Source organism: Nonomuraea sp. H19, assembly GCF_052068215.1.
Classification (GTDB): Bacteria; Actinomycetota; Actinomycetes; order Streptosporangiales; family Streptosporangiaceae; genus Nonomuraea.
The window spans coordinates 57,069-111,017 of the sequence record NZ_JBQHCV010000016.1 but is presented as its reverse complement, the minus strand read 5'-3'; the positions used below and the strand labels follow the sequence as shown (position 1 = coordinate 111,017).

Sequence of the window (53,949 nt, the reverse complement as noted above, 5' to 3'; positions counted from 1 at the left end):
CGTCGTCGGCGTTGCCGACGATCAGGTCGCGGGCCTCGCGCGGGCACGGCGCGGCGAAGACGAGCTCGTAGTAGAACTCCGCCCAGAGCGGCATCATCAGGTCACGCAGCCGGACCAGGCCCCGCGCGTCCCCGAGCGTACGCGCGGCGCAGCGGCGGGTGAGCTCCTCGGCCTCGGCCCGCGGCACGGCCAGCAGGGCGCGCGTGGTGCGGGCGACGGCGTCGTAGGTCTCCCCCGCCTCCAGGTGCTCCTGGTGCATCTCCGGGCCCGGCGACAGCCAGTACCAGAACAGGTCCGACAGCGCCGCGCCCTTGCTGCGCCCGCCGGCCGCCGGATGGGAGTAGACCTCCTTGAACCGGTCGACGCCGACCAGGTCGCCGGGCACGGGGATGTCCTCCTGGCCGTTGATCCGGTTGAAGACGCGTACGCGCAGCGCCACGATGCGGGCGGGCAGCCACCACGGCAGGCTCGCCAGCACCGCGATCGCCAGCAGGATCGCGATCAGCATGACCGTCGCACCATTCCCGGGTCCAGGTCGTGGATCGACGCGCAGCCGCACAGGGTGAGGGCGTGCTCGACCTCCGCGCGCAGCAGGCCGAGCACGCGGCCGACGCCCCGCTCGCCGCCGGCCGCCAGCCCCCAGAGCACCGGCCTGCCGACCGCGACCGCGGCGGCGCCGAGCGCCAGGGCCTTCAGCACGTCGGTGCCGCGCCGCACGCCGCCGTCCAGCAGGACGGGTACGGCGCCGCCGACCGCCGCCACGATGTCCGGCAGCAGGTCGATCGTGGCGGGCACGGTGTCGAGCTGCCGTCCGCCGTGGTTGGACACCATGATCGCGGCGGCGCCGTGGTCGAGCGCGAGCCGGGCGTCGGCCGGGTGCGTGATGCCCTTGAGCACGATCGGCAGCGACGTCATGTCCCTGAGCCGGTCGAGGTGCTCCCACGACAGCTCGGGCGCCATGACGACAGGCCGCACCCGGCCGCCGCGAGCCCCGTCACGCAGGTTCTCGCAGCACAGGTGCCCGGGCAGGTCGTGGAAGCCGTTGCGCAGATCGCGCTCGCGCCGCCCGAGCGCGGGCGAGTCCACGGTGACGACCAGCGCCTTGCACCCGGCCGCCGCGGCCCGCCGGACGAGCTTCCCGGTGAAGGCCTGGTCCGGCTGGATGTACAGCTGGAACCAGAGCTCGGCCTCGGGCGCCGCGGCGGCCACGTCCTCGATGGCGACGGTCGCGGCCATGCTGACGATCATGATGGTCTCCGCCGCCGCCGCGGCCCGCGCCGTGGCCCGCTCGCCCTCGGGGTCGGCGAGCCGGTGGAACGCGGTCGGCGCGATCAGCACGGGCATGGCCGCGCGGCTGCCGAGCAGGGTGATGCCGGTCTGGAGCTTGGTCACGCCGCGCAGCACCCGCGGCAGCAGGCCGAGCCGGCCGAACGCGGCCTCGTTGGCCCGCACCGTGACCTCGTCCCCGGCGCCGCCGGCGAAGTAGTCGTAGTGCGCGGGGTCGAGGCGGGCGCGAGCCTCGGCCTCGAACTCGCGCAGGGTCGCCAGGTCCATGATCACACCGGGACGGTCGCGGTCTGGCGGGCGAAGAAGGCCCTGAGGGGTTCGACGTGGATCTCCTCGGAGGTCCACTCGTTCTCCAGGTTCTCGGTGATGTGGTGGGTGACGACGGGCCGTCCCGGCCGGTGGTGGCGTACGACGGGGTGCAGGTAGTGGCCCTCGTGGGCGCGGGCGGAGTCGCTCTGGCCGATGCGGGCGACCGCGATGTCGAACGGGTCCGCCTTGTCGTGGTCGGGGCCGTACTCCAGGGTGATCGCGAAGTGGCCGTGGTCGCCGATCGGCTCGTCCAGGTCGTACGGCACTTCCTCCAGGTAGCGGGCGATGCCGTCGCCGTCGAGCACGATGACGTCGGCCAGCAGCCCGAACTGCTGCCACAGGGCCGAGGTGCGGTTGACCCGGTCGATGACAGCGGTCGCGAGCGGCCCCGGTTGGGCCGCGAGCATCTTGGCGGGCCACGGGACGCCGTGGTGGCGGGACTCCAGGATGCGGTGCAGGGCGCGCACGCCGTACCGGAAGCCGTGGATGAAGCCGCTGGTGCCCTGCTTGAAGTCGCGGGACTGGGTGATCGTGCCCGCGAAGTAGAGATCGGGCACGTTGGCGGACTCGTAGGCGGGGGTGAGCGCCGGGAACCTGCCATTGATCATCAGTTCGGGGCGGCACTCGTCAGCGAAGACCGAGGCGTCGAAGCGGAAGCCGGTGCAGACGATCACGCGGTCGTACGGGATGTCCTTGGTGACCTCGTCGACGCGGGCGAAGGCCACGGTCACCAGATAGGAGCCGTCGGGCCGGCGTTCGATGCGCCGGACGTCGCCGTCGAGCAGGGCGTTCTGGGATTTGAGCTGGTAGGTGTCGAGCAGGTTGTTGTTGACCGCGCGCAGGTGGCCGACGTAGTGGGTGCGCCAGGCCATGCGCACCGAGTTCGGGCCCGCGACGTGGATGACGGCGGCGGTCTCCATCAGGTTGTCGGCGGTCTCGAAGGCGGAGTTGCCCTTGCCGATGATGAGCACCCGCCGGTCGACGTAGTCGGCCGGGTCGGCGGAGGCGGTGCCGTACAGGTCGGCGGTCTCGATGCCCGGGATGGGCGGGATGTTGGGGCGGCTGACGCCGGTCGCCACGACCACCCGTTTCGCCTCGTACGTGCGGCCGTGCTCGTCGGTCACCACGAACGGTCCGCGATGGTCACCGCCGGGGCGGGCGACGCGGGCCACGCGGGCGTCGTACGCGATGCGCAGCCCCGTCGACTCGGCGAAGTCGGCGAGGTAGCGGACCATGTCGTCGGCGTGCGGGAAGTACCGGTCGCTGTAGCGGGTGAACAGCAGGCCGGGGTCGTCCGACAGCAGCGAGTTCCAGTCCATCCGGAGGTTGAGCTCGGGATCGTCCCATCCGGTGTGCTTCTTGTTGATCGAGATGAGCGTGCGATGGCGCGGGAAGGTGCGGAAGAACTGGCCCGGGGCGGGGCCCGCTTCGAGGATCAGGTACTCGCGCCCGGCCTTCTGCAGGTAGTACCCGAGCTGCAGGCCCGCCGGGCCCGCGCCGATCACCAGGTAGTCGAGGGCCTTGTCCGGCACTGACGCCTCCATCACAACGATGTGGTTGAAAGGACAACATCAGTGTTGGCGGACAATTCTCAGAAATTGCTCAGAGAGCGGTCTGACCGTGCCGGGCCAGCAGGGCGCGCTTGTCGGGCTTGCCGCTGGCGGCGATCGGCACGTCGTGCACCACCGTGATCGTCTTGGGCCCGCTGTCCTCGCCGAGCTCGGCCTTGACCAGCGCGGACAGGGCGGCCGGGTCCGGGGTCCGGCCCGCCGCGGGCACGACGAACGCGTGCACGGCCTCGCCGGTGTCCTCGTCGGGCGCGCCGGCCGCGTACGCCTCGTCGACGTCGGGGTGGGCGTTCAGGACGCGCTCGATCGGGCCGGCGTACACGACGAGGGCGTTGACCAGGATCACGTCCCGGGAGCGCCCTTCCAGGTGCAGGAAGCCGTCCTCGTCCACGTATCCGAGGTCGCGGGTGCGTATCCAGCCGTCCCTGAGCGTGTCGCGGGTCTGCGCCTCGTCGCCCCAGTAGCCGGACATCACGTACGGGCTGCGCACGTGGATCTCGCCCGTCCGCCCCTTCGGCAGCTCCCGGTCGTCCCCGTCGCGCACGCTGATCTCGACCATGGGATGCGGCAGGCCCACCGAACCCAGGCCGCGGCCCGCGGTGATGTGCTCCGGGGTCAGCATGGAGATGTTGCTCGCCTCGGTCTGCCCGTATCCGACGTAGACGACGGGCCCCAGCCGTTCCACCGCGGCCGCCAGGCGCCGCGCGCTGATCGGCGAGCCGGAGACCATCAGCGCCCGCAGGCTGCCGACGTCGGCCGCGTCCTCCTCCAGGAGCCGCAGCATCTGGTACAGCCGCGGCACGGTCACGATCGAGCCGGTGATCCGGTGCCGCTCGATCGCATACGGGAACAGCGGCCGCCCGTCGTCCTCGGGGATCACCGCGGTGCCGCCGCCCAGCAGGCACAGCCCCACGAACTCCAGCACGACGATGCTGGAGAGCGTGCCGAACAGCAGGTAGCGCTCGAAGTGCCGGGCGAGGGCGGTGGAAACCGGCGACCACACGCCCGGCTGCCACGACCAGTGCTCCGTGAGCGCCCGGTAGGTGATCGCGCAGCCCTTGGGTCGCCCGGTGCTGCCGCTGGTGAACACCAGCGCGGCCACGTCGCCGGGACGCGCCGACACGGTGAGCGGCCGGCCGTCGTCCGGGTACGCCAGCAGATCGGCCGCCTCCGGGCAGGGGCCGAGCGACAGCACCTGCTTGCCGGACAGCTCCGGGGCCGCCGTGGCCGGGTCCACGAGCACGGCGTCGACGTCCATGCCGAGCATGTGGGCGAGCTGGGCGGGGGTGTACCCGGGGCGGATGCCCACGACGCGGCAGCCGAGCGCGTGCGCGGCCATGTGGGCGGCGAACGCCTCGGGGGTGACGGCGGTGCGCACGGCCACCGCCCGCCCAGGGCCGAGGCCCGCGTCCGCCATCGCGCCCGCCAGCCGCCTGATCAGATCGAGCAGCTCGCCTCGCGACACGATCCTGCCCGCGTGCTCGAAGGCGGGCGTGCCGGGCGCGGCACGCAGCGCGTCGAGCAGGGGATGCGGGAAGAGCGGTTCAGGCATGTACGGCTCCCCTCTGGGCTTTTCCGGAACTTCGTCATATAACCGGATTCACCGTGACGCTAGACAGCCCAGATCAGAGCCGGATCAGAAACGTACGGGTGGTGAGCGCGACGTGAAGGTGATCGGCGCGGGGTTCGGGCGGACGGGGACCCGCTCGCTGAAGGCGTCACTCGAACTGCTGGGGTACGGCCCCTGCTACCACATGTCCGCGGTCATCGCGGAGCCGTACCGGGTGCGCCAGTGGCTCGACGTCGGCGAGGGCGGCTCCCGCGACTGGGACGCGGTGTTCGCCGGCTTCCGGTCGGCGCTGGACTGGCCCGCCGCCGCCTACTGGCGCGAGCTGGCCGCGCACTACCCCGACGCCAAGGTCATCCTCACCGTCCGCGACCCGGAGCGCTGGTACGACAGCGTCAGCGAGACCATCTTCCGCAGCGCCCTGGCCGAGCGGCGCCCGCTGCCCCTGCACCGCCGGGTGATCCGCCGGCTGGTGGCGCGGCGGGCCCCCGACTTCGCGCTCTACCCGCGGATGGCCAGGGCCACCATCATGGACCGCGTCTTCGACGGCCGCATCGGCGACCGCGACCACGTGCTCGGCGTCTTCGACCGGCACCTCGCCGAGGTGAAGGCGGCGATCCCGGCCGAGCGGCTGCTGGTGTTCGACGTCGGGGAGGGGTGGGGGCCTTTGTGCGCGTTCCTCGGCGTGCCCGTGCCCGGGCAGCCGTTCCCGCAGGCCAACGAGCGGGCGGCGTGGCAGGCCAAGCGGCAACGCCGGCGACTGGGGCTGATCCTGCGCGGCCGGTGAGCCGTCGCCGTGCGCGCCCGCGCAGCCCTCTCCGTGCGCGCCCGCGCAGCTCGACGGCTCAGAGTGCGGCCAGCAGAGCGTCGATCCTCGCCGGGGTCAGCGGCCGGTCGAGCATCGTGCTCAGCCGGGCGCGGGCCCTGGCCCGGTTCTCCTCGGACTCCGCCGGGGACAGGGCGCGCCTGGCGTAGAACTCCAGGAGATGCCCCTGCTCGGCGATCGCCATGGAGAAGTCGACCGGCTCGGCCACCGTCGCGGGCCCGCCCGCGGCCCGATAGGCGCGGTATGCCGTGACCGCGTCCGCCGGCGAAAGCTCCACCAGGATCTTCGCCAGCTCCCACGCCGGCCGCGCCTGCCCGCAGTTCTCCCAGTCCAGCACGACCACGCCGCCGTCGGCCGCGCGGCGCACGTTCTCGACGTTGACGTCGCGGTGGCAGGTGGTGAGGGACTCCCGGCCGGGCGGCGTCACCAGAGCGTCCAGCGCGAGGAGATCGGGAAGGGCCCGCTCCAGCGCCGGCGCCCATTCACCACCGGCCGCCGCCAGCGCCTCCCACCCGGAACGCCCGACGGGCTCGGAGAACCACGGGTCCGCCGGTCCCCCGGCCGGATGCCCCACCCCGTGCAGCCCGGCCGTCACGATGCCGAGCTCGGCCCCCGTCACCACGTCGCCGTCCGCCAGGTCGACCCACTCGTACACCCGCCACCCCCCGTCGAACAGCACGTCGCCGTCCGCCGTCATGACGGGCCGCGGCAGTCGTACACCCGCCTTCCTGGCGGCGAGCTGGAACTCCGCGTCCTTCCGCGCGCCCGCCTCCTCGGCGGGCACGAGCAGTTCCTTGACGGCCCACGAACCGCGCCCGGTGTCCAGGCGCCAGATCCGCCCCAGTTCGCCGCGCGCCGCGTACACCGGCGGGCCGAGCGGCTCCCCCAGCCCGTACGCCTGCGCCACGGCCCTCATCAGCTCGCCCGATGGCTCTCTCAACGTCCCTCCTCACCCGATCGGCCGGCGGCGTCCAGCACTGGCCGTGACCGCCCCACCCCTCTGTGGCCGTGGTGACTGACCGGACGTCAGGCCTTGCGGGCGACCCCGGCGAGCCACCACGACGTCCCGCCCGCGCCTGCGCGGCGCCACTCGCCGACCCCCACCAGGCCCGGCTCGACGAGTTCGAGCCCGTCGAAGAGCGCCTCGATCTCCTTGCGCGGCCGGAAATGCAGCCCTCCGCGATAAAGCTCCCGCGTGGCGGCGATGCGCGGGTCGTCGGGCACGCCCCCATCGGACAGGTGCGTGATGACCACGTGGCTCCCCGAGGGCAGCCGATCCGCCAGCCGCCGCACGAGAGCGGCCGGATCGTCGGAGTCGGGCACGAAATGCAGGACCGCGATGAGGATCACGGCCACCGGCCGGCCGACGTCGATCAGCCCGGCCAGTTCGGGGGCCTCCAGGATGGCCTCGGGCTCGCGCACGTCCCCGCCCACGACCGCAGTGCCGCGCCCCCTGTCCAGCAGCGCGCGGGCATGGCTGAGCACGATGGTGTCGTTGTCCACGTACGCGACCCTGGCGTCGGGATCGACGGCCTGCGCCACCTCGTGCACGGGGCGCTCGGCGGGGATCCCGGCGCCGATGTCCACGAACTGCCGGATGCCCACCCCCCGCGTCAGGTAGTCGACGGCCCGTACCAGGAACTCCCGGTTCTCCCTGGCCGCGACGCGCACCTCGGGCGCCATCGCGAGCACCGCCTCCGCGGCCGCCCGGTCGGCGGCGAAGTTGTCCTTGCCGCCCAGAAAGTAGTTGTAGATCCGGGCCGGGTTCGGGACACGCGGGTCGACTCCAGGAAGTCCTGCCTCGTTTTCGGACACATCGCCCAGAGTAAATGATCAGGGCTTGGCAGAATGGCGTTCCTGAGAGATCTTGGCCCAATGGATCATGCGGTGGTGTTCGGGGCCGGGCTCGCGGGGCTGCTGTCCGCGCGCGTGCTCGCCGATCGGTTCGAGCGGGTCACGGTCGTCGAACGCGACCGGCTGACGCGGGGGCCGCGGCGCGGGGTGCCGCAGGGCAGGCACGCGCACGCGCTCCTGCCGCGCGGCCAGGAGATCATCGACGAGCTGTTCCCCGGCGTGGTGGAGGAGATGGTGGCGGCGGGCGCCGTCACGTACCGGCCTCTGGTGCAGGCCCGCATGGTGCTCGGCGGGAACCTGATGTGCCGGACCCCGATGCCGGGCCAAGGGCTGGCCCTGACCCGGCCGTTCCTGGAGGATCACGTACGCCGCCGGCTGCTCGCGCTGCCCGGCGTGGAGCTGCTGGACGGCTGGGACGCCGTCGGGCCGGTCTTCCGCGCGGACGCGGTGGCGGGCGCCCGGATCGGGCGGCCGGGCGAGGACCGCACGCTCGACGCGAACCTGGTCGTGGACGCCATGGGCCGGGCCGGCCGGGCCGCGGTGTGGCTGGGCGAGAGCGGATTCGACCGGCCTGCGGTCGAGGAGGTCGCCGTCGACGTCGGGTACGCCACCTGCTACCTCGACCTGCCGGATGACGCCTTCGGCGGCGACCTGCTGATCCTCATCGGCAGCACGCCGGCCAACCCGCGCGGCATCGCGCTGTTCCGCGTCGAGGGCGAGCGGTGGATCCTGAGCGCGGGCGGCATGTGCGGCGACCACCCGCCCACCGACCATGACGGCTTCCTCGACTACGTGGCCACCGTGGTCCCGCCGTCGATGCCGGACGTGCTCCCCGCCTTACGCGCCGCTCCGCCGCCCGCGGAGATCGTCCCCGCCCGCTTCCCGAACGCCGTACGCCGCCGCTTCGACCGGCTGCGCCGCCTGCCCCGCGGCCTGATCGCGGCCGGCGACTCGATCTGCAGCGTGGACCCGCTGTACGGCCAGGGCATGAGCGCCGCCGCCCTGCACGCCGTCGCGCTGCGCGACACCCTCGCCCGCGGCCGCGACGACCTGGAACGCCGCTACTTCGGCGCCGCCCTGCGCGTCACCGAACCCGTCTGGCAGCTCGCCCTCTCGGCGGACCTGGCCTTCCCCGGCGTCCCCGGCGAGCCGCCCCTGGCCTCCCGGCTGATCGGCCGGTACGTCGGGCGGGTGCAGCGCGCGGCCACCCGCGATCCGTCATGCGCGATCGCGTTCGCCCGCGTCGTCGGCCTCCTGGACCCGCCGGCCGCCCTGATGCGCCCGGCCGTCGTCCGCCAGGCCATCAGGCACGGCTCGCGCTCATGAGCTCCCGAGCCCTGGACCCGTAAGGCTCAGGCAGATCACGCCGGCGCCTGCCACACAGGCCGGATCTCGATCCCCGCCCCCGTCGGGCAGTGCCGGGCGATCTCCTCGGCCTCGCCCAAGTCAGCGCACTCCACCAGGTAGAAGCCGGCCAGGTCCTGCGCCAGAGGCATGAAGGCCCCGTCGGCGGCCTCGACGCCGCCGCCGGCTGACCGGCGCAACGCCCGCGCCTCCGTGCCCGGCTTGAACGCCTCCCCCGAGAACGCGACCCCTCGTTCCTCCAGATACCGCGCAAATGCCGCGTGCTCCTCGATCGCCGCCTTCATCTGCTCCTCGGAGACCTGCTCCCAGTAACCCTCGGGATCGAACAACAGCAGTGCAAACTTCATCGCAACCTCCCACAACGATGATGAACGACTGGCACGGAAAATCGACACCTCGTCCTCTGCCGCCTGCTTTGGCTTCGGCCTGTTCGGCGCGTCCGCCGTGGGCGTGTGCCGGAACAACCTGGGGCGGCCTAGCTCGGGATGACGCCGGCGTCGGCGAGGACGGCGAGGAACAGGCCGAGGCAGAGCAGGGCTATGGGCCACACCTTCTGGGTGGCTGCTAGGACGGCGCCTGCGAGAAGGGCTACGAGGGCGAGGATGATGAGTATGTTCACGCGCTCTCGTTCCTGCGGTGATGACGTGTGGTAGTTCCACAGCCCGGCGGATCGGAGAATGTCCGTGCGGATTCCCACTCTATGTGTCGAAGTTGGCGCTCTTCACGCTCTACAGCGCGACCGGCAACACCTGTCCATCCCGTCCGCCATCGACCCACCGCGACGCGGCAGCGGGCCGGCGACGGAGGCGCAGGCCCGGCTTCGCGCATACGTTCGCCCGCGCACTTTCCGCAGCCATTGGACGCCAATGGTCACAGCCGGGCTTACGGCGGAGGAGGCGGCCTGTGGGCTTGCCTGGGTCGATGGCAGCCAGGATGGCGCGACCGTCATGGATCGGATCTTTCCAGGTAACGACCGTGGAGCGGGACAGTTGCTCAGTTAGTCACTTGGAAGATCAAAAGGGCCACTCCCGTGTTGGGATGTGGCCCTTGAGTTCGGTGGGCGATACTGGGATCGAACCAGTGACCTCTTCGGTGTGAACGAAGCGCTCTCCCGCTGAGCTAATCGCCCGCCCTGCCGGTCCTCGCGGTGCCGACGTGGAAAACCATACCGCACTCTGGCACGTGCTGGCGAAGCGAAAGCGCGATCCGGAGGGGTTGGCAGGCGAGGGCGAGGGGAGGGATTCGGGTGAAAGGCGGCGGTTGCCCACCGGCAGCAGGGGTCGGTGGCATACGATCGTCGTGTTCCGGAAGGCATCGATCGCGATCTTCAGGAAGAACGTTCACGGTCGGCCCGCTGGAACAAGATCCACAAGACGCAAAACCCTTGCAAATGCGACCCGATTGATGCCGTTTAGCCTGGTAGATGCCTAAATGTCCAGCTGTGATGTGCGTTACAGAAGGCCCCTGAAGCGGAATCTTTCCTAGAGGTTTCTTCGTTCCGCGTCATAGCTCAGGACGAAGTCCGTCAGAGCAGTGAAAGCCCCGAAGAGGGGACCTACGACGAAAAGGTTTGGCTGACGATGAACAGCACCACCGTCTCCGCCGAGCTTGGCCTTCGGCTTGTGGTCCCCGACCGTACTACCGTCCCCCTGCTCGCCGGACTGAGTTACACAGCCGACGATCCGTATGCCATCCGCATGGCTTTCCACGTAGGGAACGACGAGCCGGTCGAGTGGATCTTCGCCCGCGAGTTGCTCACCGTGGGCATCGTGCGGCGTGTCGGCGACGGCGACGTGCAGGTGTGGCCCGCGCGCGCCGACGGCGAGCGCACGCTGCACATCAGCCTCACCTCGCCGTTCGGACAGGCGCTCTTCGAAGTGCCGCTGGCCCCGCTCACCGAGTTCCTCCATCGCACCTACGAGAAGGTGCCGGCGGGGCGCGAGACCGATTTCATGGACCTGGACGCCGAGCTGACGAACATGCTCTGGCCTTCGTGAGCCGGCAGCATCCCTCCTCCTCATGACCTAGGCGGGCAGCGAGTCCAGGACCTGCTTCATACGGGCGATCTCGATGCTCTGTCCCGAGTACACGTCCTTTGCCAGCATCCGCATGCGCTGGTCGCGCCCGTTGGCCAGTTCCTCACCGGCCATCTTGACCGCGCCCTGGTGGTGCTTGGTCATGAGCTGCAGGAACAGCCGGTCGAAGGCCGTTCCCCGGGCGGCGCGCAGGGCGTTCAGCTCCTCCTCGGACGCCATCCCGTAGCCGGCCGCCTGCCCGTGCTCGTGCCCGGCGGGGGCCTGGCGGCCCAGCTCGGCGAGCCAGCCGGTCATGGCCTTGATCTCCGGCGTCTGCGCGGCCGTGATCGAGCGGGCGAAGGCGCGGATCGACGGCGTGGTGGTGCGCTCGTCCACCAGGGAGGTCATCTCCAGGGCCTGGCGGTGATGAGGGATCATTGCCTCTGCGAAGCGGACATCCGAGGCTGTGGCCGGCTTTGGCGTCTGCCCGACCCGCTCCCCCGGCGTCGCCGTACGACCTGGGCCTCCTGGGCTTCCCGGCACCAGGACGGGCGCATCCGTACCTATGGGAGAGGGTAGGCCGGAGGGCCGCGAGGAGCAGGCTGCAAGGGCAAATATCGCCATAACTGTGATGAAGACCGTACGCGGCCACGAACCTGCTGGCATAGCTTCCATAGTGAACTACGAGACAAAGGGGATGCGCGTTGATCTCTGCCAAGTTGCGCGGAGCGGTGTTGTGCACGGTGCTGTTAATGGTCTCCGCATGCGTGGCGGGCCCGTTGCCGGCGACACCCGCGACCACACTGCAGGAGACCAGCGCTCCAGCGAATACGCCCGCCCCGCCCACCGGCGACGTGATGAAGAGCGACAACGTCGAGCACGTCGCCCACGTGCCGCGGACCGCGCCGTTCAACGGGGACGATGACCTCAACACGGACCTGGCGTTCCAGGGCGACTACGCATACGTCGGGAACTTCGGCGGGTTCTCGATCTACGACATCAGCGATCCGGCGAAGCCGGCGATCGTGAGCCAGGTGGCCTGCCCCGCGCAGCAGAACGACGTCACCGTCCACGGCGACCTGCTGATCCTGTCCATCGACGAGCCGCGCGGCGGCCCGGAGTGCGACGCGGGCGACGGCGAGCGCGCCTGGGAGGGGCTGCGCATCTTCGACGTCAGTGACAAGAAGAGCCCCAAGTACGTCGGCGCGGTCCAGACCGAGTGCGGCTCGCACACCCACACGATGGTGCCCGCCGGGGACAAGCTTTACGTGTACGTCTCCTCGCCCGGCCCCGAGCCCGACTCGGCGACCTGCCCGGCGCCGCACGAACTCATTCAGATCGTAGAAGTCCCGATAAATTCGCCACAATCCGCAAAAATCGTGGCGAAGCCGAATATCTTCCCTGAGCGTCAGCACTCCGACTTCGCCTCCGGCTGCCACGACATCACCGCCTACCCGGAGAAGAAGCTGGCCGCGGCCGCCTGCTTCGGCGACGGCGTGCTGCTCGACATCTCCGACCCGGTCCAGCCGAAGGTCCTGCAGCAGCTCACCGACACCGAGAACTTCCAGATCTGGCACTCGGCGACGTTCAACAACGCCGGGACGAAGGTCGTGTTCGGCGACGAGCTGGGCGGCGGCGGCCAGGCCACCTGCGACCGCAACACCCCGGCAACGAAGGGCGCCAACGCCGTCTACGACCTCGTGGACGGCAAGCTGGAGCGGCGCAGCTACTTCAAGATCCCGAGGGAGCAGCAGCCGCAGGAGAACTGCGTGGCGCACAACGGCTCCCTGATCCCGGTGCCTGGCAAGGACATCATGGTCCAGTCGTGGTATCAGGGCGGCGTGTCGATCTGGGACTTCACCGACTCGGCGAACCCCAAGGAGATCGGCTACTTCGAGCGCGGCCCGCTCGGCGGCGGCGGCATCGCGGGCTCGTGGTCGGCGTACTACTACAACGGCTACATCTACTCCAGCGACATGCACGAGGGCCTGGACGTCCTGCGGATCAACGATCCGCTCACCGATCCGGCCAAGCAGGTCAAGATGGACGACTTCAACGTCCAGACCCAGAAGTCGTACTGAGCCCCGCCCGGCGCCGCCGCCCCACGTGGCAGCGCCAGCAGGCGCCTATTCGGGTGCCGAGATCGTTCCCTCCGCCAGCCGCGCCGTACGTCGTGGTGCAGGCGGAGTGAGCTCGGTGGCCCCGGACATGCCTGCCCTGGCCGAGCCGGCCCACGATGCGGAACCCTCCCACCGCAGGGGGTCTCCAGGACGAGTGGACCGACTGCCACGGATGCCGCACAAGATCAGTTGTGCGGCATGAGATCATCCTACGGGTCCAGGTCGGCGGCGGAGCGCTCGGCGAAGACCCGCATGGCCTTCGTGGTGATCGGGCCGGGCGCCAGCGGCAGCTCCGTGTCGTCCACCAGCTTGATCGGCTGGACGTCGCGCGTGGTGGAGGTCAGGAACGCCTCCTCGGCCTCGTAGAGCGCCGACAGCGGCACGTCGGTCTCCTCGCCGCCGCACCATTCGAGCACCAGCGCCCTGGTGACGCCGGCCAGGCAGCCGGACTCCAGGGTGGGGGTGAGCAGGCGGCCGTCGCGGACGATGAAGATGTTGGAGCCGGTGCCCTCGCAGAGGTTGCCCGCCAGGTTGCCGAAGATCGCCTCACCGCCGCCGCGCTTCTTGGCGTGCAGCAGGGCCTTGGCGTTGTCGCCGTACGAGGTGCTCTTGACGCCGGACAGGGCACCGCGCTCGTTGCGCGGCCAGGGGACGACGGCGACGTTGGCGGTGGCGGGGAACGGCTTCTGCTCGTCCACGATGACGACCGAGGTGGTGCCCTGGTCGCCGCGGTCGGAGCCGAGCGGGCCGGGGCCGCTGGTGTAGGTGACGCGGATGCGGCCGAGCCCCCAGACCGGCGCGGCCGCCAGGCACTTGTCGATGCCGTCGGAGATGGCCTCGACGTCGGGCTCGGGCAGGTCCATGCGCTGGGCGGAGAGCGTGAGCCGGTCGAGGTGCCGGGTGAGCGCGAACGACTTGCCGTTCACGATCTTGATGGTCTCGAAGACGCCGTCGCCGACCATCAGCCCGTGGTCGAACACCGACACGGTGGCCTGAGCGGGGTCGATCAGTTCCCCGTTGACCCAGACAGGGATGTTCATGCATTTCCTCCTGTGGATGCCAGTGCGATGAGCCTGGCTGCTTTGAGCTCGGTCTCGAGCCATTCGCGCCCGGGGTCGCTGCCCCACGTGATGCCCGCTCCCGTGCCGAACCGGATCTCGCCTGCCGAGATCCAGAATGTCCTGATGCCCACGGCCAGTGCCGCCGTGCGCCGGTCGGCGTCGACCCAGCCCACAGCCCCACAGTACGGGCCCCGGGGTGCTGGTTCGAGCTCATTGATGATGCGCAGCGCCGACGATTTGGGCGCGCCGGTGACGGACCCGGGCGGGAACGTCGCGGCGAACAGCTCCGGCCAGCCCGCTCCGGGCGCCAGCCGGGCGCGCACGGTGGAGACGAGGTGGACCAGCCCGGGGTGCTCCTCGACCGCGCACAGCGACGGAACTTCGACCGAGCCGACTGCCGCGACCCGGCCCAGGTCGTTGCGGACCAGGTCGACGATCATCACGTTCTCGGCGTAGTCCTTGTCGAGCAGGTCGCCGGCGGTCGCGCCGGTGCCCTTGATCGGCCTGGACTCCACGACGTCGCCGTCGCGCGACAGATAGAGCTCCGGCGAGGCCGACACCACGCTGAGCCCGGGGACCTGGATCACGCCGGCATAGGGTGCCGGATTCCCGGCGGCGAGCCGGGCGGCCAGCGCCAGCGGGTCGGCGCCGGCCGGGACCGGCGCAGTCAAAATCCGGCAAAGATTCGCCTGGTAGACCTCGCCCTGCTCGATGTAGGCACGAATGGCCTGCACGCCGCGCTCATAGGCGGCCCGGTCGAGCGAGCTCACCCACTGATCGGGGCGCGGCCCGCGCCAGGGTGCGGCGGGTGCGGGCAGGGGCCAACGGCGCACCCGGTCGAACCGGGCGCACGTCACCTTGCCCTCGTAGTCGACGACGACGGCCCACCAGCCCTCGCCGTCGAGCGCGGCGAGGTCGGAGGTCACGTCCCGCAGCCCAGTGGCGAACAGGTGACCTAACTGGGCGAAACCGTCGTACACATGTCCCATTGTCCCAGCAAATTGACGAGCTCCAACGCTGCGGGCAGCGGCGACTCGGGCAGAGCCGCGTACACCTTCCGCGCGGGCGCCAGCCCGCGCAGCGGCCGCAGCACCAGATGGGGCGGTACGGCCCGGGCGGCCAGCTCCGGAACGAGCGTCACCCCCAGCCCGGCGGCGACGAACCCGAACTTGCCCGACCACTCGGCCACCCGCAGCCCGCTGCGCGGCGTGAACCCGGCGGCCGCGCACGCGGCCTGCAGCAACGTGGGCTGTCCGCGCGGCGCCGCCTCGATCCACCTCTCGTCGGCCAGGTCGCGCAGGTCCACGTCGTCGTCGCCGGCCAGCCGGTGCCCGGCGGGCAGCGCGACGAGCAGCCGGTCCTCGCGCAGCAGGACGGTACGCGCTCCGTAGGCGGACAGCCCGGACGGGTAGTCGCTGATCACGGCCACGTCCAGCGCCCCGGCGCGCAGCCGCTCCATCAGCCGCGCGGTGAACCCCTCGACCAGGCGCAGCTCGACACTGGGACGGCGCTCGGCGAAGCGCTTGAAAGTCTCCGGGACGAGGCCCACGTTCGCGGTGGCGAACGCGCCCACGCGCAGCGTCCCGCCCCGGCCGCCGTGGATGGCGGCCAGGTCCTCCCCCGCGCGTTCGAGCCGGTCGAGGACTGCGGCGGCGTGGCGGTGCAGGACGGCGCCGGCGGGCGTCAGGCGTACCCCTCGGGGCAGGCGCTCGAAGAGCGGGCCTCCGGCGGCGCGCTCCAGGGCGGCGACCCGGCGGGAGACCGCCGACTGGGTGTATCCGAGCAGTTCGCCGGCGGCGGTGAAGGAGCCGCTCGCGGCCACCTCGTGGAGGAGCCGGAGCGCCGCGGTGTCGAAGGCATTCAGATCTGGCATGGCTGGCATGCAATCTAGTCGGTGGTGGAATACCTCGCATCCAGATTGACTCTGGCCCATGATTGCTTTTCTCGGACAGGGACGCATGGGCGTCCCCATGGCGCGGCGACTCGTCCAGGCCGGGCACGAGGTCACGACGTGGCAGCGCGGCACCGGCGGCTCCGCCGCTGCGGCGGTGGACGGGGCGGACCTGGTCATCACGATGCTCAGCGACCCGGCCGCGGTGCTGGAGGTGCTGACGGCGGCGCTGCCGGGGCTTCGGCCCGGCGCGACGGTGGTGGAGATGTCCACGATCGGCCCGCAGGCGGTGCGCGAGCTGCGGGCGCTGTTGCCGCCGTCGGTGACGCTGGTGGACGCGCCGGTGCTGGGCAGCGTGGGCCCGGCGGCCGACGGCACGCTGACCGTGCTGGCCGGGGGCGAGGTGTCGGGCTGCCGCGAGGTGCTGTCGGTGTTCGGGCCGGTGCGGGAGCTCGGGCCGCTGGGGGCGGGAGCGGCCATGAAACTCGCCGTCATGAGCGCGCTGGTGCCCGCGCAGGTCCTGCTGGCCGAGACGTACGCGTACGGCGAGGCGCACGGCGTGGACCGGGAGGCCCTGATCGACGTGCTGGCCGGAACCCCGCTCGGCGCTCTGGCGGAGCGGTTGCGCGCGCCCGCCGCGGAGACCCGCTATGCCCTCGGGCTGGCGGCCAAGGATCTGGAGCTGGCGGCGTGGGACGGCGCGTCGCTGGCCACGGCCGCCCGGCGGCGACTGCAGGAGGCGCGGGCGGCCGGGCTGGGCACCCGCGACCTGACCGCCATCGTGGACCACGCCGGCGGACGGTCCCGCGCACGGGCCGTGCCGATCAACGTGGCGACCGTCCCGGCGACGAACGGCATGTACTCGCACGCCGTCCGCGTCGGCGACATGCTCTACGTCTCCGGCCAGGCGGCCTTCGACGAGCGGGGCGACCTCGTCGGCGAGGGCTCCATGACCGCCCAGGCCGAGTACGTCTTCCAGATCATCGGGCGCATCCTGGCCGATCAGGGGGCGACGTTCGACGACATCGCGTTCATCAGGACGTACCTGACGGACATGGAGGACCGCCGCGAGTACGGCGCGGTGCGCAGGAAGTACATCACCGGCACGCCCCCGGCCAGCACCACCGTGGAGGTGTCGAAGCTGTTCATGCCGGGGCTGCTGCTGGAGGTCGACCTGATCGTCACGCTAGGGGGCCGGTGACGGACTCGGCCGCCGCCACCACGCCGCCGTCGGCGACCAGGTGGACGGCGGAGTCCATCTCCGGCGCCAGGAACCGGTCGGGCCCGGGGGCGGGCACGGTCTCGCGCAGCGCCCTGACCACGGCGGCCGTGGCGGGGGCGGGCTCCAGGGGGGCGCGCAGGTCCAGCGCGCGGGCGGCGGTGAGGACCTCGATGGCCAGCACCCGGGTGAGCCCGTCGACCGATTTGCGCAGCTTGCGCGCGGCCGACCAGCCCATGGACACGTGGTCCTCCTGCATGGCCGAGCTGGGGATGGAGTCCACGCTCGCGGGCACGGCCAGCCGCTTCAGCTCGGAGACGATGGCCGCCTGCGTGTACTGAGCGATCATGTGGCCGGAGTCCACGCCGGGGTCGTCGGCCAGGAAGGCGGGCAGCCCGTGGTTGCGGGCCACGTCCAGGAACCGGTCGGTGCGGCGTTCGGACATCGAGGCCAGGTCGGCGGCCACGACGGCCAGGAAGTCCAGGACGTACGCGAGGGGCGCACCGTGGAAGTTGCCGTTGGACTCGACCCGGCCGTCGGCCAGCACGGCCGGGTTGTCGACGGCGCTGGCCAGCTCCCATCCGGCCACGGTGGCGGCGTGCGCGATCGTGTCGCGGGCGGCGCCGGCGACCTGGGGGGCGCAGCGCAGCGAGTAGGCGTCCTGGACACGGGTGCAGGCTTCCGGGTCGCGGTGACTGGCCATGATCCCGGAGTCCCGGAGGATCTTCATCATGTTGGCGGCGGACAGCGCCTGCCCGGGGTGCGGCCGCAGGGCCTGCAGCTCGGGGGCGAACACCCGGTCGGTGCCCAGCAGCGCCTCGACGCTCATCGAGGCGCTCACGTCGGCGGTCCTGACGAGCCCGGTGAGGTCGTCGATGGCGAGGATGAGCATGCCGAGCATGCCGTCCGTGCCGTTGATCAGCGCCAGGCCCTCCTTGGCGGCCAGCTCGACGGGGTCGATTCCGGCCTGCTTGAGCGCCTCGGCCGCCGGTTGGATTTTTCCGGACTTATCCCGTACGACGCCCTCGCCCATCAGCGTCAGCGCGACGTGCGCGAGCGGCGCCAGGTCGCCCGAGCAGCCGAGGCTGCCGTACTCGTGCACGATCGGCGTGATGCCCGCGCTGATCAGGGCGGCCAGGGTCTTGGCGGTGACCGGCCTGATGCCGGTGTGACCGGTGGCGAGCGTGTGCAGGCGCAGCAGCATGAGCGCGCGCACGACCTCGGTCTCCACCTCGGGGCCGTTGCCCGCGGCGTGGGAGCGTACGAGGGAGCGCTGGAGCTGGGCACGCAGCGCCGGGTCGATGTGGCGGGTCGCGAGCGCCCCGAATCCCGTCGAGACGCCGTACGCGGGCGTCGGGCTCTCGGCCAGCTCGTCCACCCGCTGGCGGGCGGCCGACATGGCGGCCACCGCGTCGTCGGTGAGCCGGACGGCGGCCCCGTGCCGGGCCACCTCGATCACGTCATGGAAGGTCAGGGGGTCCGGGCCGACGTTCACGACTCCGTTGTCGCGCATGGTGCGTCTCTCTCACTTGCTAGGTAACCGGCATCAGCGATGTTAGCTCCTTACTTGTGAACAATTCCGCCAGCCCCTCCCTGCCCGCGTCGGTGAGGATCACGGCTCTGGGGACCGTGCCCCGCCGCAGCCAGCCGCGCTCGAACAGCACCTGCGTGACCGCCGCGCCCAGCGCCCCGCCGAGATGCGCCCGGCGCTCGGTCCAGTCCAGGCACTCGGGCGCGAACCGCCGCCGCGACCTGCGCGCGCCCGCCACGTCCACGCCGATGCCCGCCAGCAGCCTCTCCCCCTCGCCGGTCAGCTCGTCCCCCACGTGGTAGCCGCCCTCCCTGAGCCGGTCGAGCAGCCCCACCCCGGCCCGCCCGGCCAGGTGGTCGTAGCAGGTGCGGGCCTCCTCCAGCAGCCTGGCCTGCCGGGACTGGCGCAGGGACCGCACCGGCGGGCGGGCGCTGATCCTGGCCAGCACCTCCAGCACCTCGGCCACCTCGTGCCCGGCCAGCCGGTAGTAGCGGTGGCGGCCCTGGCGTACGACGTCGACGAGCCGGCCGTCGAGCAGCCTGGCCAGGTGGGCGCTCGCGGTGGCGGCGCTCACGCCCGCGACCCTGGCCAGCTCACCGGCCGCCAGGGCGCGGCCGTCGAGCAGGGCCGTCAGGATGGCCGCCCGGGTGGGGTCCGCGATGAGCGCGGCGACGGGCGCGATGTCGGCGTCACGCGCGATGTACTCCATGCGCCCGACGCTAATGCACCGACATTTCGCCTGGCGACGAAGGATGCTCTCAGCCTCTGCCGAGGGCTTTGCTGATCAGGTTCCGGACCCGGTCCATCACCGCGAGGGGCGGCCCCATCAGCACGTTCTTGGTGGCGGACTCCGTGCCGGGGCGCGGGCGCAGCGGCGCGAGGCGCTCGGCCGCCCGGACCGCCGCCGCCATCGCCCGGCGCTCGGCCTCGGAGGTGTGCGCGCGCAGCTTGGCGAACTCGTACCGCTCCTCGCCGCGCGCGTGCACGGCCACCGCGGTACGCAGCTCGGAGAGGCGTACCCAGAACTGGGGATGATCCACGCCGTCCTTGTGGAGCTCCAGGAGCAGCCGCTTGGCGAGGTTCTCCTCGCGCAGCCGGTCCTCGACCACGTCGTGCCCGTTGTCGAGCTTCCTGCGCGCGTACGGGTGGACGATCTCCTCCTCGGCGGTCTCGTGCACGCACAGCAGCCGGGTCAGCCGGCCGAACGCCTCCTCCAGCTTGTCCGGCGGCGCCTGCTCGACCTCGTCGAACAGGTCCCTGATCTGGCCGTGCTGGGCGGTCAGCAGCTCGATGACATCCTGTTCTCCCACGCCCGCGCCCTTACCCGGCACGGCCGCCGGCACGCGTGTGCTTACCGAACGCGGGCGGCCGGCGAACTCAACGCGGAGATTGCCCTTGTTCAGCCGTCCGCAGATCATGGGCGGCGGCTTGGTGGCTAAAGTCGGCTCTCATGACCTTTGTCGCCCTCGTCACCGGCGCGTCGCGCAGCCTGGGAGCCGCGATCGCCCGCCGCCTGGCCGCCGACGGACTGGCCGTCGCCGTCAATTACCACTCCGACGCCGCCGGCGCGCGACAGGTGGTGGACGACATCCGCGCCGCCGGCCACATCGCCGAGCCCTTCGCCGCCGACGTCACCGACGAGTCCGGGGTGGCGCGCCTGGTCGCCCAGGTCACCGAGCGGCTCGGCCCCGTGGAGGTGCTGGTGGCCAACGCGACCGGCCCCCAGCCGTCCATCCCCCTGGAGGACCTCACCTGGGAGGACCACCTCGACCAGCTCCGCTTCTTCGTCAAGAGCCCCACGCTGCTGGTCCAGGCGGTGGCGCCCGGCATGAGGGAACGGCGAAGCGGCCGGATCGTCCACATCGGCTCCGACATCGTCGACCGCGGGCTGCCCGGCATGTCGGCCTACACCGCGGCCAAGGGCGCCCAGCACGCGATGGCGCGGGCGTGGGCGCGGGAGCTGGGCCCGTACGGCATCACCGTCAACGTGGTCGCCCCCGGCTGGATCCCCGTGGAGCGGCACGCCGGCCTCGACCAGAGCGGCTACCAGGCAGAGGTGCCGCTGCGCCGGATGGGCACGCCCGCCGACGTGGCGGCGGCGGTGTCGTTCCTCGCCTCGGACGGGGGCGCGTTCATCACCGGGGAGCGCCTGACGGTCAACGGCGGGCACACCTGAGGCGTATTCCGGTTTGGGTACTGGCCCAGGATTCGCTAGAGTTCTCTCGTCGCCCCGGTCGCGAGCGGGGCGGATGCGGAAGTGGCTCAGTGGTAGAGCATCACCTTGCCAAGGTGAGGGTCGCGGGTTCGAATCCCGTCTTCCGCTCGGAGCTTCCGGCTCGGTGGCGTGGCCGAGAGGCGAGGCAGCGGCCTGCAAAGCCGTCCACACGGGTTCAAATCCCGTCGCCACCTCACAAGGACGATTAGCTCAGCGGGAGAGCGCTTCCCTGACACGGAAGAGGTCACTGGTTCAATCCCAGTATCGTCCACCATGTTCGACCAGCTCCAAGGGCCAGGTCCGCAAGACGCGGGACTGGCCCTTCGTGCTACTCGAAGTCGTCTGGGTTCAGCTCCTTGAGCCGCATGAACGCCGCGTCGCGCTCATCCCAGTTGGCCTTACCTCCTTCGTCGTCCTCCTCGAAGCCAGGCTTGACATCCTCGACCGGCTGCTCGGCCGCGTCCTCGAATCGGCTGCTCATCCCCGCCTCCTCGATCCGGCGCGAAGTGGTCTGCGACAGCGATCACTGGAACGCCTTTTCACAGGTCAAAGCAGCTGCTGCCCGATCCACTCCAGATCATGCCCGAGGCGGTCCGGCACATCCGGCCGACCTGGCCGAGAAGATCGCGGGGCCGGGAGCGCTCACTTGCCGGCCACTTCCCGGTCACCACGTGCGGGGCGCGCCCCGTGGCGGGCAGATGACGGGGCGTGGCGAAATCGACCCGTACGTTTCTGCTCGCGGCCGCGGGCTCCGCACTGGCCGTCTCCGGTCTGTGCGCCCTGCCGCCCGTGAGCGGGTTCCTGCTGGGGCGACCGGGCGCGGGAGTGCTCGTCTTCCCCGGGCCGGGCCAAGAACCGGCGCTGATCACCGCGGCGGTCCTGGCGGGCTTCTCCCTGGCGCTGACGGCCGGCGCCTATGTCGTGTTCAGGTGGTCCGGGTTCGGCGCCTCGCCGATCGGGCTGCTCGTCTGCTGGATTCTCGCGGGCGGACCCGCGGGGGTGCTCGCCGTCACGGTCTGGGCGCGGCTGCACAGCACGCGATTCCACGAGCACGCCGCCTCATGGGGGATGTCGACGGCGCTGGTCTCCGCGCTGGCGGCCCTGGCCATGGCCCGTACGCTGCCTTCCCAGCCCAAGGAACGCACGCGGTCTTTCCATCCCCGCGCCTGGGTGGTTCCCGCGCTCGTGGCCGGGTGGGCCGTGGCATGGAGCGCGCTGCTCAGGGACGAGCAGCCGTTGCTCGCCTGGCTCCCCCTTTCCCTGAGCTACTTCAACCAGGTGGCCGTGATACTCGCCGCCGTCACGGCCGGGTCGCTGGAGAGCGTGCTGCGGCGGCGATTACCGGTGGAGGGGCGGGCGGGGCGGGCGTTCGTGCTGGCGTGGATCTCGCTGTCCGCGGCCCCGATCGTGTACGCGGCCGTCGTGGCGATCGACCACGGCATGCGGGAACTGCTGCTCGCCGATCCCCTCGACGCCGCCTGGGCGGTGGAGTACGCCCAGGACATCGGCACGGCGCTGGTCGCCGAGCCCGCTCAGGTCGCCGTGCCGCCGTTGCTGCTCGCGCTGGCGGGCACCGCACTGCAGAAGGTCATCCCCCACCGGGAGCGCACGCCCGCGGCACCGGATCCGGTCCGGCCCGATCGCCGCTGGAGCCTGGTGGTGGCCGGGGCGGCGGTCGCGCTGACGTACTTCTGCCTGGCCGTCACCTCGCGCTACTCCGTGCTGACGCACCGGACGTTCGACGAGCGGACCCCGGTGATGCTGCGGGCGCCGGCCTTCCTCGCCCCGCCCGACCCGGAGCTGGGCCGGACCGCCGTGGTGTGGTTATGGGCGGTGGCGGTGGTGTTCGCGGTGTCGGCGGCGGTCCTGGTCTACTTCGCGGTACGCGGACAGCTCGTCAGGGTCTTTCCCGCCTCCGACTACCCGGTGCTGGTGGCCGCCCTCGCGCTGGCCACGGCGCTGGCCTGGAACGCGGGCAGCGTGATCGCCCACGCGGTGACCGGTGAGCGGCTGCCGGGCATCTCGCCGGCCGCGGAGGCCGCCGAGTTCACCGCCTGGGTCGTGCCGATCTTCGCGGCGCTGCTGTTCATGGTGCATTCGCAGGTCGGCGTGACCAGGTTCGCGCGCATCGTGGACCTGGAGGGCGAGCGGGAGAACCTCCGCGAACGGTATCGGGCCTGGAGGGAGCAGGTCCGCGAGCACGTGCCGAGCAGGCGCGAGCGCGGGCTGATCGCGGCGCGGGCGGCCGGGGCGGCGCTGGTGCTGTCCGTCGTGGCGGGGACGTTCGAGGCGTACGGCGTGCGAGCCGGACGCCCGGACAGCGGGGTCTTCCTCGCGGTGCCCGCCCTGTCCGTCACCCGGCCGATGCCGGAGAACCTCACGGGCGCGCTCTACGTCGTCCTGCTGGCCGCCCTGGCGTACGTGGCGTTCATGAAGGCGAACCTCAAAGAGCGCCGCGCCTCGGCCTGGCTCACGCTGTGGGGGCTGTCGGTGGTGGCCGGCGGGCTGGCCGCGCTGACGCCCGAGGGGCTGCAGATGGGCCTCGTCGCCGGGCCCTTCGTGGTCGCGGGCCTGGTGGTGACACTGCGGCGCAAGGTCCTCCTGTGCGGGGCCGCGGCGCTGGTCCTCGTGGCGGCGGCCCCGCTCGTCCGGGGCACCCCGGCCCGCGGCGAGGTCCTGATCAGGTCGGCCACTTGGCACGAGGCACGCCCGCGGCTCACCATCGACCTGTCCTACCCGCGGGCCGAGGGCGGGGACACCGAGCGGATCAACGCGGCCCTGATCGCCCCGCTCACCGAGATCGTCGAGGACACCTTGCGGAACCTGCGCGCGAGCCCCACCGCCACCGGCGACGTGCGCGGCAGCTACGTCGTGGTGCGCAACGACGCCACGGCGATCTCGGTGCGTTACGCGATCGCGGGACAGGGCGGGCGCGCGGTCACCTACGACCTGGCCGCGGGCCGGGCGCTGACCGTCAACGACATCTTCGCCCCGGCCGCGCTCACCCCGGCGGGCCGGCGGCGGCTGGCCGACGTGCTGCGGCCCCTCATGCCGCCGGAGCAGAACCCGAGAACCGTGAGCGTGGACAGCGAGCGCCTGCTCATCAACCTGGGCAAGGGCGCCGTGGAGTTCACCTTCGGCCGCGACTACTTCTGCACCGGCTGCGCGCCGTTCACCGTCCGGGTGCCGGAGGACCGGCTGACCGGGCTGCTGCGGCGGCAGGGATGACTGCTCGACGAGGGAGCCGGTGGCGGAGCAGGACCGGCGCACCACCCGCTGATCAAGCTCTGACCTGCGGAGACGGTGGCGGCTACAGAGATATCCCGTTTGCGGTGAAACCGCTGAGGGCAGCGCCAGTGCGGGCAGTGTCCCCCTGCCCATCCCGGGTCGAAGGGCTGTGCGGCACATGGCATTCGCATTTGGTCTTCTCGGTCATGACATAGCGGTCGACTTAGGCACCGCCAACACGCTCGTCTACGTCCGTAGGAAGGGCATCGTGCTGAACGAGCCCTCCGTCATCGCGATCAACCTGCACAAGAACACCGTCGTGGCCGTCGGCAAGGCGGCCAAGCGCATGGTCGGCCGCACTCCCCCGCACATCGCCACGGTCAGGCCGCTCAAGGACGGCGTGATCGCGGACCTGGACGCGGCGGAGCGGATGCTGCGCATGTTCATCCAGAAGGCGCACCCCAGCAGGTTCCTGGCCAAGCCCCGGATCGTGGTGGCGGTGCCGAGCGGCACCACCTCCATCGAGCAGCGCGCGGTCAAGGAGGCCGCCTACGAGGCGGGCGCGCGCCGGGTGCACATCATCGAGGAGCCGATGGCCGCGGCGATCGGCGCCGGGCTGAAGGTCGGCGAGGCCACCGGCAACATGGTCGTCGACATCGGCGGCGGCACCACGGAGGTCGCCATCGTGTCCATGAGCGGCGTCGTCGTCGCCAAGTCGCTGCGGGTGGGCGGCGACGAGCTGGACGAGGCGATCATCACGTACGTCAAGAAAGAGCACGCGCTGCTGCTCGGCGACCGGACGGCCGAGCGGCTGAAGATCGATCTGGGCGTGGTCCGGCCCGCCCCCGTCCGCGAGGCCGACCCCACGCCCCGCGGCAGGCATCGGGTGGGCGCGCTCATCGGCGCGGACGGCCTGGCGTCGGTCGAGGCGGACGACGCGGAGCCGGAGCCGCCGCCCGCGCCGCACCGCTGGAACCCCTTCAGGTCCCGTCCCAAGCCGGACGCCGCGCCACCGGACGCAGCGCCGCGCCCGCTCCCCCCGGACGCCAGCGCCCCGGTACGCGGCCGCGACCTGGTCAGCGGCCTGCCGAAAACGGCGACGATCAGCGCCGACCAGATCAGCGAGGCCATCGAGGACCAGGTGCAGACCATCATCGACGCCGTCCAGGCGACGCTCGACCAGTGCCCGGCCGAACTGGCCGGCGACCTGCTGGACAACGGCATCGTGCTGACCGGCGGCGGCGCGCTGCTGCGCGGCCTGGCCGAGCGGATGGGGCAGGCCACCGGCATGCCGATCAAGGTCGTGGACAAGCCGCTGTACTCGGTGGCGCTGGGCGCGGGCCGCTGCGTCGAGCGCTTCCAGGCCATGCGCGACGTCCTGCTGCCCGATTGGTCGAGGCGGTGAAGCGGACGCTCGTCCTGCTCGTGCTCGCCGCCGGTGTTCTGCTCGTCGCGATCGACCGTACGGTCATGCCGCTGGACCCGCTCCGGGCGGCCGGCTCCACCGTGTACGGCGCCGTCGAGAGCGCGGTCGGCACGGTCACCAGGTCGGTCGGCGGCGAGAGCCGGATCCGGGCCCTGGAGCGGGAGAACGCCGAGCTGCGCGCGCTGGAGCAGGAGAACGCGCGCCTGCGGGCCGACCAGTCCGCCGGCACGAGAACAGCACACATTCGGCAGCGGGGCGTGGCCGCGCACGTGGTCGGGTTCGGGCAGGGGCAGAAGGTCACCATCGACGCCGGCTCCACGGCAGGCGTCGTGCGCGACGTGACCGTGCTGAACGCCGACGGCCTCGTGGGCAAGGTCACCTGGACCGGCCCGGCCACCGCGTCCGTGTCCCTGATCACCGACCCCGCGTCGTCCGTGGGCGTGCGCATGGCGGGATCCGGCGAGCTGGGCGTGGTGACGGGGCTGCCGGGCGAGGGCCGGCTGCGGTTGAGCCTGTTCGACCCGAACGCGCCACTCAAGGTCGGCGACCAGGTGGTGACGCTGGGCTCGGCGGGCGGGCGGCCGTACGTGGCCGGGGTGCCCATCGGCACGGTCAGCGCCGTCGAGAGCGTGCCGGGCGCGGCCACGCGCACGGCGCTGGTGCGGCCCGCCGCCCGGCTGTCGGCGCTCGACCTCGTCGCGGTGATCGTGCCGGCGCTGGGGAGGTGAGCCGTGGGACTGGTGCTGTTGCTGGTGGCGGCTCCGCTGCTGCAGGTGCTGCTGGTCAACCGGTTCCCCTGGGGCGGGCCGGACCTGGTGACGCTGGCCGTGGTGTGGCTGGCGCTGGCCAGGGGGCCGGTCTGGGGCTGCGTGACCGGGCTGGCCGGCGGGCTGATCGCCGACGTGACGCCGCCCGCCGATGGCACGGTGGGGCGGACGGCGCTGGCGCTGGCGGTGACCGGCCTGCTGGCCGGGCGGTGGCAGGAGGGCAGGCAACTTCCGGAAGGGCGGTCGCGTGAGCCCAAGCCGCTGCTCGTCGGCGCCGTGTGCGCCGCTCTTGGCACGCTGCTTCAGGCGGGCGCGGCCGTGGCGCTCGGCGACGAGCCGTGGACGTCGGTGATCGCGGCGCTGCCCTGGACGCTGGGCTGGACGGTGGTGGTCGGCGCGCTGGTGAGCGTCGTCCTGATGCGGCGGCGGCCGGCTCGGGAGGTGCTGCGCCGTGTCTAGTGCCCGATTATTCGTGCTGCGGCTCGTCGTCACGGCGATGGTGCTCACGCTGGTCGGCAGGCTGTGGTTCCTGCAGGTGGTCAGCGGCGCCGAATACGCGCGGGCGGCGGACGACGTGCGGATCAGAACGGTGTCGCTGCCGCCGGTCCGGGGCCAGATCGTCGACGTGGCCGGGCGTCCCCTGGCGACGAACAGGACCAGGCCGGTCGTCACGGTCGACGCCGTGGCGCTGGCCCACCAGCCCGACGGCGGGCGGGCGGTGCTGACCCGGCTGGGCAAGGTGCTGGGGCAGCCGTACCAGCAGATCGCGGAGAAGGTCCGGCTGTGCGGGCCGCGAGTGCCGCAGCCGTGCTGGCAGGGCTCGCCGTACGAGCCGATCCCGGTCGCCGAGGGCGTCACGGTGCCGGTGGCGCTGCAGATCAGCGAGCGGCAGCAGGACTTCCCCAGCGTCCGCACGGAGCTGCGCCCGGTGCGGGTCTACCCGTTCGGCGCGGCGGCGGCACACACCCTGGGGTACGTGCAGGGCGCCAAAGGCCGCGCCGGGCTCGAAGGCGGGTACGACCGGGAGCTGGCCGGGCGGCCAGGCAAGCGCGAGGTGGCCGTGGACAACACCGGCCGGGTCACCAGGACCCTCCGCCAGGACCCGCCGGTCCCCGGCGAGACGCTCGTGACCAGCATCGACTCCCGAATCCAGGGCATCGCCGAGCAGGCGCTCGACCGCGCGCTGGCCGGCAGCGGCGGCACCTCGGGCGCGGCCGTGGTGATGGAGTCGGCGACAGGGCGGCTGGTCGCGCTGGCCGGGCTGCCCGCCTACGACCCGGCCGTGTGGACCGACGGCGTGACCGCCCGCGAGTACAAGCGGCTGCCGCTGCTGTCGCAGGCCGTGCAGGGCCAGTGGGCGCCCGGCTCCACGTGGAAGGTCGCCTCGGTGGCGGCCGCCGCGACGGCCGGGTACGGGCTCGGCGCCTTCTACGACTGCCCGAGCGGCTACACGGTCGGCAACCGGGTGTTCAGGAACTTCGCCAGCGCCGACCTCGGCCTGATGACCATGCACGGCGCGCTCGTCGAGTCATGCGACACGATCTTCTACCGGCTGGCCGACGAGCTGTGGCAGCGCGGCTCGGAGGTCCTGCAGGAGACCGCCCGCGAGTTCGGCTTCGGCAAGCCGACCGGGGTGGACCTGCCGGGCGAGGCGGCCGGGGCGGTGCCGGACCCGGCGTCGAAGAAGGCGCTGTGGCAGGCGACGCGGGCGGAGAGCTGCCGCCGGGCCGTCAAGGGCTACCCGGAGATGGCCGACAGGGGGCGGGCGGCGTACCTGACCGCGATCGCCAAGGAGAACTGCCACGGCGGCGGCGTGTGGCGCGGCGGCGACGCGGCCAACTTCTCCATCGGGCAGGGCGGCGTGCTGGTCACGCCGCTGCAGCTGGCGCGGGCGTACGCGGCCATCGCCAACGGCGGCACCCTGCACAGCCCCCGCGTCGGCCACAAGATCGTCCGCCCTGACGGGACCACGGTCAGGACGATCACGCCGCCGGTGGCGGGACGGCTGCCCGCCTCGGCGGACACACTGCGGTTCATCAGGAACGCGCTGAGCCAGGTGCCGAGGAAGGGTACGGCCGAGGGTGCCTTCGACGGGTTCCCGTTCGGCAAGATCGCGGTGGCGGGGAAGACGGGGACGGCGGAGTCGTTCGGGCGGCGGGACACCTCCTGGTTCGCCTCGTTCGCGCCGGATCCCGGCTACACCGTGGTCGTCATGCTGTCGGAGGGCGGCCGGGGCGCGGAGGGCGCGGCGCCGGCGGCCCGCGACATCTGGGAAGGCATCCTGAGCCTGGCGGAGCGGCGAGCGTTCAGGCCCGAGAGCGGTAGCTCGCGTGACCAGCGAGGGCCAAGTGAGCGCGACCATTCAACACAGGAGCGGCGATGATCGCGGTGGCCGGGAAGCGGCGGATCGTGTGGGCGCCGACGCTGGCCCCGCCGGACCGGATCCTGACGTTGCTCGCCCTGGCCTTGTCCGCCGTCGGGCTGCTGCTGGTGTGGTCGGCCACGCGGGTGGGGGGCGACTTCGCGCTGCTGGTCCGGCAGGCGGTGAGCGTCGGGATCGGGCTGGTGCTGATGTGGTTCGTCTCCCGGTGCGATCTGCGGGTGCTGCGGGCGTACGTGCCGCTGGCGTACGTGCTGGCGCTGATCTCGCTGGCGGGCGTGCTGACCCCGCTCGGCGTGCGGGTCAACGGGGCGCACTCGTGGATCGTGCTGGCGCCCGGCGTGCAGTTCCAGCCGTCGGAGTTCGCCAAGGTGGCCCTGGCGCTGGCGTTCGCGGTGCCGCTGGGCGAGCTGCGCGACGGGCAGAGCCGGCCCGGGTTCGGCGGGGTGCTGCTGGCGCTGATGCTGGCCGCGGTGCCGATCGGGCTGATCGCGTTGCAGCCGGACGTGGGGACGATGCTGGTGTTCGCGGCCATGGTGACCGGGGCGCTGCTGGTGTCGGGGGCGCCCAAGCGGTGGCTCCTGGTGCTCGTCCTGGGGGCCGCGGGCGCGGGCGCGGCGGCGTGGAAGCTCGGGCTGGTGCGGCCGTACCAGATCGAACGGCTGCTCGTGCTGGCCAACCCCGCCGCCGACCCGGGCGGCGTCGGGTACAACGCCGCCCAGGCCCGCATCGCGATCGGCTCCGGCGGGCTCACCGGCAAGGGATTGTTCAACGGCGAGCAGACGGCCGGGCACTTCGTGCCCGAGCAGCACACGGACTTCATCTTCACCGTCGCGGGCGAGGAGCTCGGCTTCGCCGGGGCCGCCGCCATCGTGCTGGTCATGGGGGCGCTGCTGTGGCGCGGGCTGTCGATCGCCCGGCACAGCGCCTCGCCGTACGGGACCGTGCTGGCCGGCGGCGTGGTGTCGTGGCTGGCGTTCCAGACCTTCCTGAACGTCGGCATGACGGTGGGGCTCATGCCGATCGTGGGCGTGCCGCTGCCGTTCGTGTCGTACGGCGGCTCCGCCACGGTCGCCGGGCTGCTGGCGATCGGGCTGCTCCAGGCCGTGCACCGGACCAAGGCCATGCAGCCGTGACGCCGGTTCGACATCGGTGTCAGTGGCTGCCGGACAGTTCGCCGGACAAGGCGTCGTGCATGCGGGCGCTGGGCTGGTTCAGGCCGATGATCTGTACGGTTTTGCCGCGGGCGGCGTACTTGGCCTCGACGGCGTCCAGGGCGGCGACGGAGGAGGCGTCCCAGATGTGGGCGTCGGTCAGGTCGATGACCACGTCGTCGGGGTCGGTGGCGTAGTTGAACTGGGAGACCAGGTCGTTGCTGGAGGCGAAGAACAGCTCGCCGGTGACGGCGTAGACGACCTGGCGGCCGTCGGGGTCGAGGCAGGCGGTGACGCCGGCCAGGTGGGCGACGCGGCGGGCGAAGATGACCAGGCCGGTGAGCGAGCCGACGACGACGCCGATGGCCAGGTTGTGGGTGGCGACCACGACGGCGACGGTGACGACCATGACGGTGATCTCGCCGGCCGGCAGGCGCTTGAGGGTGGCCGGGGCGACGGAGTGCCAGTCGAAGGTGCCGAACGAGACCAGGATCATGACGGCGACCAGAGCGGCCATCGGGATCTGGGAGACCAGCGGGCCGAAGACGATGCACAGCACCATGAGCAGCGCGCCGGCGGTGAAGGTGGACAGGCGGGTGCGGGCGCCGTTCTTGACGTTGATCATAGTCTGGCCGATCATGGCGCAGCCGCCCATGCCGCCGAAGAAGCCGGTGACGATGTTGGCGATGCCCTGGCCGATGGACTCGCGGGTCTTGGAGGAGTGTGTGTCGGTCAGGTCGTCCACCAGCTTGGCGGTCATCAGCGACTCCATCAGGCCGACCAGGGCGAAGCCGAGCGCGTACGGCGCGATGAGGGCGAGGGTGCCGAGCGTGAAGAGCACGTCCGGCAGGCCGGGGACGGGCAGGGCGGAGGGCAGCACGCCGCGGTCGCCGACAGTGGGCACGGCCAGGTGGGCGCCGACGGTGAGCGCGGTGAGCGCGGCGATGGAGATCAGCGGGGCCGGGACCGCCTTGGTCAGTCGGGGCAGGAACACCATCAGCGCCAGCGCGCCGCCGACCAGCGGATAGACGATCCAGGGCACGTCGATGAGTTCGGGCACCTGCGCCATGAAGATCAAGATCGCCAGGGCGTTGACGAAGCCGACCATTACGCTGCGGGGCACGAAGCGCATCAGCTTGGCCACACCGAGCGCGCCGAGCGCGACCTGGATGAGGCCGCCGAGGATGACGGTGGCGATCAGGTAGCCGAGGCCGTGCTCGCGCACCAGCGGGGCGACGACCAGGGCGATGGCGCCGGTGGCGGCGGAGATCATCGCGGGGCGGCCGCCGACGATGGCGATGACCACGGCCATGGTGAAGGAGGCGAACAGGCCGACGCTCGGGTCGACCCCGGCGATGATGGAGAACGAGATCGCCTCAGGGATCAGGGCGAGGGCGACGACCAGGCCGGACAGGACCTCGGTACGGGCCACCGAGGGCTTCAGCCAGGCTGGGCGGCCGGGCCGCAAGCGGGCGGCCAGGGTCGCGGACCGGGCGGGCGTGGATGAGCTGGGCAACAGGCGTCCTTCAACGTGAGCGCCCCGACGGGGGCAGCGGGCAGCGTGCCACCAGCCGGGGGCGGCGGCAGCAGGCGAGGAGGCGGCCGAAGCAGGGCCGCGGGGCACGTGCGCAGGCGTGCCCCGGTCGAAGAGGGCGGCACCCCGGGCGACGACGGCGGCGCTACCGCGGGCAGGTCACGGCGGGGTGCCGGCCTGTCCGCACCGGAACGCGCCTCCGCGGTCCACCCATCGGGAACTCTACCTTAACGTTAGGGTAGAGATTTGGCCGGGCCGGGCGTGGCTGCCCGCACCGCCGCCACCAGCCGAGCAGTGAGGTCATGCGAAAAGATGGACGGATCGGCGCTTTCCGCCGCGGATGGCGAGGTTCCGGCTTCTGCCGGCAGTGGCGCAGATCACCTGCACATCGGGCAGGTGGCGGCGCGGACGGAGCTGTCGCTGCGGACCATCCGGCACTACGACGAGGTGGGCTTGGTGCGGCCCTCGGCGCGCAGCCAGGGCGGATTCCGTCTCTACACCGAGGCCGATGTGGCCCGGCTGATGGTGATCCGCCGGATGAAGCCGCTCGGCTTCACACTGGAGGAGATGGGCGAGTTGCTGGCCATCACCGACCGGCTTGATGAGGCCGGCCTCGACGACACCGGCGCGGCGGCTCTCGGCGCGGCCGAGCGCGCGCAGCTGCTGGCGCGGCTGGGCCGCTTCGAGCAGGCCGCCCGTGAGCGCTGCGAGGCGTTGCGCACCCAGCTGAGCCAGGCCGAGCAGTTCGCCGCCGGCTTGCACCGGCGCGCCGGGACGCTGGCCGCCGGCTGACCGGCACCGCATCGGCAGGAAGCCGTGGCGCAGGCCACGGCGGCGGCGTGGCAGGCGCGCCCGCGGCCGGGACCGGGGCAGCACGCCCGCCGACACGGGAGGTCGACGGGCGTGTCCGAAGTGCCCCGATTCAGTCGATGACGGCGGTGGCTTCGACCTCGACCAGCAGATCGGGTTCTCCCAGCGCCGCGACGCCCAGCAGGGTGATCGGCTTGACCGGGTCGACCCCGAGCTTCGCGGCCGCCCGGCCGACGCCCTCTCCCAGCAGCGGCATCTTGTCGGGTGTCCAATCGACGACGTAGATGGTCAGCTTGGCCACGTCATCGAAGGATCCGCCGACCGCGGCCAGGGCGGTGCCGATATTGAGGTAGGCCTGCTCGACCTGAGCGGCCAGATCTCCTTCGCCAACTCGCCGGCCCTCAGCGTCGCGGGCCACCTGGCCCGCCAGGAACACCAGTTTGGACCCGGTGGCGATCGACAGTTGGCGGTAGACGTCGGGCTTCGGCAGTCCGTCGGGGTTGACCAGCGTCACGGTCATGTCTGCTCCTTTGAATCGGCACAGGCGGTTCGGCATCCGCCGAAAACATAGCAATGTTATGTATTGTGATGCCATGGTGAGGGTGAAGGATCCGGCGGTCCGCTCGCTGCTGATCGACCGGGCCGCGCAGCTGCTCGCCGTTCGGCAGCCGGTCACGCTCCGCTCGCTGGTGGCCGGAACCGGCGTCTCGACCATGGCCGTCTACACCTACTTCGGCGGCATGGACGGCCTGTGGAAGGCCGTGCGGCAGGAAGGGTTCACTCGCCTGGCGGACCGGCTCGCCGCAGTCTCGCCGTCGGCGGATCCGGTGCGGGACCTGGCCGCCCTCGGCGCCGCGTACCTGTCCAACGCCCTGGCCAGTCCCGATCTCTACCGGGTCATGTTCGACGCCGCATTCGAGCTCGAGGACGCCGCGGCCGCGGATGACACACTGCACTGTCTGGTTCGCGGCGTCGAACGGGCCACGGCCGCCGGTCGCTTTCGTGACGACATCAACCCGCTGGAGCTGGCTACGCAGAGCTGGACCATCGGTCATGGACTGGCATCACTGGTCGCGACCGGCCCCTTGCCCCGTCAAACGCTCGCCCACGGCGTGCCGCTGCTGTCCGCCCTGTTCACCAGCGCAGGCGACAACCCCGAACAATGCCGCCGGTCAGTCGAACGCGGTTGGCGCCCGCTGACATCCGATCAATGCTTCGAGCTCTCCGGCACGGTGCCGGCAGATATCCCGCCCAGATGACACAACTCGGACGATCCTGGATGCGCTCGCCGACGACACCTGCCCCCTCACTCACGAGGGCTTGGACGCCCTCGCCCCTATCCTCTCCCTGACGACATCATCGAGACGATCGGGGCGGCCCGCCATGAACGTGATCATCTTCGGGGCGACCGGCATGATCGGGCGGGGCGTGCTCAGGGAATGCCTGCTCGACGACCGGGTGTCGGCCGTGCTCACGGTCGGCCGCACCCCGGCCTCCACCAGCCACCCCAAGCTGCGCGAGATCACCCACGGCGACCTGCTCGACCTGGCGGAGATCGAGGACGAGCTGGCCGGCTTCGACGCGTGCTTCTTCTGCCTGGGCGTCTCGTCGGCGGGGATGAGCGAGAAGGACTACCGGCGCATCACCTACGACTACACGATGTCCGTGGCCGGCACCCTGGCCCGGCTCAACCCCGGCTCGACGTTCGTGTACGTGTCGGGCGTCGGGACCGACGCACAGGGGCGGGCGATGTGGGCCAGGGTGAAGGGGGCGACCGAGAACGCGCTGCTGGCGCTGCCGTTGCAGGCGTACATGTTCCGGCCCGGCTACATCCAGCCGATGCACGGCGTCACCTCGCGCACCCGGCTCTACCGGCTGGCCTACATGGTGACGCGCCCGCTCTATCCGGTGCTGCGGCGGCTGTTCCCGGCGGCGGTGACCACGACCGAGCGGATCGGCCAGGCCATGATCACGGTGGCCGAGCGCGGCGCGCCCAAGCGGATCCTCGGGCCCGCGGACATCAACGCACTCTGACCTCCCGGCCGGGGGCGAGCGGGATGGCCAGCAGCGCCGCCGCCGCCGCGACCGCCCACACCGCCTCCCAGGAGCCGGCCGCGAGGAGGACGGGGATGAGCAGCGGGGTGAGGAACGCGGCGGCGAACACGGTCGTGCCTTCCAGGCCGAGCGCGGTGCCCGCCCTGGCCGCGCCCGCCATGGCGGCGATCTCCGTGTAGGCGACGCCGTGCCAGGAGTTGGCCAGCAGCCCGCCGAGCGCCAGGGCGGCCACCGTGACAGGGGTGGGGGCGGCCGTCAGGACGGCGGCGGCGGCCATGGCGACGCCGGTGAGCGCGCCGATGCCGCGCAGGTAGGTGCGGCGGTTTCCGCGCCGGTCGGTGCGCCGGCCGGTCCAGATGCGCGCCGCGCCGCCGCCTATCTGGGCGATCAGGACCGTGACGCTGGCCAGCGCCGCGCCCTCGCCTTTGACGTCGTGCAGGAAGATCGCCGTGAAGGACAGGACGGCGAACTGTGGGACGGTCAGCAGGGCGCTGGCCAGCGCCACCCTCCACACGTCCCATCGCAGCAACGGCGAGCGCACCAACGCCTCCGCGTCGCGCGGCGTCGCATTCCGTGCTGCCGCCGGCTCCCCGGTCGCGGCCGGCCGGCGATCCGTCAGTGCCTCGTCCCCCGCCGGGACGTGGCGCGTCGCAGGTGTCTGGCGGGGCGGCGATGGGGCGGGGGGCGGCGGCGCGTCCGGTTCGTGGAGCCAGCGCCAGGTGGCCGCCGCCGCGAGCAGGCAGAGGGCGGCGGGGACGGCGTAGACCGCGTGGAAGCCGTACGACCCGGCCAGCCAGGGCAGCAGGGCGACGCCCACCGCCCCGCCCGCCGGGATGGCCGTCTGGCGGATGCTCATCGCGAGCCCCCGCTCCCCGTCGGCGAACCACGTCATGATCGCGCGCCCGGAGGCGCCGTTGACGCTGCCGCCCAGCGCTCCGGCGGCCAGCAGGCAAAGCGCCAGCGCGACCACCCCCGCGCCGTCCCCTGGTGTGACGGCGGCGGCCATCAGGGCCAGCAGCGCGCCGGTCGAGGTCAGTCCGATGAGCAGGATGCGCCGGTCCCCGAACCTGTCGGTCAGCAGCCCCCACGCGATGTCGGACACCGCCACGCCCAGCCCCAGGCACGCCAGCACCAGCCCGAGCGCCCCGGTGGACAGGTGGTAGCCGGCACGCATCGCGATCCCGGTGACCGGTATGCCGGAGAACATCGCCGCGAAGCTGCCCTGCGCCCCGACGCCCACGGCCAGCACGACCCATCGGTGCCTGGCCCCGTAACGGCGGCCCGTCCTGCCGCCGGCGGTGGAGAGCGATATCGCCACGGACCCACACCCTTCATCAATAACCGCATTTGGCGGTTACTCACCCTGGCAGCCTCAGAAGTAACTTGTCAATCCGGTTACCATGGGAGCCATGGACTTCGCCTTCGTCAGCGGGAACCTCGGTCTCGACCTGGCCGGCACGATCGGGCACCGGCGGAGCGAGCGCATCGACCTGCTGGCGACGCCCGCGGACCTGGCGCGGTGGACGGTCGCGGCCGGCCTCCTCGACGCGCCGCCCGTCGTGAGCGGCGACGACCTCCGCCTGGCGGCCGCGTTGCGGGAGGCGATCTACCGGCTCGCGTCCGCGGCCCGCGCTGGAGCCCCCTACGAGGCGGCCGACCGGGACGTGGTCAACCGGGCGGCCCAGCACCCGACGGCGAGCGTGACGCTGACCGGGCATGGCGTGGAGCGGGCCGGCGACCTGTGGGCGGCGCTCTCCAGTGCGGCACGGGCGGCCGCCGAGCTGCTCGGCGGCCCGCAGGCGGCGCTGATCCGGGAGTGCGAGGCGACGCCCTGCACGCGGCTCTACATCGACGCCTCACACCGGCGCACCCGTCGCTGGTGCGACATGCGCGGGTGCGGCAACCGGGCGAAGGCGGCCGCGTTCCGCGCCCGGACCGCACAGCGGGAGGGCTGAACGCGCCCCGAAGATGATGGAATATCCCAGGAGGGCTTGACGCTACCGTAGCCGTCAAAGATTCAACAGTCATGGATGGTGACTAAAGTGCAGTTCGGGATCTTCAGCGTGGGCGACGTGACCATGGACCCCACGACCGGCCGGACGCCGACCGAGCATGAGCGGATCAAGGCGATGGTGGCGATCGCGCTCAAGGCCGAGGAGGTCGGGCTCGACGTGTTCGCCACGGGCGAGCACCACAACCCGCCGTTCGTGCCGTCCTCCCCCACCACGATGCTCGGGTACGTCGCCGCCAGGACCGAGCGCCTCATCCTGTCCACCGCGACCACGCTGATCACCACCAACGACCCGGTGAAGATCGCCGAGGACTTCGCCATGCTGCAGCACCTGGCGGACGGACGGGTGGACCTCATGCTGGGCCGGGGCAACACCGGGCCCGTCTACCCGTGGTTCGGCCAGGACATCCGGCAGGGCATCCCGCTCGCCATCGAGAACTACGCCCTGCTGCACCAGCTGTGGCGCGAGGACGTGGTCGACTGGGAGGGCCGCTTCCGCACGCCGCTGCAGGGCTTCACCTCGACGCCGCGCCCGCTCGACGGGGTGCCGCCGTTCGTGTGGCACGGCTCGATCCGCAGCCCCGAGATCGCCGAGCAGGCCGCCTACTACGGCGACGGCTTCTTCGCCAACAACATCTTCTGGCCGAAGGAGCACTTCATGCGCCTGATCAGCCTCTACCGGGAGCGGTACGCGCACTACGGCCACGGCACCCCCGAGCAGGCCATCGTCGGCCTCGGCGGGCAGGTGTTCATGCGCAAGAACTCCCAGGACGCGGTGCGCGAGTTCCGCCCGTACTTCGACAACGCCCCCGTGTACGGTCACGGGCCGTCGCTGGAGGAGTTCACGGCCGAGACGCCGCTCACGGTCGGCAGCCCGCAGCAGGTCATCGACAAGACGCTGCAGTTCAGGGAGTTCTTCGGCGACTACCAGCGTCAACTGTTCCTCATGGACCACGCGGGGCTGCCGCTGAAGACCGTGCTGGAGCAGCTCGACATCCTGGGCGAGGAGGTCGTGCCGGTGCTGCGCAGGGAGTTCGCCAAGGACCGGCCCGCCGAGGTGCCCGGCGCGCCCGTGCACGCCTCGCTGCTCGCGGCCAAGGCGGCCGCCACCGAGCCCGCCGAAGCCTGACCCCCGTCAAGGAGAACTCATGAAGCTCGTCGTCGTCACGGCGGGACTGACCCAGCCCTCCTCCACCCGCCTGCTCGCCGACCGCCTGGCCGAGGCCACGGTCCGGCGGGCGGGGCCGGAGGAGGCGGACGTACGCGTGATCGAGCTGCGGGAGCTCGCCGTGGACGTCGCCAACGCCTTCGTGACCGGATTCCCCAACACCCGGCTGCGCGACGCGATCGAGGCGGTGACCGAGGCGGATGGGCTGATCGCGGTCACGCCGATCTTCAGCGGCTCCTACAGCGGGCTGTTCAAGTCGTTCTTCGACGTGGTGGACAACACCGCGCTCGCGGGCAAGCCAGTGCTGATCGCGGCCACCGGCGGGACCGCCCGGCACTCGCTGGCGCTGGAGCACGCTCTGCGGCCGCTGTTCGCGTACCTGCGGGCCGTCGTCGTCCCGACGGCCGTCTACGCGGCGGCGGAGGACTGGGGTGGCGGGCGCGACGCGTTCACCGACGGCCTGGGCGAGCGCATCGACCGCGCCGCCGGGGAACTGGCCGGCCTGCTGCAGCGCGTCCCCGAGGAGAAGGCCGCTCCGGAGGCCGTCGTGCCGTTCGCGGAGCAGCTCGCGGCGCTGCGTCCGCCGGGCTAGTTCGCACATCGGCAGCCGCCGAGGACCTACGGCGGCGCCGTCCTCGGGTGAGGTCGGCGCCGCGTACCGGCATGCGAAGAACGCGGCCAGGCCGCGGCCCGGAGGACGTCAGCGCTTGACGGCGACCACGGAGTAGGGCGTGTCGGGGGTCGGGGTGGTGGTGAAGCGGGCGTTGGGCAGGTAGAGGCGGTCACCGAAGGCGGCGACCGTGGTGGGGACGTCGAAGCGCGGATCGGTCAGCCGCTTGACGATCTTCCCGGACGAGCCGTCGCGGGTCAGGGCGATGGCGGCGACCGTGTTGAGGCGGTTCTGGACGGCGTACAGGGTGCGGCCGGACAGCAGCAGCCCGTCGCCGTTGACCAGCGACTCGCCGCCCAGGTCCACCTCCGTGGTGACACCGGTGGACGGGTTCGCCTCGAACAGCTTGCCGGTGTTCGACTGGACGATCAGCAGCGACTCGCGGTCGGGGCTGGGGGCGATGCCGTTGGCGTTGTTGCCGGTCGTGTACTGGATCGCGCCGGTGAGCGGAATCTTGACGGCCTCGCCGGGCAGCGCGCCGCCACGCCCGAGTTCGAGCTTGTACAGGACGGGGTTGCGCGAGTCGGTGAAGTAGGCGGCGCGCCCGGTGAGGATGACGTCGTTGACGAATGCCGGGTCCGTGGTCAGCTGGTAGGACTTGACGACCTCCCCGGTACGCAGGTCGATCACGCGGGCGTTGCCGCCCGTCCCCCCGGCCACGAACAACCGGCCGCGCCCGTCGGTCTTGAGCCCGAGCGACGGCGTGCCCGGCCCCTTGCTGATGACGGCCCCCTCGCCGGTACGCAGGTCGGCCCGGTAGATGTCACCGGTCGCGCGGGAGCCGAAGTAGGCGAAGGGACCGGGCCCGATCGCTATCCCCTCCGGCTGGAACCCATTGGGCAGCGCGAACGTGTCGGGCTTCGCGGTGGCCTGCGCGGGCGCGCTGCCCAGCAGGAGCACGATGACGGCGCAGAGTGCGGTCTTCAGGATCGCGGGTCTCATGCGGCCCACGATGCCCGGGGTCACCGCCCGTGGCAAAGCCCTGGTGCACGCTTTCACAGCGAGTTTGCAGAAACGGCCCGCCGTACGACGCCGGCGCCCTGCCGGAACATGACCGGGGGCTGGACTCCCCGACCACGCCACGCCGAGGAACCTCGCGCGGTAGGTTGGGGCCCAGCCGAACAAGCGGGGTTCAATCATGTCAAACGGTGCCCGTCATGTTCTGGGAGTGGTCGCGGGACTGCTCCTCCCTCCGATGATCGCCGCCGCGCTGTGGTTCGGCGTCGGCGAGCTAAGCCTCGAGGCCGTGGCGGCGTTCCGGATCTCGTGGCTCGCGGTTGGCGCGCTCGCGGTCGCGGGGATCCTCCTGGGGTTCCTGGCAGGCTCACGCCTGTCGCCCGTCGCCTCGCTGCTCGGCGGCCTCGCGTTCACAGGTCTGGGCGTCGTTCCCGTGGTGGAGATCATGGGCCTGTGGGTGGCGCCGGACGACTTGCTGCCCCGCGCCTTGCAGACGGGCTACCTGACCGTGGGCCGCACGGGCGTTCAGCTGTTCCTCGGCGTCGCGCTGCTCGTCGTCTCGCTGTTCCCGTCGCGCTGGCGGTCCCGGGCCGAGCCCGTCGAATACTCACCCGCGTACAGCGCGCCGGTGTCGCCGTACCTGCCGCAGGGCGGTCCCGAGGACGCCACACGGCCCATGTACCGCGATTGAGCGGTGCCCGGCCTGGCAGAATGCCCCCATGCGCGACTCAAAGATCGTCGACTTCCTGGCCGAGCTGGCCGACAAGGTGCCCGCGCCCGGCGGCGGCGCTTCGGCGGCGCTGCACGCGGCGCAGGCCGCCGCGCTGCTCGGCATGGTCGCCCGCTACAGCACCGGCGAGAAGTACGCCGGCCACGCCGAGACCGTCGTCTCCGTGATCGCCGAGACCGACACCCTGCGGGCGCGGACGCTGCGGCTGGCCGAGGAGGACGTGGCGGCGTTCACGGCGGTCACCCACGCCTACCGCCTGCCCAAGGGCGAGGAGCGCAGCGCCGCGATCGCCAGGGCGCTGGCCGGCGCGGCCGGGCCGCCCGCCAAAGTCATCGAGGCGGCCACCAGGGTGATCGAGCTGTGCGAGCTGCTGCTGCCCATCGCCAACCGCAACGTCATCACCGACGTGGCCGCCGCGGCGGAGGCCGCGCGCGCCGCGCTCACCACGGCCAGGGTGAACGTCGAGGTCAACCTGGGCGGCATCAAGGACGATCACGTACGCGCGGAGCTGAACATCCGCGTCTCCGGCGTCGACGCGGCCGTCGCCAAGGCAGACTGGGTGACCGCCGAAGTACGCGAGGAGATCAGATCGTGAGGACGCTGTCCGGCAAGGACCTGGCCGCCGCCATCAGAGCCCAGACGCAGGCCGAGGCGGCCTCGGGCGTCCAGCCGCGGCTGGCCGTGGTGGTGGCCACGGCCGACGAGGCGAGCCTGTGGTACGTCCGGTCGATCGCCAAGGCCGCCGCCGGCGTGGGCATCGCCTGCGACATCGTCGACCTGGGCCCCGGGGCCGTCCCCGAGCAGATCGGTGAGACCCTCGCCCGGCTCAGCGGCGAGTCCGGCGTGCACGGCGTGATGCTGCAGACCCCGCTCCCCGGCGGGGCCTCGGCGCAGAAGCTGGCCGCGGCCATCGATCCGCGCAAGGACGTCGACGGCGCCAACCCGCTCTCGCTCGGCCGGCTGGCCGCGGGGCTGCCGGCCTTCCCGCCCGCGACGGCGGCGGCCGTCATGGCCCTGCTCGACCACTACGAGGTGGAGCTGGAAGGGCGGCGGGCGGTGGTGGTCGGCCGCTCGACCGTCGTCGGCAAGCCGCTGGCGCACCTGCTGCTCGACCGGCACGCCACCGTCACCGTCTGCCACTCGCGCACCCGCGACCTGGCCGCCGTCACCTCCACGGCGGAGGTGCTGGTGGCGGCCGTCGGCCGGGCCGGGCTGATCGGCGCCGGGCACGTCGCGCCGGGCGCGGTCGTGATCGACGTCGGCACCAACCCCACCGCGGACGGCGGGCTGACCGGGGACGTCGACGCCGGCGCGGTCGCGGGCCTGGCGGGGGCGCTGACCCCGGTGCCGGGCGGCGTCGGCCCGGTGACGACGGCGCTGCTGCTCCGCCACACCGCCAGGGCGGCCAACCTGCCATGACAGGGATGCGCCGTGACCCGGTGGACCGGGCGGGGTGATGCGCAGCGTGCGCTTCTTCTGGCTCACCCGCGTCGAGAGCGTGGACGAGCAGATCGTCGACTGGATGGCGGAGGCCTGCGATGGGTGACGTCCTGATCGTGCAGAACAGCCGGAGCGGCGGCCCGAGCCGGCTGGGCGGCTGGCTGGCGGACGCCGGGCTCCGGCTGGACGTGGTGCTCGCCCACGAGGGCGCTCCCCTGCCCGCCCGCCTCGACCACGACGCCATGATCATGCTCGGTGGCGGCTATCTGCCCGACGAGGACGACCGCGCCCCGTGGCTGGCCGATGCCCGGCGGCTCGTGGCACAGGCGCTGGCGGAGGGAGTGCCGCTGTTAGGCATCTGCCTGGGCGGGCAGCTGCTCGCCCACGTCGCGGGCGGCGAGGTGACCGGCGACGCCGGCGTGCCGGAGAACGGCAGCACCCCGCTCACGATCAGGCCGGAGGCGGCCGGCGACCCGCTCTTCCATGGCCTGCCCGAGGTGGTGCCCGCCATCGAGCACCACAAGGACGCGGTCACCAGGCTTCCCGGCGGGGCCGTCTGGCTGGCGGAGACGCGCGCGTGCCCGTACCAGGCGTTCCGGGTGGGCGAGCGGGCGTGGGGCGTGCAGTTCCATCCCGAGGTGCTGCCCACGCGCATCCGCGAGTGGCGGGCCAAGGGCTTCGACCCCGAGGAGGTGTACGCCAAGGCGGTGGCCGACGAACCGGTGTCCACCCCGATCTGGCACCAGGTGGTGCTGCGCTTCGCCGCCCTTGTCACGCAACGGGCGTCGTCGCGGGGCCGGAGCGATGGCCGTGACCGCGACGCCGCCGCCGTCGCGCCGGTCGCCGCCGGGGAGCCGTCAGCGTGAGTACGCGTCCCAGCCCAGCTCGGCCGCCCGCAGAGCCGTCAGCGTGAGTACGCGTCCCACCCCAGCTTGATCGCCACCGCGAGCCCGCAGGCCGCCGCCAGGTAGCGCAGGCTGTTCCCGGGCATCCGCCGCACGATCTTGGGCCCGACCCACCCGCCCAGCAGGAACCCGGCTGCCAGCGGCCCGGCCGCCGCCCAGTCCACCGGCCCGAAGAGCGCGAACCCGAGCGCCGCCACCGCGTTCGCCAGTCCGGTCATGACGTTCTTCATCGCGTTGATCTTGGCGGCGGAATGGTCGAGCAGGGCCGCGAGCACGGCGAACACGAGGATGCCCCCCGCGGCCCCGAAGTAGCCCACGTAGATCGTCACGATGAACAGCGCCACCCGCCCGGCAATCCCGTGATCGCCGTGCACGCGTCCGGACGGCGGGCGGGCCAGCAGCAGCGACGCCATCGCGATCAGCCAGGGCGCGATCAGCTCGAACGTCCTGGCCGGGGTCACCAGCAGCAGGAACGCTCCCGCCGCGCCGCCGAGCGCCGCCACCGGCCCGAGCCTGAGCACCCGGCCGCCCTGTCCGGCCAGCTCGGGCCGCGATCCGGCGGCCGCGCCGATGCCGGTGAAGACGAGGGCGACGGTGTTGGTGACGTTCGCGGTCAGCGGGGGCAGGCCGAAGGCCAGCAGGGCGGGGTAGGAGATGATCGAGGCGAGGCTCACGACCGTGCTCACCACACCGGCCACGACGCCGACGGCGAGCAGGCCGAGCGCTTCTCCGACGATCATGCCGACATGCTATGGGCCGTCTGTACCATGGCCGCGGGCGGGGGCGGCAACCTCCGCCCGCGGCGCGACGCCGCCCCGCTACGCGTTGCGGATCTCGGCCGCCGTGTGCAGGCCGAGCAGGTCCACCGACCGCTCCCGCATCTCAACCTTCCGGATCTTCCCGGTCACCGTCAGCGGGAACGCGTCCACGACGTGCACGTACCGGGGGATCTTGTAGTGCGCCAGGCGCCCCGCGCAGAACTCCCTGACCTGCTCCACCGTCAGCGGCCGCGCGCCGTCCCGTAGGACGACCCAGGCCATCACCTCCTCGCCGTACTTCTCGTCCGGCACCCCGATGACCTGCACGTCGGCGATGTCCGGATGGCTGTAGAGGAACTCCTCGATCTCGCGCGGGTAGACGTTCTCGCCACCCCTGATGATCATGTCCTTGATCCGGCCGACCACGTTGACGTAGCCGTCGTCGTCCATGGTCGCCAGGTCTCCGGTACGCATCCACCGCGCCTCGTCGATGGCCTCGGCGGTCTTGTCCGGCTCGTTCCAGTAGCCGAGCATGACCGAGTAGCCGCGCGTGCACAGCTCGCCCGGCTCACCCCTGGGCACCGTGAGCCGGGTCTCCGGGTGCACGATCTTGACCTCGACGTGCGGCATCACCCGGCCCACCGTCTCGGTCCTGCGCGCCAGGTCGTCGTCGGACCTGGTCATCGTGGACACCGGCGAGGTCTCGGTCATGCCGTAGCAGATGGCGACCTCGCGCATGTTCATCTCGCCGACGACGCGCTTCATGACCTCGACGGGGCACGGAGAACCGGCCATGATCCCGGTACGCAGCGAGGACAGGTCGAACTTCGCGGCCAGCGCCAATTCGGCGATGAACATCGTCGGGACCCCGTACAGCGACGTGCACCGCTCCTCCTGCACCGCCCGCAGCGTCGCCTCCGGGTCGAAGCCCGGCGACGGGATCACGACGCAGGAGCCGTGCGAGGTCGCGCCCAGGTTGCCCATCACCATGCCGAAGCAGTGGTAGAACGGCACCGGCAGGCAGATCCGGTCCGCCTCGGTGTAGTGGATCAGCTCGCCGACGAAATAGCCGTTGTTGAGGATGTTGTGGTGCGACAGCGTCGCGCCCTTCGGGAAGCCGGTGGTGCCCGAGGTGTACTGGATGTTGATCGGGTCGTCGAAGGTCAGCTCGGCCATCCGGGCCTCCAGCGCGGACCGGTCGGCCCGCTCGGCGGTCAGGGCGTCCCAGCTCGGGTCATCCAGATAGACGACGCCGGCGAGGCCGATCTCCTCGGCCATCGCGCGATAGTCGCTGCCCTTGTGGGTCTGGGCGCTGATCAGCAGCCGCATGCCCGACTGCTCGGCCACGTACTTCAGCTCGTGGGTGCGGTAGGCGGGGTTGACGTTGACGAGGATCGCGCCGATCTTGGCGGTTGCGTACTGGACGAGCACCCATTCGGCGCGGTTGGGCGCCCAGATGCCGACCCGGTCCCCCTTGGCGATGCCCCTGGCCAGCAGGGCTCGCGCGAGGTCGTCGACGTCGGCGTTGAGCTGCGTGTAGGTCCACCGGCGGCCCGCGGGCACGTCGACCAGGGCCTCCCGGTCGCCGAAGCGGGCCGCTGTGCGTTCGAGGTTCTCGCCGATGGTCTCGCCGAGGAGTGGCGTGTCGGCTGCGGAGCTGGAGTACGACAGCATGCCTACAGTCTCGGCCGCGTGCCCGCGTACGCACCAGGCCCCACGGCGGGCAGTGAGGCCGAGCGCAGGTAACGGGTTCGCGGGTGAAGGGCATAGCTTAGGCCGGGTGCAGATTGACCGGCTTCATCCATGGCCCTCCGGCGTCGCGGAGGCGGAGGCCATCCAGGACCGGCTCCGCGGACACGTCGAGCTGACCGGGCCCACCGCGTTCACGCTGGTGGCCGGCCTGGACGTGCACTACCACGGCTCCGACGACCTGGCCGCCGCGGTGGTCGTCCTGGCCGCCGGCACGTTGGAGGTCGTGGAGCAGGTGGTGGCGCATGGGAAGGCGGCGTTCCCGTACGTGCCGGGGCTGTTCGCCTTCCGCGAGCTGCCCGCCCTGGTGGAGGCGCTCGAACGGCTGACGGTGACGCCTGATCTGCTGGTCTGCGACGGGTACGGGCTGGCGCATCCGCGCGGGTTCGGCCTGGCGTGCCACCTCGGTGTGCTGACGGGGCTGCCGGCGCTGGGCGTGGGCAAGACGCCGTTCGTCGGCACGCACGAGACGCCGGGGGCGGAGCGCGGGGCCTGGACGCCGATCATCCACGAGGGGGCCACGGTCGGCCGGGCCCTGCGCACGCAGCGCGGCGTCAAACCGGTGTACGTCTCCCAGGGACATCGCATCTCCCTGGACACCGCCACGACGCAGGTCCTGCGCCTGACCCCGCGCTACCGCCTCCCGGAGCCGATCCGCCACGCCGACCACCTGGCCCGGAACCCGGCATGACCCCCCGCTCGCCCGGCGTCTGCCTCAGCGGCGCCAGGCCCAGACGAGCAGCCACACGCTGAGCCCGAAGAGCGCCATGCCGAGCGGCACGTGCGCGGCCACCACCCCGGAGCCGCCGAGCATGGACTGGACGAACCCGAGCAGGAGCACCACCAGGCCGACCAGCGCGGGCCAGCCCGGACCGCGTGCGGGCCGCCACATCAGCACGGCCACCACGAGCTGCGCCAGCCCCAGCGCGTGCACGGCGCTCGCCCCCATGCCGTGCAGGCTCCCCCCTCCCCCGCTCATCAGCAGTCCCGCCGTCACGGCCTGCGCTAGCACGGCCAGCGCGTTGAGCACGGTGACGGCCTTGAACGCGGTCACGTACCCGCTCCCCTTGGCGACCTGGGTTGCCACTGGATTCTCCTTCGACCTCGGGTGAAGGCCTTCAGGATCGTGCGAGCGCGCGCGGCGGGCATCCGCCCTCCGGCGTGATCGCCGCTACGACTCAGGGCGTACGCGGATGCCGTCCGTCACGTACGCCGAGGCGCCGCCCCGCGGCGACTACGAGCGCACCGGCCTCGGCCGCAGCCTGCTCGGCCCGGCTGGAAAACCACGCCCTGAACAACTTACATGACTGTGTGTTATTCAATGATTACCCTGGGTAGCAAAAGGAGGGTTGTTCATTACCGTTACCCAGGAGGTTCCATGCTTTCCGCCCCCCGTCGGATCACCACCGTCGCGATCGTCGCCGGTGGCCTGACCCTGCTCGCCGCGCCCGCCGCCCACGCCGTGGTCGACCCTGTCGGCCTGCCCCTCTGCGCGGCCGGCGCCGTGCTCGAAATCACGACGGTGGTCGACCCGGCCAATCCGGGCGTACCGGCCGAGGTGCCGGTCATCCACTGCCTCCATCCCTGACCCGACCGGCCGGGGCGCCGGCCTGGGCCGGTGCCCCGGCCTCCTCTCCCCTCATCCGGCAAGCGCAAGAGCAGCAGCAAGGGAGTTCCGTTGAAGATCCGAGTCCTGACCGCCGTCGCCGCCTTCGCGCTGGCGGCCGCCGCCGCGCCCCCCATCGCCCTCGACCAGCTCGGCGCCGGTGGCTCGCCGCTCGTCGACGTCCAGACCTGGGTCCAGCACGTCAACCTCCTCACGTCGTAGTGAGCGTCGCGCAGCTACCCGTGGCAGGCACGCCGGGAGGGCCGCGGACGTTGCTCACACGTGTCGGCTACATCATGTTCCTCAGCCGATGGATCCAGGTGCCGCTCTACCTGGGGCTGATCGTCGCCCAGTTCGTGTACGTGTGGCGCTTCATGGTGGAGCTGGCCCACCTGATCCATCTCGGATTCGGGGGCTCGCCTCCCGAGACCACCGTCATGCTGATCGTGCTTGGCCTCGTCGACGTGGTCATGATCTCCAACCTGTTGATCATGGTCATCGTCGGCGGCTACGAGACGTTCGTCTCGCGGCTGCGCATCGAGGGGCATCCCGATCAGCCGCAGTGGCTCTCCCACGTCAACGCCAACGTGCTCAAGGTCAAGCTGGCCATGGCGATCATCGGCATCTCCTCCATCCATCTCCTGCAGATCTTCATCAACGCGGCCAGACCGGCCATCACCGACAGGGAACTGCTATGGAAAACGCTGATCCACCTGACCTTCGTGGTCTCGGCCCTGGCGCTGGCCTTCATCGATCGGATCATGGCGGGCGGGCGCCCCAACCACGAAAGCGAGCAGGGCGACCGGCCCGCGAACCGGCAGCAGGAGCGGGCCGCCGCCTAGCCGGGGGCGGCCCGCGCCAGGGATGCGCGTGCTGACGAGGATGACGGGCGGCCTCGCGCTCGCGGCGGTCGCGAGCGTGCTGCCGACCGGCGCCGCGTACGCCGGCGACGCGCCCCGCAGCGCCGGCCCCGCGCCTCTCATCGGCAATGTGACCGTGTTCAACGACGAGATCGTCGAGCCCGTGTCGCTGCCGCTGAGCACCTGCGGCGGCCTGCTGCAGGTGCTCAGCAAGGCGCCGAGCGACTGCGAGGGCGCCTCGCGCGTCTCGGACGACGACGCGTGAGTGCCACGTGCCCGCCCACGGGCTTGGGCGGGCACCCCCCGCGCGGGGCCGGGCTGCGTAGGGGACAATACGCGGGTGTCTTCCACCCTTCGCCCGGACGACCGCGTCGCGTCCGCGTTCCGGTTCGCCACCGAGCTTGTCGCCTGGGTCGCGACCCCGTGGGCGCTCGCGCCGCACTCGGTGCCGCTGGCCGTGCTGTCCGTCGTGGTGCTGATCGGGCTGCCGACGGTGTTCTCCACCCCCGGCGACAAGCGGAACGTGATCGTCGCGGTGCCCGGATACGTGACGATCGCGCTGGTCGTGCTGCAGCTCGTGGCCGCGGTGGCGGCGGCGTGGACCGCCTGGCACGTGTTCGCCGCCGCGCTGGTGTCCGTGCTGGCCGCCGTCACGGTCGTGCTGGAGCTGCCACGCTGGCGCTGGCTGACGTCCCGGTGATCACATCCGCAGCTCGGAGGGGAGCCGGGCGGCGGCGTTCGTGATCTCCAGGCCGAGCAGCCGCCCAGAGTCCCCGTAGTCGAGGACGACGTCGTCCGCCACGACCTGTTCTACGGCCTCTCCTGGGACTATTTCGTGCTTCATCGCGATATAGGCGATGTCCTGTTCGGTGTCCCAGCTGACGTACACCGTCCGCGCCCACTGCCCCGTCAGCGGCGCGTCCTCCCAGATCAGCAGCCCTTCCTTGGCCTCGTGCGAGCCGGCCAGCGCGGCCCGCACCATCACCGTCGCCAGCTCGATCGCCTCCAGCGAGTCGAGCCCCGTGACCTTCCTTTCATGCTCCCACCCGTCGAGACCGTCGATTCGGTAAGGGCACGACCACTCCCCGGTCGGCTCCTCATACGGCACGCCTACGGTGACGACGACGTCACGCGGCGGATCGGTACGCAGCACCAGCACTCGACGGGCGATCTCGTACATGTCTGCTGATCTACCCCGGAGGCCACTCCTGGAAGACTGGCGAACGGGAACGGCCGCTCACCCGTTCACGCGGCGCGAGCGGTCCCCTATCGTCACCGAAGGAACACCGCGAAGGGACTGTGATGAACGAGACGTTCGGGACGCGCTTGCGAGCCAGGCTGGACGAGCGCGGACCGCTCTGTGTGGGCATCGATCCCAGCCCGGCGCTGCTCCACGCCTGGGGGCTCGATGACTCGCCGGCCGGTCTCGAACGCTTCAGCCGCACGGTCGTCGACGCGGTGGCCGACGTGGCGGCCCTGGTCAAGCCGCAGTCGGCCTTCTTCGAGCGCTGGGGCAGCCGCGGCATCGCCGTGCTGGAACGCGCCATCGCCGACCTGCGCGAGGCGGGGACGCTGGTGTTGCTGGACGTCAAGCGCGGCGACATCGACAGCACGATGGCCGCGTACGCGGAGGCGTACCTCGACCGGGGCAGCCCGCTGGCCGTGGACGCCGTGACGCTGAGCCCGTACCTGGGGTTCGGGTCGCTGGAGGGGGCGATCAAGTCGGCCGTCGCCAACGACGCGGGCGTGTTCGTGCTGGCCCGCACCTCCAACGCGGAGGCCGCGACGCTGCAGCGGCTGGTGGCCGGCCAGGTGCTGGCCGGGGCCGCCGCGGCGAACGCGGGCCACCGCCCGTTCGGTCCCGTCGGGGTGGTCATGGGGGCCACGCTGCCCGAGCTGGAGCACTCGCTGACCGACCTCAACGGGCCCATCCTCGCTCCGGGGCTGGGCGCCCAAGGAGCCTCTCCCGCCGACGTGGCGCGGCTGTTCGCGCCGGTACGGCATGCCGTCGTGCCCTCGGTCTCCAGGGCCGTGCTCGCCGACCCCAAGCGGTTGCGCGCCCGTACCCTGCAGTACCGGGACGAGTGCGCCGCCTACCTGACCCCAGAGACGGCCGGGCGGGAGCACTGAGGCGGAGAGTCTCAAGAACCGCTGCGAGCAGCGGGTATGAGCACCCGGTTGACGGCGGCGAGCACCGCGTGGAGCGAGGCCGTCAGGACCGAGGTGTCCTGGGCCGCGCCCCAGCAGGTGGTGTCGCCGACGCGGGCCTCCACGTAGGCGATGGCCCGGCTGCCCTGGCCGGGTTCCAGGGCGTGTCCGGCGTAGTGGAGGATGTCGACCTCGATGCCGTCGGCCGCGAGCGCGGCGGCCAGCGCCGCCAGCGGGCCGTTGCCGGTGCCGTGCAGGCGGCGGCCCGAGCGAAGCGTGCCGGCGAACTCGTGGACGCCGGGCCCGGTCTGCGCCGTCGTCCACTCGGCCAGCGCGCTGGTCTCCCCCGGAGCCAGGTAGGTGGCGTGGAAGAGCTCCCAGAGCTGCTGGGCGGTGATCTCCTCGCCGCTGCCGTCCGTGGCCTGCTGGACGACCGCCGAGAAGTCGATCTGCAGGCGGCGGGGCAGCTCCACGCCGTAGTGGGTGCGCAGGAGGTAGGCGATGCCACCCTTGCCCGACTGGCTGTTGACCCGGATGACCGCCTGGTAGCCGCGGCCCACGTCGGCGGGGTCGATCGGCAGGTACGGCACGTCCCACGGCGCGTGTTCCGGAGGGACGCCCAGCTCGGCGGCCCGTTTGGCGTGGTGGGCCAGGCCCTTGCCGATCGCGTCCTGGTGGGTGCCGGAGAAGGCGGTGTAGACGAGGTCGCCCGCGTACGGGTGCCGGTCGGGGACGGGCAGACGGTTGCAGTGCTCGACGGTACGCCGGATGCCGTCGATGTCGGTCAAGTCGATCATGGGGTCGACGCCCTGGGAGTGCAGGTTGAGCGCGAGCGTCACCAGGTCCACGTTGCCGGTTCGCTCGCCGTTGCCGAACAGGCAGCCCTCCACCCGCTGCGCCCCGGCCAGCAGGGCGAGCTCGGCGCAGGCCACGCCGGTGCCGCGGTCGTTGTGCGGGTGCACCGACAAGATCACCGCGTCCCTGCGGTCCAGGTGGCGGTGCATGTACTCGATCTGGTCGGCGTACACGTTGGGCGTGGCCGTCTCGACCGTCGCCGGCAGGTTGTGGATCACCGGGCGGTCCGGTGCGGCGTCCCACAGGGCGGTCAGGTCGTTGCAGATCTCCAGCACGTAGTCGGGCTCGGTGAGGTTGAACACCTCGGGCGAGAACTCGAACCGCACGTCCCGGTCCCCCGCCAGGCGGGCCACGTGCCGGGCGGAGCCCATGATCAGCGTGCGCAGCTCGCGCCTGTCATGGCCGAGCACCACGTCCCGCCAGGTGGGGGCGGTGGGGGTATAGAGGTGGACGACCGCGCGGGGCAGGCCCTCGATCGAGTCGTACGTGCGCTCGATGAGGTCATGCCTGGCGGCCGTGAACACCACCACGGTCACGTCGTCCGGCACGACGCCGGGCGTGGCCAGGTGGCGGACGAAGTCGAAGTCCAGCTGGCTGGATGAGGGGTAGCCGACCTCGATCTCCTTGAACCCCATGCTCACCAGCAGGTCGAACATCCGCCGCTTGCGTTCCGGGTCCATCGGCTCGGCCAGTGCCTGGTTGCCGTCGCGCAGGTCGACGGGCACCCAAAGCGGGGCGTGCGCGATGCGGTTCGCCGGCCAGGCGCGGCCGGTCAGCGGCACCTCGACCCGCTCGTGGGCCGGCCGGTAGCGGTGGTAGGGCATGGTGCTGGGGCGTTGCCTGTTCCAGACGTACATGTCTTTTCCTGTCCGTGGAGGGGATCCGACCGGCATGCTTCGCCCACCGCGGCGGGGTGCCGGTCCGGTCAGGCCCCGACGCGGCGGCCAAGGAGGAGACCGTGCGACGTCATGGGCGCTACACTAACCACACCACAGGTCCTCAGACAACCTGAGAGGTTTATCCGATGGCACTCGGCGCTCTCCGTCCAAGCCCGCTCGTCGAGCAGGCCACCCAGCAACTGCGCGAGGAGATCATGAAGGGCGCGTGGCCGGTCGGCACCCGGCTGCCTGGGGAGAACGCCCTGGCGAAGGCGCTCGGCGTGGGCCGCTCCACGGTCCGGGAGGCGCTGCGCGCGCTGGCAGGGGCCGGGCTGGTGCAGGCCCGGCAGGGGTCCGGGGTGTTCGTGATCGCCACGGAGCCGGCCGAGGACTGGCCGGCCCGGCTGCGGCGAGCCGCGATCACGGACGTGTACGAGGTCCGCATGCTGGTCGAGGTCCAGGCCGCCCGGCTGGCGGCGGAGCGGCGTACCGGCGAGGACGTGGCGGCCATGGAGGCGGCGCTGGAGGCGCGTGCGAGGGCGGCGGCGGGGGACGACGCCGCGTTCGTGGACGCGGACATCGCGCTGCACGCGGCGGTCGTGGCGGCGGCCGGCAACCCGGTGCTCACTGACCTGTTCGCGGAGTTCGCACCGGCGTTGCGGGGGCGGCTGATCGACGTGGTGGAGTTGCTGGAGCTGCGCGAACACGATCGGAATCCGGGGCACGGGTCGCACGCGGCGCTGGTGACGGCGATCCGGGACGGCGACGCGGACGCGGCCAGCGGGATCCTGCAGGCCGAGCTGGACCAGACCCTCGCCCACCTGCACACCGACCGCTCCTGACTCCGCCGCCGAGGCACCCGCCCCAGGGCGCCCGTCCCTCGGCTCATCGCTCAGCCCGACAGCGCGCTCACGACGGCCGGTCTCCGGCCCGTGTCCTGGCGGTACCGCGACAGCGGCCGGGCATCGCCGGCCAGCGGGCCGGCGGGGCGTCAGCCGGTGGGGCCGGCGTCTGGGCGGATCACGTCCTCGTCCTCGGGCGCTTCCTCGCTCTCGGGCACGTCCTGCGCCTCCGGCGGGTCGGCCGGGATGGGGCGGCGGGTCTTCGGCGTGCCGGCGCCGGACCGCTTCGCGACGACGTCGCTCTCCCCTTCCACGCCGCTCACCGCTTCCGGCAGGTCTTCGGGCTTTTCGCTCATAGTCACCACCTGCCCCGCGCGCACCGGACGAACCTGCCCGCGTGGCACCTGCCCGGCGGCGGCGTCGAGCCGGGCCTGCTCGCCGGGGAGACCGCCCGGCCGGCCCCGGTGCGGCACGCCTGGGACGCCCGGGAACTGACCGGGAAATTTCTTCCGGAGGATGTAGAGAACCCCGGGACGGCTCCGACCTCCTCGCGAAAGCACAGCGACAAGGAGCGCGAAATGAGCAAGCTCATCTACTGGGTCCACGCTTCCGCCGACGGCTACATCCACGGCCCGAACGGCGAGTTCGACTGGGCGCAGATGGGGCCGGAGCTGTCGGCGTACGGGGATGAGGTCCAGGAGCGGGTCGGCACCTTCCTGTACGGGCGCGTCGTGTGGGAGATGATGTCGAGCTGGTGGCCGCAGGCCGAATCGATGTCGGACCACCCGCACGACCTGAAGTTCGCGCCCATCTGGCGCAGCACCCCGAAGGTCGTCTTCTCCGCGACGCTGCTGGAGGCCGGCTGGAACACCCGGATCATCTCCGGGAACCTCACCGACGAGGTCGCGGAGCTCAAGCGGCGGTCCGGCAAGGACCTGCTGCTGAACGGCGGCTCCCGGCTGGCGTCCGCGCTCACCGAGCTGGGGCTGATCGACGAGTACCACATCATGGTCCACCCGGTCCTCCTCGGCGGCGGCCAGCAGCTGTTCCTGCCGCCGAAGGACCGGGTCGACCTGCGGCTGGTGGAGTCGAGGACGTTCGACTCGCGGACGGTGCTGCTGCGCTACGAGCGATCCTGAAGCGCGTCCTCGATCTCCCGCCGGTGGGGCATCGAGGTGCTGGCGCCCTCGCGCTGCACCGACAGCCCGGCCGCCGCGGAGGCGAAGCGCAGGGCGTCCGCCACGGGCAGCCTTTCCGCCCTGGCCACGGCCAGAGCACCGACGAACGTGTCCCCCGCCGCCGTCGTGTCCACCGCCTTCACCTCGGCTGCCGGCATCCGCAACCGCTCCCCCGATCGCGACCCGTACAGGGCGCCTTCGGAGCCCAGCGTGATGACGGCCTCCTCCACCCGCTCCAGCAGCGCGTCCAGGGCGGCGTCCGCGCCGGCGACGCCGGTGATGGCGGCGGCCTCGTGCTCGTTGGGGACGATCAACGTGACGGCGTCGAGGAGCTCGCCGGGCAGAGGCTGGGCGGGCGCCGGGGTGAGGATGACGGGCACGCCGGCCGCCCGGCCCGCCTCCGCCGCCGCCACGACCGCGTCCATGGGCAGCTCCAGCTGCAGCAGCAGGGCGTGCGAGCTCGCGATCGCGGCCAGGTCGTCGCCCGACGGGCTGGTGACGGTGCCGTTCGCGCCGGCCACGACGATGATCGAGTTGCCGCCGTCGTCGTCGACCACGATGTGCGCGATGCCGCTGGGCCCCGGCACCTGGCGCAGGCCGCGTACGTCCACGCCGGCCCCCGCCAGCGTGGCACGCAGCTCCGCGCCGAAGCCGTCGTCGCCGACCGCCCCGAGGAAGGCCACCTGCGCGCCCGCCCGCGCGGCGGCGATGGCCTGGTTGGCGCCCTTGCCGCCGGGCACGGTGCGGAACCGGTGACCGGTGACCGTTTCGCCCCGCTTGGGGGCTTGGGCGACGTAGGCGACGAGGTCCATGTTGGCGCTGCCGAAAACCGAGATCATGCCTGCATCATCTCCTGAGTCCGCCTGGCCAGCTCACCGAGACTCACCCCGTCGAACCCGGTCAGGCTGCTGGCCAGGCTGTCGCGCAGGCGCCACCGGTCGGGCACGCCGCCGTTCAGCGCGCCCGCGATGGATCCGGCGGTGGCTCCCGCGGAGTCGGTGTCCCAGCCGCC

Annotated in this window: 59 protein-coding genes and 4 tRNA genes (2 of these 63 running past the window's edge); 34 read left to right on the top strand and 29 right to left on the bottom strand. The window is 72.0% G+C overall.

The features are described 5' to 3' along the window. The 4 genes from ACTMTI_RS32210 to ACTMTI_RS32195 all read right to left on the bottom strand — a co-directional run. Positions 1-508 carry the 5' end (the start) of a cytochrome P450 gene (locus tag ACTMTI_RS32210; RefSeq protein WP_441124405.1) on the bottom strand. The gene continues 815 nt to the left of window position 1, outside the view, so the window shows 508 of its 1,323 coding nt (coding positions 1-508); the start codon lies at positions 506-508; its stop codon lies beyond the left edge, outside the window. Continuing rightward, on the bottom strand, positions 502-1,554 hold the full coding sequence (locus tag ACTMTI_RS32205) for an alpha-hydroxy acid oxidase (RefSeq protein ID WP_441124404.1): 1,053 nt from the start codon (positions 1,552-1,554) through the stop codon (positions 502-504). The genes ACTMTI_RS32210 and ACTMTI_RS32205 overlap by 7 nt, the downstream gene beginning before the upstream one ends. 2 nt (positions 1,555-1,556) lie before the next feature. After that, positions 1,557-3,128 (bottom strand): NAD(P)-binding domain-containing protein, encoded by a 1,572-nt coding sequence (locus ACTMTI_RS32200; protein ID WP_441124403.1) that lies wholly within the window; start codon positions 3,126-3,128, stop codon positions 1,557-1,559. 70 nt (positions 3,129-3,198) lie between these two features. Continuing rightward, positions 3,199-4,716, bottom strand: coding sequence for a class I adenylate-forming enzyme family protein (locus ACTMTI_RS32195; RefSeq protein ID WP_441124402.1), 1,518 nt, complete (start codon positions 4,714-4,716; stop codon positions 3,199-3,201). A 112-nt stretch (positions 4,717-4,828) separates the two neighbouring features. Here ACTMTI_RS32195 and ACTMTI_RS32190 point away from each other — a divergent pair, with 112 nt between their 5' ends. Further along, positions 4,829-5,518, top strand: a complete 690-nt coding sequence (locus ACTMTI_RS32190) for a sulfotransferase family protein (RefSeq protein ID WP_441124401.1) — start codon at positions 4,829-4,831, stop codon at positions 5,516-5,518. Between the two features lie 58 nt (positions 5,519-5,576). Here the strand turns inward: ACTMTI_RS32190 and ACTMTI_RS32185 are convergent, their stop codons facing one another. Together ACTMTI_RS32185 and ACTMTI_RS32180 are read right to left on the bottom strand one after the other, a co-directional pair. Further along, positions 5,577-6,497 (bottom strand): phosphotransferase, encoded by a 921-nt coding sequence (locus tag ACTMTI_RS32185; protein WP_441124400.1) that lies wholly within the window; start codon positions 6,495-6,497, stop codon positions 5,577-5,579. Between the two features lie 86 nt (positions 6,498-6,583). Further along, a complete protein-coding gene (locus ACTMTI_RS32180) occupies positions 6,584-7,372 on the bottom strand; it encodes an SAM-dependent methyltransferase (RefSeq protein WP_441124399.1) in 789 nt (262 codons plus the stop codon). A 60-nt stretch (positions 7,373-7,432) separates the two neighbouring features. On the opposite strand from ACTMTI_RS32180, the gene ACTMTI_RS32175 reads away from it, so the two are divergent. Further along, a complete protein-coding gene (locus ACTMTI_RS32175) occupies positions 7,433-8,737 on the top strand; it encodes an NAD(P)/FAD-dependent oxidoreductase (protein WP_441124398.1) in 1,305 nt (434 codons plus the stop codon). Between the two features lie 35 nt (positions 8,738-8,772). Here ACTMTI_RS32175 and ACTMTI_RS32170 read toward each other — a convergent pair whose 3' ends face one another. The 3 genes from ACTMTI_RS32170 to ACTMTI_RS32160 all read right to left on the bottom strand — a co-directional run bounded on the left by ACTMTI_RS32170 (position 8,773) and on the right by ACTMTI_RS32160 (position 9,905). Next, the gene (locus ACTMTI_RS32170; RefSeq protein WP_441124397.1) at positions 8,773-9,123 is read right to left on the bottom strand and encodes a YciI family protein; all 351 of its coding nucleotides are present in this window, start codon (positions 9,121-9,123) and stop codon (positions 8,773-8,775) included. 128 nt (positions 9,124-9,251) lie between these two features. Beyond that, entirely contained in the window at positions 9,252-9,395 is a 144-nt protein-coding gene (locus tag ACTMTI_RS32165) for a hypothetical protein (protein WP_441124396.1), read from the bottom strand. A 438-nt stretch (positions 9,396-9,833) separates the two neighbouring features. Beyond that, positions 9,834-9,905 (bottom strand) — tRNA-Val (locus ACTMTI_RS32160). 451 nt (positions 9,906-10,356) lie between these two features. Here ACTMTI_RS32160 and ACTMTI_RS32155 point away from each other — a divergent pair. Next, the gene (locus tag ACTMTI_RS32155) at positions 10,357-10,773 is read left to right on the top strand and encodes an SsgA family sporulation/cell division regulator (protein ID WP_020547189.1); all 417 of its coding nucleotides are present in this window, start codon (positions 10,357-10,359) and stop codon (positions 10,771-10,773) included. A gap of 27 nt (positions 10,774-10,800) precedes the next feature. Here the strand turns inward: ACTMTI_RS32155 and ACTMTI_RS32150 are convergent, their stop codons facing one another. Further along, a complete protein-coding gene (locus ACTMTI_RS32150) occupies positions 10,801-11,415 on the bottom strand; it encodes a DUF305 domain-containing protein (protein WP_441124395.1) in 615 nt (204 codons plus the stop codon). 80 nt (positions 11,416-11,495) lie between these two features. On the opposite strand from ACTMTI_RS32150, the gene ACTMTI_RS32145 reads away from it, so the two are divergent. After that, positions 11,496-12,872 (top strand): LVIVD repeat-containing protein, encoded by a 1,377-nt coding sequence (locus ACTMTI_RS32145; protein ID WP_441124394.1) that lies wholly within the window; start codon positions 11,496-11,498, stop codon positions 12,870-12,872. Between the two features lie 248 nt (positions 12,873-13,120). On the opposite strand, the gene ACTMTI_RS32140 is transcribed toward ACTMTI_RS32145, so the two are convergent. Genes ACTMTI_RS32140 through ACTMTI_RS32130 form a run of 3 tightly spaced genes read right to left on the bottom strand, consistent with a single transcriptional unit; the run spans position 13,121 to position 15,845 of the window. Beyond that, the gene (locus ACTMTI_RS32140; protein ID WP_441124393.1) at positions 13,121-13,951 is read right to left on the bottom strand and encodes an aminotransferase class IV; all 831 of its coding nucleotides are present in this window, start codon (positions 13,949-13,951) and stop codon (positions 13,121-13,123) included. Next, complete coding sequence (locus ACTMTI_RS32135; protein ID WP_441124392.1) at positions 13,948-14,961, bottom strand: chorismate-binding protein; 1,014 nt, start codon at positions 14,959-14,961, stop codon at positions 13,948-13,950. The genes ACTMTI_RS32140 and ACTMTI_RS32135 overlap by 4 nt, the downstream gene beginning before the upstream one ends. Then, positions 14,928-15,845 carry a LysR family transcriptional regulator gene (locus ACTMTI_RS32130; RefSeq protein WP_441124391.1) on the bottom strand — a complete coding sequence of 306 codons (918 nt, stop codon included), beginning with the start codon at positions 15,843-15,845 and terminating at the stop codon, positions 14,928-14,930. The genes ACTMTI_RS32135 and ACTMTI_RS32130 overlap by 34 nt, the downstream gene beginning before the upstream one ends. A gap of 58 nt (positions 15,846-15,903) precedes the next feature. On the opposite strand from ACTMTI_RS32130, the gene ACTMTI_RS32125 reads away from it, so the two are divergent. Next, positions 15,904-17,064, top strand: a complete 1,161-nt coding sequence (locus tag ACTMTI_RS32125) for a Rid family hydrolase (protein WP_441124390.1) — start codon at positions 15,904-15,906, stop codon at positions 17,062-17,064. Here ACTMTI_RS32125 and hutH read toward each other — a convergent pair. The 3 genes from hutH to ACTMTI_RS32110 are packed head-to-tail and all read right to left on the bottom strand — an operon-like array spanning position 17,045 to position 19,923. Next, positions 17,045-18,595: a histidine ammonia-lyase gene (hutH, locus tag ACTMTI_RS32120; RefSeq protein ID WP_441124389.1), complete on the bottom strand. Its 1,551-nt coding sequence runs from the start codon at positions 18,593-18,595 to the stop codon at positions 17,045-17,047. The two genes, ACTMTI_RS32125 and hutH, sit on opposite strands and share 20 nt — an antisense overlap. 19 nt (positions 18,596-18,614) lie before the next feature. After that, positions 18,615-19,322, bottom strand: coding sequence for an ArsR/SmtB family transcription factor (locus ACTMTI_RS32115; protein WP_441124388.1), 708 nt, complete (start codon positions 19,320-19,322; stop codon positions 18,615-18,617). Positions 19,323-19,371: 49 nt separating this feature from the next. Beyond that, entirely contained in the window at positions 19,372-19,923 is a 552-nt protein-coding gene (locus ACTMTI_RS32110) for a hemerythrin domain-containing protein (RefSeq protein WP_441124387.1), read from the bottom strand. A 140-nt stretch (positions 19,924-20,063) separates the two neighbouring features. On the opposite strand from ACTMTI_RS32110, the gene ACTMTI_RS32105 reads away from it, so the two are divergent. From ACTMTI_RS32105 to ACTMTI_RS32090, 4 genes are all read left to right on the top strand, one after another. Beyond that, positions 20,064-20,789, top strand: coding sequence for an SDR family NAD(P)-dependent oxidoreductase (locus tag ACTMTI_RS32105; protein WP_441124386.1), 726 nt, complete (start codon positions 20,064-20,066; stop codon positions 20,787-20,789). A 75-nt stretch (positions 20,790-20,864) separates the two neighbouring features. Then, positions 20,865-20,936, top strand: a tRNA-Gly gene (locus ACTMTI_RS32100). Positions 20,937-20,951: 15 nt separating this feature from the next. Continuing rightward, a tRNA-Cys gene (locus tag ACTMTI_RS32095) sits at positions 20,952-21,022 on the top strand. 5 nt (positions 21,023-21,027) lie between these two features. Then, positions 21,028-21,102, top strand: a tRNA-Val gene (locus tag ACTMTI_RS32090). A 54-nt stretch (positions 21,103-21,156) separates the two neighbouring features. Here the strand turns inward: ACTMTI_RS32090 and ACTMTI_RS32085 are convergent. Beyond that, positions 21,157-21,309, bottom strand: a complete 153-nt coding sequence (locus tag ACTMTI_RS32085) for a hypothetical protein (protein ID WP_441124385.1) — start codon at positions 21,307-21,309, stop codon at positions 21,157-21,159. Between the two features lie 227 nt (positions 21,310-21,536). Here ACTMTI_RS32085 and ACTMTI_RS32080 point away from each other — a divergent pair, with 227 nt between their 5' ends. The 6 genes from ACTMTI_RS32080 to rodA all read left to right on the top strand — a co-directional run bounded on the left by ACTMTI_RS32080 (position 21,537) and on the right by rodA (position 29,765). Further along, complete coding sequence (locus ACTMTI_RS32080; RefSeq protein ID WP_441124384.1) at positions 21,537-24,056, top strand: hypothetical protein; 2,520 nt, start codon at positions 21,537-21,539, stop codon at positions 24,054-24,056. 178 nt (positions 24,057-24,234) lie between these two features. Continuing rightward, the gene (locus ACTMTI_RS32075; protein WP_441124383.1) at positions 24,235-25,461 is read left to right on the top strand and encodes a rod shape-determining protein; all 1,227 of its coding nucleotides are present in this window, start codon (positions 24,235-24,237) and stop codon (positions 25,459-25,461) included. Beyond that, on the top strand, positions 25,458-26,210 hold the full coding sequence (gene mreC / locus ACTMTI_RS32070) for a rod shape-determining protein MreC (RefSeq protein WP_441124382.1): 753 nt from the start codon (positions 25,458-25,460) through the stop codon (positions 26,208-26,210). Before ACTMTI_RS32075 ends, mreC begins: the two co-directional genes overlap by 4 nt. 3 nt (positions 26,211-26,213) lie before the next feature. Next, positions 26,214-26,708, top strand: a complete 495-nt coding sequence (locus tag ACTMTI_RS32065; RefSeq protein ID WP_441124381.1) for a rod shape-determining protein MreD — start codon at positions 26,214-26,216, stop codon at positions 26,706-26,708. Continuing rightward, the gene (gene mrdA / locus ACTMTI_RS32060) at positions 26,701-28,632 is read left to right on the top strand and encodes a penicillin-binding protein 2 (RefSeq protein WP_441124380.1); all 1,932 of its coding nucleotides are present in this window, start codon (positions 26,701-26,703) and stop codon (positions 28,630-28,632) included. The genes ACTMTI_RS32065 and mrdA overlap by 8 nt, the downstream gene beginning before the upstream one ends. Further along, a complete protein-coding gene (gene rodA, locus ACTMTI_RS32055) occupies positions 28,629-29,765 on the top strand; it encodes a rod shape-determining protein RodA (RefSeq protein WP_441124379.1) in 1,137 nt (378 codons plus the stop codon). The genes mrdA and rodA overlap by 4 nt, the downstream gene beginning before the upstream one ends. A 19-nt stretch (positions 29,766-29,784) precedes the next feature. Here the strand turns inward: rodA and ACTMTI_RS32050 are convergent, their stop codons facing one another. Beyond that, positions 29,785-31,263, bottom strand: coding sequence for a SulP family inorganic anion transporter (locus ACTMTI_RS32050; protein ID WP_441124528.1), 1,479 nt, complete (start codon positions 31,261-31,263; stop codon positions 29,785-29,787). Between the two features lie 366 nt (positions 31,264-31,629). Here ACTMTI_RS32050 and ACTMTI_RS32045 point away from each other — a divergent pair, with 366 nt between their 5' ends. Beyond that, entirely contained in the window at positions 31,630-32,109 is a 480-nt protein-coding gene (locus ACTMTI_RS32045) for a MerR family transcriptional regulator (RefSeq protein ID WP_441124378.1), read from the top strand. A 130-nt stretch (positions 32,110-32,239) separates the two neighbouring features. On the opposite strand, the gene ACTMTI_RS32040 is transcribed toward ACTMTI_RS32045, so the two are convergent. Beyond that, positions 32,240-32,647, bottom strand: a complete 408-nt coding sequence (locus tag ACTMTI_RS32040; protein WP_441124377.1) for a RidA family protein — start codon at positions 32,645-32,647, stop codon at positions 32,240-32,242. Here ACTMTI_RS32040 and ACTMTI_RS32035 point away from each other — a divergent pair. Together ACTMTI_RS32035 and ACTMTI_RS32030 are read left to right on the top strand one after the other, a co-directional pair. Beyond that, complete coding sequence (locus ACTMTI_RS32035) at positions 32,646-33,386, top strand: TetR/AcrR family transcriptional regulator (protein ID WP_441124376.1); 741 nt, start codon at positions 32,646-32,648, stop codon at positions 33,384-33,386. The genes ACTMTI_RS32040 and ACTMTI_RS32035 overlap by 2 nt on opposite strands. Before the next feature lie 124 nt (positions 33,387-33,510). Then, a complete protein-coding gene (locus ACTMTI_RS32030) occupies positions 33,511-34,161 on the top strand; it encodes an NAD(P)H-binding protein (protein WP_441124375.1) in 651 nt (216 codons plus the stop codon). Here ACTMTI_RS32030 and ACTMTI_RS32025 read toward each other — a convergent pair. After that, a complete protein-coding gene (locus tag ACTMTI_RS32025; RefSeq protein ID WP_441124374.1) occupies positions 34,148-35,500 on the bottom strand; it encodes an MFS transporter in 1,353 nt (450 codons plus the stop codon). The two genes, ACTMTI_RS32030 and ACTMTI_RS32025, sit on opposite strands and share 14 nt — an antisense overlap. Positions 35,501-35,591: 91 nt before the next feature. Here ACTMTI_RS32025 and ACTMTI_RS32020 point away from each other — a divergent pair, with 91 nt between their 5' ends. From ACTMTI_RS32020 to ACTMTI_RS32010, 3 genes are all read left to right on the top strand, one after another. Next, positions 35,592-36,137, top strand: a complete 546-nt coding sequence (locus ACTMTI_RS32020) for a CGNR zinc finger domain-containing protein (protein WP_441124373.1) — start codon at positions 35,592-35,594, stop codon at positions 36,135-36,137. 87 nt (positions 36,138-36,224) lie between these two features. Then, complete coding sequence (locus ACTMTI_RS32015) at positions 36,225-37,322, top strand: LLM class flavin-dependent oxidoreductase (RefSeq protein WP_441124372.1); 1,098 nt, start codon at positions 36,225-36,227, stop codon at positions 37,320-37,322. 19 nt (positions 37,323-37,341) lie between these two features. Beyond that, positions 37,342-37,953, top strand: a complete 612-nt coding sequence (locus ACTMTI_RS32010) for an FMN reductase (RefSeq protein ID WP_441124371.1) — start codon at positions 37,342-37,344, stop codon at positions 37,951-37,953. Positions 37,954-38,061: 108 nt separating this feature from the next. Here the strand turns inward: ACTMTI_RS32010 and ACTMTI_RS32005 are convergent, their stop codons facing one another. After that, on the bottom strand, positions 38,062-38,973 hold the full coding sequence (locus ACTMTI_RS32005; protein ID WP_441124370.1) for a superoxide dismutase: 912 nt from the start codon (positions 38,971-38,973) through the stop codon (positions 38,062-38,064). A gap of 253 nt (positions 38,974-39,226) precedes the next feature. Between ACTMTI_RS32005 and ACTMTI_RS32000 the strand changes: the two genes are divergently transcribed. The 4 genes from ACTMTI_RS32000 to ACTMTI_RS31985 all read left to right on the top strand — a co-directional run bounded on the left by ACTMTI_RS32000 (position 39,227) and on the right by ACTMTI_RS31985 (position 42,024). Further along, positions 39,227-39,679, top strand: a complete 453-nt coding sequence (locus ACTMTI_RS32000; RefSeq protein WP_441124369.1) for a hypothetical protein — start codon at positions 39,227-39,229, stop codon at positions 39,677-39,679. 28 nt (positions 39,680-39,707) lie between these two features. Beyond that, the gene (locus tag ACTMTI_RS31995; RefSeq protein WP_441124368.1) at positions 39,708-40,313 is read left to right on the top strand and encodes a cyclodeaminase/cyclohydrolase family protein; all 606 of its coding nucleotides are present in this window, start codon (positions 39,708-39,710) and stop codon (positions 40,311-40,313) included. Then, complete coding sequence (locus tag ACTMTI_RS31990) at positions 40,310-41,137, top strand: bifunctional 5,10-methylenetetrahydrofolate dehydrogenase/5,10-methenyltetrahydrofolate cyclohydrolase (protein WP_441124367.1); 828 nt, start codon at positions 40,310-40,312, stop codon at positions 41,135-41,137. The genes ACTMTI_RS31995 and ACTMTI_RS31990 overlap by 4 nt, the downstream gene beginning before the upstream one ends. Positions 41,138-41,256: 119 nt before the next feature. After that, a complete protein-coding gene (locus tag ACTMTI_RS31985) occupies positions 41,257-42,024 on the top strand; it encodes a type 1 glutamine amidotransferase (RefSeq protein WP_441124366.1) in 768 nt (255 codons plus the stop codon). Between the two features lie 38 nt (positions 42,025-42,062). Here the strand turns inward: ACTMTI_RS31985 and ACTMTI_RS31980 are convergent, their stop codons facing one another. Both ACTMTI_RS31980 and ACTMTI_RS31975 read right to left on the bottom strand, forming a co-directional pair. After that, on the bottom strand, positions 42,063-42,803 hold the full coding sequence (locus tag ACTMTI_RS31980) for a sulfite exporter TauE/SafE family protein (protein WP_441124365.1): 741 nt from the start codon (positions 42,801-42,803) through the stop codon (positions 42,063-42,065). A gap of 78 nt (positions 42,804-42,881) precedes the next feature. Further along, the gene (locus ACTMTI_RS31975; protein ID WP_441124364.1) at positions 42,882-44,495 is read right to left on the bottom strand and encodes an AMP-binding protein; all 1,614 of its coding nucleotides are present in this window, start codon (positions 44,493-44,495) and stop codon (positions 42,882-42,884) included. 106 nt (positions 44,496-44,601) lie between these two features. Here ACTMTI_RS31975 and ACTMTI_RS31970 point away from each other — a divergent pair, with 106 nt between their 5' ends. Further along, entirely contained in the window at positions 44,602-45,261 is a 660-nt protein-coding gene (locus tag ACTMTI_RS31970) for an endonuclease V (protein WP_441124363.1), read from the top strand. A gap of 24 nt (positions 45,262-45,285) precedes the next feature. Here ACTMTI_RS31970 and ACTMTI_RS31965 read toward each other — a convergent pair whose 3' ends face one another. Continuing rightward, positions 45,286-45,657 (bottom strand): hypothetical protein, encoded by a 372-nt coding sequence (locus tag ACTMTI_RS31965; protein WP_441124362.1) that lies wholly within the window; start codon positions 45,655-45,657, stop codon positions 45,286-45,288. 291 nt (positions 45,658-45,948) lie between these two features. Here ACTMTI_RS31965 and ACTMTI_RS31960 point away from each other — a divergent pair, with 291 nt between their 5' ends. The 5 genes from ACTMTI_RS31960 to ACTMTI_RS31940 all read left to right on the top strand — a co-directional run bounded on the left by ACTMTI_RS31960 (position 45,949) and on the right by ACTMTI_RS31940 (position 47,736). Beyond that, positions 45,949-46,158, top strand: a complete 210-nt coding sequence (locus tag ACTMTI_RS31960; RefSeq protein WP_441124361.1) for a hypothetical protein — start codon at positions 45,949-45,951, stop codon at positions 46,156-46,158. 90 nt (positions 46,159-46,248) lie between these two features. Further along, a complete protein-coding gene (locus ACTMTI_RS31955) occupies positions 46,249-46,398 on the top strand; it encodes a hypothetical protein (protein ID WP_441124360.1) in 150 nt (49 codons plus the stop codon). A 50-nt stretch (positions 46,399-46,448) separates the two neighbouring features. Beyond that, a complete protein-coding gene (locus ACTMTI_RS31950; RefSeq protein ID WP_441124359.1) occupies positions 46,449-47,018 on the top strand; it encodes a TIGR00645 family protein in 570 nt (189 codons plus the stop codon). Between the two features lie 28 nt (positions 47,019-47,046). After that, the gene (locus ACTMTI_RS31945; RefSeq protein WP_441124358.1) at positions 47,047-47,301 is read left to right on the top strand and encodes a hypothetical protein; all 255 of its coding nucleotides are present in this window, start codon (positions 47,047-47,049) and stop codon (positions 47,299-47,301) included. 75 nt (positions 47,302-47,376) lie between these two features. Beyond that, on the top strand, positions 47,377-47,736 hold the full coding sequence (locus ACTMTI_RS31940; RefSeq protein WP_441124357.1) for a hypothetical protein: 360 nt from the start codon (positions 47,377-47,379) through the stop codon (positions 47,734-47,736). Here ACTMTI_RS31940 and ACTMTI_RS31935 read toward each other — a convergent pair whose 3' ends face one another. Continuing rightward, positions 47,737-48,216, bottom strand: coding sequence for a DUF2283 domain-containing protein (locus tag ACTMTI_RS31935; RefSeq protein WP_441124356.1), 480 nt, complete (start codon positions 48,214-48,216; stop codon positions 47,737-47,739). It lies immediately after the preceding gene. A 122-nt stretch (positions 48,217-48,338) separates the two neighbouring features. On the opposite strand from ACTMTI_RS31935, the gene pyrF reads away from it, so the two are divergent. Then, positions 48,339-49,166 carry an orotidine-5'-phosphate decarboxylase gene (pyrF, locus tag ACTMTI_RS31930; RefSeq protein WP_441124355.1) on the top strand — a complete coding sequence of 276 codons (828 nt, stop codon included), beginning with the start codon at positions 48,339-48,341 and terminating at the stop codon, positions 49,164-49,166. Positions 49,167-49,177: 11 nt separating this feature from the next. On the opposite strand, the gene ACTMTI_RS31925 is transcribed toward pyrF, so the two are convergent. After that, positions 49,178-50,896: a 2-isopropylmalate synthase gene (locus ACTMTI_RS31925; protein ID WP_441124354.1), complete on the bottom strand. Its 1,719-nt coding sequence runs from the start codon at positions 50,894-50,896 to the stop codon at positions 49,178-49,180. A 167-nt stretch (positions 50,897-51,063) separates the two neighbouring features. Between ACTMTI_RS31925 and ACTMTI_RS31920 the strand changes: the two genes are divergently transcribed. Next, on the top strand, positions 51,064-51,759 hold the full coding sequence (locus ACTMTI_RS31920) for a FadR/GntR family transcriptional regulator (protein ID WP_441124353.1): 696 nt from the start codon (positions 51,064-51,066) through the stop codon (positions 51,757-51,759). A 149-nt stretch (positions 51,760-51,908) separates the two neighbouring features. Here ACTMTI_RS31920 and ACTMTI_RS31915 read toward each other — a convergent pair whose 3' ends face one another. Then, positions 51,909-52,115, bottom strand: a complete 207-nt coding sequence (locus ACTMTI_RS31915) for a hypothetical protein (RefSeq protein WP_441124352.1) — start codon at positions 52,113-52,115, stop codon at positions 51,909-51,911. Between the two features lie 222 nt (positions 52,116-52,337). On the opposite strand from ACTMTI_RS31915, the gene ACTMTI_RS31910 reads away from it, so the two are divergent. Further along, positions 52,338-52,898 (top strand): dihydrofolate reductase family protein, encoded by a 561-nt coding sequence (locus ACTMTI_RS31910; protein ID WP_441124351.1) that lies wholly within the window; start codon positions 52,338-52,340, stop codon positions 52,896-52,898. On the opposite strand, the gene rbsK is transcribed toward ACTMTI_RS31910, so the two are convergent. Next, positions 52,883-53,776, bottom strand: a complete 894-nt coding sequence (rbsK, locus tag ACTMTI_RS31905) for a ribokinase (RefSeq protein WP_441124350.1) — start codon at positions 53,774-53,776, stop codon at positions 52,883-52,885. The two genes, ACTMTI_RS31910 and rbsK, sit on opposite strands and share 16 nt — an antisense overlap. Next, positions 53,773-53,949, bottom strand: the end of a protein-coding gene (locus ACTMTI_RS31900; protein WP_441124349.1) for an ADP-ribosylglycohydrolase family protein. 1,164 nt of this gene lie beyond the right edge of the window; 177 of the gene's 1,341 nt are visible here — the last part of the coding sequence; the start codon falls outside the window, past its right edge; its stop codon occupies positions 53,773-53,775. The genes rbsK and ACTMTI_RS31900 overlap by 4 nt, the downstream gene beginning before the upstream one ends.

Bases quoted from the DNA above. Each gene is read 5' to 3' on its own strand.
- ACTMTI_RS32205 (WP_441124404.1), bottom strand. From the start codon at position 1,554: ATGGACCTGGCGACCCTGCGCGAGTTCGAGGCCGAGGCTCGCGCCCGC.
- ACTMTI_RS32195 (WP_441124402.1), bottom strand. From the start codon at position 4,716: ATGCCTGAACCGCTCTTCCCGCATCCCCTGCTCGACGCGCTGCGTGCC.
- ACTMTI_RS32175 (WP_441124398.1), top strand. From the start codon at position 7,433: ATGGATCATGCGGTGGTGTTCGGGGCCGGGCTCGCGGGGCTGCTGTCC.
- ACTMTI_RS32170 (WP_441124397.1), bottom strand. From the start codon at position 9,123: ATGAAGTTTGCACTGCTGTTGTTCGATCCCGAGGGTTACTGGGAGCAG.
- ACTMTI_RS32155 (WP_020547189.1), top strand. From the start codon at position 10,357: ATGAACAGCACCACCGTCTCCGCCGAGCTTGGCCTTCGGCTTGTGGTC.
- ACTMTI_RS32150 (WP_441124395.1), bottom strand. From the start codon at position 11,415: ATGGCGATATTTGCCCTTGCAGCCTGCTCCTCGCGGCCCTCCGGCCTA.
- ACTMTI_RS32140 (WP_441124393.1), bottom strand. From the start codon at position 13,951: ATGAACATCCCTGTCTGGGTCAACGGGGAACTGATCGACCCCGCTCAG.
- ACTMTI_RS32135 (WP_441124392.1), bottom strand. From the start codon at position 14,961: ATGGGACATGTGTACGACGGTTTCGCCCAGTTAGGTCACCTGTTCGCC.
- ACTMTI_RS32130 (WP_441124391.1), bottom strand. From the start codon at position 15,845: ATGCCAGATCTGAATGCCTTCGACACCGCGGCGCTCCGGCTCCTCCAC.
- ACTMTI_RS32125 (WP_441124390.1), top strand. From the start codon at position 15,904: ATGATTGCTTTTCTCGGACAGGGACGCATGGGCGTCCCCATGGCGCGG.
- hutH (WP_441124389.1), bottom strand. From the start codon at position 18,595: ATGCGCGACAACGGAGTCGTGAACGTCGGCCCGGACCCCCTGACCTTC.
- ACTMTI_RS32115 (WP_441124388.1), bottom strand. From the start codon at position 19,322: ATGGAGTACATCGCGCGTGACGCCGACATCGCGCCCGTCGCCGCGCTC.
- ACTMTI_RS32105 (WP_441124386.1), top strand. From the start codon at position 20,064: ATGACCTTTGTCGCCCTCGTCACCGGCGCGTCGCGCAGCCTGGGAGCC.
- ACTMTI_RS32085 (WP_441124385.1), bottom strand. From the start codon at position 21,309: ATGAGCAGCCGATTCGAGGACGCGGCCGAGCAGCCGGTCGAGGATGTC.
- ACTMTI_RS32075 (WP_441124383.1), top strand. From the start codon at position 24,235: ATGGCATTCGCATTTGGTCTTCTCGGTCATGACATAGCGGTCGACTTA.
- rodA (WP_441124379.1), top strand. From the start codon at position 28,629: ATGATCGCGGTGGCCGGGAAGCGGCGGATCGTGTGGGCGCCGACGCTG.
- ACTMTI_RS32045 (WP_441124378.1), top strand. From the start codon at position 31,630: ATGGACGGATCGGCGCTTTCCGCCGCGGATGGCGAGGTTCCGGCTTCT.
- ACTMTI_RS32035 (WP_441124376.1), top strand. From the start codon at position 32,646: ATGTCTGCTCCTTTGAATCGGCACAGGCGGTTCGGCATCCGCCGAAAA.
- ACTMTI_RS32040 (WP_441124377.1), bottom strand. From the start codon at position 32,647: ATGACCGTGACGCTGGTCAACCCCGACGGACTGCCGAAGCCCGACGTC.
- ACTMTI_RS32030 (WP_441124375.1), top strand. From the start codon at position 33,511: ATGAACGTGATCATCTTCGGGGCGACCGGCATGATCGGGCGGGGCGTG.
- ACTMTI_RS32020 (WP_441124373.1), top strand. From the start codon at position 35,592: ATGGACTTCGCCTTCGTCAGCGGGAACCTCGGTCTCGACCTGGCCGGC.
- ACTMTI_RS32010 (WP_441124371.1), top strand. From the start codon at position 37,342: ATGAAGCTCGTCGTCGTCACGGCGGGACTGACCCAGCCCTCCTCCACC.
- ACTMTI_RS32005 (WP_441124370.1), bottom strand. From the start codon at position 38,973: ATGAGACCCGCGATCCTGAAGACCGCACTCTGCGCCGTCATCGTGCTC.
- ACTMTI_RS32000 (WP_441124369.1), top strand. From the start codon at position 39,227: ATGATCGCCGCCGCGCTGTGGTTCGGCGTCGGCGAGCTAAGCCTCGAG.
- ACTMTI_RS31995 (WP_441124368.1), top strand. From the start codon at position 39,708: ATGCGCGACTCAAAGATCGTCGACTTCCTGGCCGAGCTGGCCGACAAG.
- ACTMTI_RS31985 (WP_441124366.1), top strand. From the start codon at position 41,257: ATGGGTGACGTCCTGATCGTGCAGAACAGCCGGAGCGGCGGCCCGAGC.
- ACTMTI_RS31980 (WP_441124365.1), bottom strand. From the start codon at position 42,803: ATGATCGTCGGAGAAGCGCTCGGCCTGCTCGCCGTCGGCGTCGTGGCC.
- ACTMTI_RS31975 (WP_441124364.1), bottom strand. From the start codon at position 44,495: ATGCTGTCGTACTCCAGCTCCGCAGCCGACACGCCACTCCTCGGCGAG.
- ACTMTI_RS31960 (WP_441124361.1), top strand. From the start codon at position 45,949: ATGCTTTCCGCCCCCCGTCGGATCACCACCGTCGCGATCGTCGCCGGT.
- ACTMTI_RS31935 (WP_441124356.1), bottom strand. From the start codon at position 48,216: ATGTACGAGATCGCCCGTCGAGTGCTGGTGCTGCGTACCGATCCGCCG.
- pyrF (WP_441124355.1), top strand. From the start codon at position 48,339: ATGAACGAGACGTTCGGGACGCGCTTGCGAGCCAGGCTGGACGAGCGC.
- ACTMTI_RS31925 (WP_441124354.1), bottom strand. From the start codon at position 50,896: ATGTACGTCTGGAACAGGCAACGCCCCAGCACCATGCCCTACCACCGC.
- ACTMTI_RS31920 (WP_441124353.1), top strand. From the start codon at position 51,064: ATGGCACTCGGCGCTCTCCGTCCAAGCCCGCTCGTCGAGCAGGCCACC.
- ACTMTI_RS31915 (WP_441124352.1), bottom strand. From the start codon at position 52,115: ATGAGCGAAAAGCCCGAAGACCTGCCGGAAGCGGTGAGCGGCGTGGAA.
- ACTMTI_RS31910 (WP_441124351.1), top strand. From the start codon at position 52,338: ATGAGCAAGCTCATCTACTGGGTCCACGCTTCCGCCGACGGCTACATC.
- rbsK (WP_441124350.1), bottom strand. From the start codon at position 53,776: ATGATCTCGGTTTTCGGCAGCGCCAACATGGACCTCGTCGCCTACGTC.